This window comes from Sphingosinicella sp. (assembly GCF_041916975.1).
In the GTDB taxonomy this organism is placed as follows: Bacteria; Pseudomonadota; Alphaproteobacteria; order Sphingomonadales; family Sphingomonadaceae; genus Sphingosinicella.
In genome coordinates, this window is sequence record NZ_JAYRYK010000001.1 from 675,915 (window position 1) to 732,683 (window position 56,769).

52 protein-coding genes, 1 tRNA gene and 1 pseudogene (2 of these 54 running past the window's edge) are annotated in these 56,769 nt (G+C 65.5%); 21 read left to right on the forward strand and 33 right to left on the reverse strand.

The features are described 5' to 3' along the window. Positions 1-1,690, forward strand: partial view of an excinuclease ABC subunit UvrA gene (gene uvrA, locus ACE3TJ_RS03200; protein WP_374593773.1) — the 3' portion only. Its footprint begins 1,250 nt before the window's first position; the window shows 1,690 of its 2,940 coding nt (coding positions 1,251-2,940); its start codon lies off the left edge, out of view; its stop codon occupies positions 1,688-1,690. A gap of 3 nt (positions 1,691-1,693) precedes the next feature. On the opposite strand, the gene ACE3TJ_RS03205 is transcribed toward uvrA, so the two are convergent. Beyond that, positions 1,694-2,116, reverse strand: a complete 423-nt coding sequence (locus ACE3TJ_RS03205) for an Rrf2 family transcriptional regulator (RefSeq protein WP_374593775.1) — start codon at positions 2,114-2,116, stop codon at positions 1,694-1,696. 104 nt (positions 2,117-2,220) lie between these two features. Between ACE3TJ_RS03205 and ACE3TJ_RS03210 the strand changes: the two genes are divergently transcribed. Next, positions 2,221-2,604, forward strand: coding sequence for a group III truncated hemoglobin (locus ACE3TJ_RS03210; protein WP_374593777.1), 384 nt, complete (start codon positions 2,221-2,223; stop codon positions 2,602-2,604). A 1-nt stretch (position 2,605) separates the two neighbouring features. Further along, entirely contained in the window at positions 2,606-2,899 is a 294-nt protein-coding gene (locus ACE3TJ_RS03215) for a DUF1971 domain-containing protein (RefSeq protein WP_374593779.1), read from the forward strand. Between the two features lie 86 nt (positions 2,900-2,985). Here the strand turns inward: ACE3TJ_RS03215 and ACE3TJ_RS03220 are convergent, their stop codons facing one another. Then, the gene (locus tag ACE3TJ_RS03220; protein ID WP_374593781.1) at positions 2,986-3,768 is read right to left on the reverse strand and encodes a hypothetical protein; all 783 of its coding nucleotides are present in this window, start codon (positions 3,766-3,768) and stop codon (positions 2,986-2,988) included. Between the two features lie 214 nt (positions 3,769-3,982). Here ACE3TJ_RS03220 and ACE3TJ_RS03225 point away from each other — a divergent pair, with 214 nt between their 5' ends. Next, a complete protein-coding gene (locus ACE3TJ_RS03225; RefSeq protein WP_374593783.1) occupies positions 3,983-4,456 on the forward strand; it encodes a DUF2721 domain-containing protein in 474 nt (157 codons plus the stop codon). Between the two features lie 675 nt (positions 4,457-5,131). On the opposite strand, the gene ACE3TJ_RS03230 is transcribed toward ACE3TJ_RS03225, so the two are convergent. Continuing rightward, a complete protein-coding gene (locus ACE3TJ_RS03230; RefSeq protein WP_374593785.1) occupies positions 5,132-5,737 on the reverse strand; it encodes a fasciclin domain-containing protein in 606 nt (201 codons plus the stop codon). Between the two features lie 420 nt (positions 5,738-6,157). On the opposite strand from ACE3TJ_RS03230, the gene ACE3TJ_RS03235 reads away from it, so the two are divergent. The 4 genes from ACE3TJ_RS03235 to ACE3TJ_RS03250 are packed head-to-tail and all read left to right on the forward strand — an operon-like array spanning position 6,158 to position 10,097. Further along, positions 6,158-7,282, forward strand: coding sequence for an 8-amino-7-oxononanoate synthase (locus ACE3TJ_RS03235; protein ID WP_374593787.1), 1,125 nt, complete (start codon positions 6,158-6,160; stop codon positions 7,280-7,282). After that, positions 7,279-7,896, forward strand: a complete 618-nt coding sequence (gene bioD / locus ACE3TJ_RS03240) for a dethiobiotin synthase (RefSeq protein ID WP_374593789.1) — start codon at positions 7,279-7,281, stop codon at positions 7,894-7,896. Before ACE3TJ_RS03235 ends, bioD begins: the two co-directional genes overlap by 4 nt. Continuing rightward, a complete protein-coding gene (locus tag ACE3TJ_RS03245; protein ID WP_374593791.1) occupies positions 7,893-9,137 on the forward strand; it encodes an adenosylmethionine--8-amino-7-oxononanoate transaminase in 1,245 nt (414 codons plus the stop codon). The genes bioD and ACE3TJ_RS03245 overlap by 4 nt, the downstream gene beginning before the upstream one ends. Before the next feature lie 57 nt (positions 9,138-9,194). After that, positions 9,195-10,097 carry a neutral zinc metallopeptidase gene (locus ACE3TJ_RS03250; RefSeq protein WP_374593793.1) on the forward strand — a complete coding sequence of 301 codons (903 nt, stop codon included), beginning with the start codon at positions 9,195-9,197 and terminating at the stop codon, positions 10,095-10,097. A 1-nt stretch (position 10,098) separates the two neighbouring features. Here the strand turns inward: ACE3TJ_RS03250 and ACE3TJ_RS03255 are convergent, their stop codons facing one another. Then, positions 10,099-10,440: a ribose-phosphate pyrophosphokinase gene (locus tag ACE3TJ_RS03255; RefSeq protein WP_374593795.1), complete on the reverse strand. Its 342-nt coding sequence runs from the start codon at positions 10,438-10,440 to the stop codon at positions 10,099-10,101. 74 nt (positions 10,441-10,514) lie between these two features. Between ACE3TJ_RS03255 and ACE3TJ_RS03260 the strand changes: the two genes are divergently transcribed. Both ACE3TJ_RS03260 and ACE3TJ_RS03265 read left to right on the forward strand, forming a co-directional pair. Beyond that, a complete protein-coding gene (locus tag ACE3TJ_RS03260) occupies positions 10,515-10,736 on the forward strand; it encodes a hypothetical protein (RefSeq protein ID WP_374593797.1) in 222 nt (73 codons plus the stop codon). A gap of 9 nt (positions 10,737-10,745) precedes the next feature. Next, entirely contained in the window at positions 10,746-14,324 is a 3,579-nt protein-coding gene (locus ACE3TJ_RS03265) for a hydantoinase B/oxoprolinase family protein (protein WP_374593799.1), read from the forward strand. Between the two features lie 121 nt (positions 14,325-14,445). On the opposite strand, the gene ACE3TJ_RS03270 is transcribed toward ACE3TJ_RS03265, so the two are convergent. Then, entirely contained in the window at positions 14,446-15,216 is a 771-nt protein-coding gene (locus tag ACE3TJ_RS03270) for a LuxR C-terminal-related transcriptional regulator (protein ID WP_374593801.1), read from the reverse strand. Positions 15,217-15,445: 229 nt separating this feature from the next. On the opposite strand from ACE3TJ_RS03270, the gene ACE3TJ_RS03275 reads away from it, so the two are divergent. Beyond that, entirely contained in the window at positions 15,446-16,201 is a 756-nt protein-coding gene (locus ACE3TJ_RS03275) for a DUF1134 domain-containing protein (protein ID WP_374593803.1), read from the forward strand. 12 nt (positions 16,202-16,213) lie between these two features. On the opposite strand, the gene ACE3TJ_RS03280 is transcribed toward ACE3TJ_RS03275, so the two are convergent. The 8 genes from ACE3TJ_RS03280 to dapA form a co-directional block, all read right to left on the reverse strand. Next, positions 16,214-17,086, reverse strand: coding sequence for a MarR family transcriptional regulator (locus ACE3TJ_RS03280; RefSeq protein WP_374593805.1), 873 nt, complete (start codon positions 17,084-17,086; stop codon positions 16,214-16,216). Between the two features lie 117 nt (positions 17,087-17,203). Further along, on the reverse strand, positions 17,204-18,685 hold the full coding sequence (locus ACE3TJ_RS03285) for a serine hydrolase domain-containing protein (RefSeq protein ID WP_374593807.1): 1,482 nt from the start codon (positions 18,683-18,685) through the stop codon (positions 17,204-17,206). Positions 18,686-18,791: 106 nt separating this feature from the next. Further along, a tRNA-Pro gene (locus ACE3TJ_RS03290) sits at positions 18,792-18,868 on the reverse strand. Positions 18,869-18,913: 45 nt separating this feature from the next. Then, on the reverse strand, positions 18,914-20,950 hold the full coding sequence (locus tag ACE3TJ_RS03295; protein ID WP_374593809.1) for a M13 family metallopeptidase: 2,037 nt from the start codon (positions 20,948-20,950) through the stop codon (positions 18,914-18,916). Positions 20,951-21,120: 170 nt separating this feature from the next. Next, entirely contained in the window at positions 21,121-21,765 is a 645-nt protein-coding gene (locus ACE3TJ_RS03300) for a sulfite oxidase-like oxidoreductase (protein WP_374593811.1), read from the reverse strand. Beyond that, a complete protein-coding gene (locus ACE3TJ_RS03305; RefSeq protein WP_374593813.1) occupies positions 21,737-22,309 on the reverse strand; it encodes a DUF2062 domain-containing protein in 573 nt (190 codons plus the stop codon). Before ACE3TJ_RS03305 ends, ACE3TJ_RS03300 begins: the two co-directional genes overlap by 29 nt. A gap of 8 nt (positions 22,310-22,317) precedes the next feature. Then, on the reverse strand, positions 22,318-22,803 hold the full coding sequence (gene smpB, locus ACE3TJ_RS03310; protein ID WP_293778240.1) for an SsrA-binding protein SmpB: 486 nt from the start codon (positions 22,801-22,803) through the stop codon (positions 22,318-22,320). Then, the gene (dapA, locus tag ACE3TJ_RS03315; RefSeq protein WP_374593816.1) at positions 22,803-23,684 is read right to left on the reverse strand and encodes a 4-hydroxy-tetrahydrodipicolinate synthase; all 882 of its coding nucleotides are present in this window, start codon (positions 23,682-23,684) and stop codon (positions 22,803-22,805) included. Before dapA ends, smpB begins: the two co-directional genes overlap by 1 nt. An 89-nt stretch (positions 23,685-23,773) precedes the next feature. Between dapA and ACE3TJ_RS03320 the strand changes: the two genes are divergently transcribed. Beyond that, positions 23,774-25,831 (forward strand): lytic transglycosylase domain-containing protein, encoded by a 2,058-nt coding sequence (locus ACE3TJ_RS03320; RefSeq protein WP_374593818.1) that lies wholly within the window; start codon positions 23,774-23,776, stop codon positions 25,829-25,831. 16 nt (positions 25,832-25,847) lie between these two features. Further along, on the forward strand, positions 25,848-26,333 hold the full coding sequence (gene greB / locus ACE3TJ_RS03325) for a transcription elongation factor GreB (RefSeq protein ID WP_374593820.1): 486 nt from the start codon (positions 25,848-25,850) through the stop codon (positions 26,331-26,333). On the opposite strand, the gene ACE3TJ_RS03330 is transcribed toward greB, so the two are convergent. From ACE3TJ_RS03330 to aspS, 3 genes are all read right to left on the reverse strand, one after another. Then, complete coding sequence (locus ACE3TJ_RS03330) at positions 26,323-27,282, reverse strand: hypothetical protein (protein WP_374593823.1); 960 nt, start codon at positions 27,280-27,282, stop codon at positions 26,323-26,325. The two genes, greB and ACE3TJ_RS03330, sit on opposite strands and share 11 nt — an antisense overlap. Positions 27,283-27,351: 69 nt before the next feature. Beyond that, positions 27,352-28,146 carry a polyphosphate kinase 2 family protein gene (locus ACE3TJ_RS03335; protein ID WP_374593825.1) on the reverse strand — a complete coding sequence of 265 codons (795 nt, stop codon included), beginning with the start codon at positions 28,144-28,146 and terminating at the stop codon, positions 27,352-27,354. A gap of 4 nt (positions 28,147-28,150) precedes the next feature. Beyond that, positions 28,151-29,938, reverse strand: a complete 1,788-nt coding sequence (aspS, locus tag ACE3TJ_RS03340; protein WP_374593827.1) for an aspartate--tRNA ligase — start codon at positions 29,936-29,938, stop codon at positions 28,151-28,153. Between the two features lie 101 nt (positions 29,939-30,039). Between aspS and rnd the strand changes: the two genes are divergently transcribed. Next, on the forward strand, positions 30,040-31,203 hold the full coding sequence (rnd, locus tag ACE3TJ_RS03345) for a ribonuclease D (protein ID WP_374593829.1): 1,164 nt from the start codon (positions 30,040-30,042) through the stop codon (positions 31,201-31,203). A 169-nt stretch (positions 31,204-31,372) separates the two neighbouring features. Here the strand turns inward: rnd and ACE3TJ_RS03350 are convergent, their stop codons facing one another. The 5 genes from ACE3TJ_RS03350 to ACE3TJ_RS03370 all read right to left on the reverse strand — a co-directional run bounded on the left by ACE3TJ_RS03350 (position 31,373) and on the right by ACE3TJ_RS03370 (position 38,127). Then, positions 31,373-32,884, reverse strand: a complete 1,512-nt coding sequence (locus tag ACE3TJ_RS03350) for a Ppx/GppA family phosphatase (RefSeq protein ID WP_374593831.1) — start codon at positions 32,882-32,884, stop codon at positions 31,373-31,375. 69 nt (positions 32,885-32,953) lie between these two features. Further along, entirely contained in the window at positions 32,954-35,116 is a 2,163-nt protein-coding gene (locus ACE3TJ_RS03355) for an RNA degradosome polyphosphate kinase (RefSeq protein WP_374593833.1), read from the reverse strand. Next, a complete protein-coding gene (locus tag ACE3TJ_RS03360; protein ID WP_374593836.1) occupies positions 35,103-35,738 on the reverse strand; it encodes a chromosomal replication initiator DnaA in 636 nt (211 codons plus the stop codon). The genes ACE3TJ_RS03355 and ACE3TJ_RS03360 overlap by 14 nt, the downstream gene beginning before the upstream one ends. Further along, the gene (locus tag ACE3TJ_RS03365) at positions 35,735-36,829 is read right to left on the reverse strand and encodes an AI-2E family transporter (RefSeq protein WP_374593838.1); all 1,095 of its coding nucleotides are present in this window, start codon (positions 36,827-36,829) and stop codon (positions 35,735-35,737) included. Before ACE3TJ_RS03365 ends, ACE3TJ_RS03360 begins: the two co-directional genes overlap by 4 nt. Then, entirely contained in the window at positions 36,826-38,127 is a 1,302-nt protein-coding gene (locus ACE3TJ_RS03370) for a heavy-metal-associated domain-containing protein (protein WP_374593840.1), read from the reverse strand. Before ACE3TJ_RS03370 ends, ACE3TJ_RS03365 begins: the two co-directional genes overlap by 4 nt. 70 nt (positions 38,128-38,197) lie before the next feature. On the opposite strand from ACE3TJ_RS03370, the gene purM reads away from it, so the two are divergent. The 3 genes and pseudogenes from purM to ACE3TJ_RS03385 all read left to right on the forward strand — a co-directional run bounded on the left by purM (position 38,198) and on the right by ACE3TJ_RS03385 (position 40,816). Next, entirely contained in the window at positions 38,198-39,292 is a 1,095-nt protein-coding gene (gene purM / locus ACE3TJ_RS03375; RefSeq protein ID WP_374593842.1) for a phosphoribosylformylglycinamidine cyclo-ligase, read from the forward strand. Further along, a pseudogene (gene purN / locus ACE3TJ_RS03380) lies at positions 39,282-40,221 on the forward strand (phosphoribosylglycinamide formyltransferase). The gene purM and the pseudogene purN overlap by 11 nt, the downstream one beginning before the upstream one ends. Next, positions 40,211-40,816 carry a hypothetical protein gene (locus ACE3TJ_RS03385; RefSeq protein ID WP_374593844.1) on the forward strand — a complete coding sequence of 202 codons (606 nt, stop codon included), beginning with the start codon at positions 40,211-40,213 and terminating at the stop codon, positions 40,814-40,816. Before purN ends, ACE3TJ_RS03385 begins: the two are co-directional and overlap by 11 nt. Here the strand turns inward: ACE3TJ_RS03385 and ndk are convergent. From ndk to ACE3TJ_RS03400, 3 genes are all read right to left on the reverse strand, one after another. Further along, positions 40,813-41,235 (reverse strand): nucleoside-diphosphate kinase, encoded by a 423-nt coding sequence (gene ndk / locus ACE3TJ_RS03390; protein WP_374593846.1) that lies wholly within the window; start codon positions 41,233-41,235, stop codon positions 40,813-40,815. The two genes, ACE3TJ_RS03385 and ndk, sit on opposite strands and share 4 nt — an antisense overlap. Before the next feature lie 85 nt (positions 41,236-41,320). Next, positions 41,321-41,776 carry a DNA polymerase III subunit chi gene (locus ACE3TJ_RS03395; protein ID WP_374593848.1) on the reverse strand — a complete coding sequence of 152 codons (456 nt, stop codon included), beginning with the start codon at positions 41,774-41,776 and terminating at the stop codon, positions 41,321-41,323. Continuing rightward, entirely contained in the window at positions 41,773-43,263 is a 1,491-nt protein-coding gene (locus tag ACE3TJ_RS03400; RefSeq protein WP_374593850.1) for a leucyl aminopeptidase, read from the reverse strand. Before ACE3TJ_RS03400 ends, ACE3TJ_RS03395 begins: the two co-directional genes overlap by 4 nt. A 152-nt stretch (positions 43,264-43,415) precedes the next feature. Between ACE3TJ_RS03400 and ACE3TJ_RS03405 the strand changes: the two genes are divergently transcribed. The 4 genes from ACE3TJ_RS03405 (at position 43,416) to rsmA (ending at position 48,937) form a co-directional block, all read left to right on the forward strand. Next, positions 43,416-45,635 carry an LPS-assembly protein LptD gene (locus ACE3TJ_RS03405; RefSeq protein WP_374593852.1) on the forward strand — a complete coding sequence of 740 codons (2,220 nt, stop codon included), beginning with the start codon at positions 43,416-43,418 and terminating at the stop codon, positions 45,633-45,635. Positions 45,636-45,773: 138 nt separating this feature from the next. After that, positions 45,774-47,096, forward strand: a complete 1,323-nt coding sequence (locus tag ACE3TJ_RS03410) for a peptidylprolyl isomerase (protein WP_374593854.1) — start codon at positions 45,774-45,776, stop codon at positions 47,094-47,096. 10 nt (positions 47,097-47,106) lie between these two features. Continuing rightward, positions 47,107-48,093, forward strand: a complete 987-nt coding sequence (gene pdxA, locus ACE3TJ_RS03415) for a 4-hydroxythreonine-4-phosphate dehydrogenase PdxA (protein ID WP_374593856.1) — start codon at positions 47,107-47,109, stop codon at positions 48,091-48,093. Then, a complete protein-coding gene (gene rsmA, locus ACE3TJ_RS03420) occupies positions 48,086-48,937 on the forward strand; it encodes a 16S rRNA (adenine(1518)-N(6)/adenine(1519)-N(6))-dimethyltransferase RsmA (protein WP_374593858.1) in 852 nt (283 codons plus the stop codon). Before pdxA ends, rsmA begins: the two co-directional genes overlap by 8 nt. Here the strand turns inward: rsmA and ACE3TJ_RS03425 are convergent. From ACE3TJ_RS03425 to ACE3TJ_RS03465, 9 genes are all read right to left on the reverse strand, one after another. Then, positions 48,930-49,430 (reverse strand): tetratricopeptide repeat protein, encoded by a 501-nt coding sequence (locus ACE3TJ_RS03425; protein WP_374593860.1) that lies wholly within the window; start codon positions 49,428-49,430, stop codon positions 48,930-48,932. The genes rsmA and ACE3TJ_RS03425 overlap by 8 nt on opposite strands. Before the next feature lie 38 nt (positions 49,431-49,468). Continuing rightward, positions 49,469-50,635 (reverse strand): RsmB/NOP family class I SAM-dependent RNA methyltransferase, encoded by a 1,167-nt coding sequence (locus ACE3TJ_RS03430; protein WP_374593862.1) that lies wholly within the window; start codon positions 50,633-50,635, stop codon positions 49,469-49,471. A 9-nt stretch (positions 50,636-50,644) separates the two neighbouring features. Continuing rightward, complete coding sequence (guaB, locus tag ACE3TJ_RS03435; protein WP_374593864.1) at positions 50,645-52,117, reverse strand: IMP dehydrogenase; 1,473 nt, start codon at positions 52,115-52,117, stop codon at positions 50,645-50,647. Between the two features lie 62 nt (positions 52,118-52,179). Continuing rightward, the gene (locus ACE3TJ_RS03440; RefSeq protein WP_374593866.1) at positions 52,180-53,724 is read right to left on the reverse strand and encodes a M28 family peptidase; all 1,545 of its coding nucleotides are present in this window, start codon (positions 53,722-53,724) and stop codon (positions 52,180-52,182) included. 93 nt (positions 53,725-53,817) lie between these two features. Further along, positions 53,818-54,240 (reverse strand): flagellar biosynthesis repressor FlbT, encoded by a 423-nt coding sequence (locus ACE3TJ_RS03445; RefSeq protein ID WP_374593868.1) that lies wholly within the window; start codon positions 54,238-54,240, stop codon positions 53,818-53,820. Positions 54,241-54,305: 65 nt separating this feature from the next. Continuing rightward, entirely contained in the window at positions 54,306-54,923 is a 618-nt protein-coding gene (locus ACE3TJ_RS03450) for an ATP-binding cassette domain-containing protein (RefSeq protein ID WP_374593870.1), read from the reverse strand. After that, positions 54,913-55,602, reverse strand: a complete 690-nt coding sequence (modB, locus tag ACE3TJ_RS03455; protein WP_374593872.1) for a molybdate ABC transporter permease subunit — start codon at positions 55,600-55,602, stop codon at positions 54,913-54,915. The genes ACE3TJ_RS03450 and modB overlap by 11 nt, the downstream gene beginning before the upstream one ends. Continuing rightward, entirely contained in the window at positions 55,602-56,369 is a 768-nt protein-coding gene (modA, locus tag ACE3TJ_RS03460; RefSeq protein WP_374593874.1) for a molybdate ABC transporter substrate-binding protein, read from the reverse strand. The genes modB and modA overlap by 1 nt, the downstream gene beginning before the upstream one ends. Positions 56,370-56,464: 95 nt before the next feature. After that, a protein-coding gene (locus ACE3TJ_RS03465; protein WP_374593876.1) for a tetratricopeptide repeat protein crosses the window boundary here: on the reverse strand, positions 56,465-56,769 show its 3' end. 979 nt of this gene lie beyond the right edge of the window; 305 of the gene's 1,284 nt are visible here — the last part of the coding sequence; its start codon lies beyond the right edge, outside the window; it ends in the stop codon at positions 56,465-56,467.

Sequence of the window (56,769 nt, forward strand, 5' to 3'; positions counted from 1 at the left end):
CGCCCGCCTGAAGCCCGAAGCGCTCGCCGTGAAGATCGCCGGCGAGACGATCGCAGACGCCGTCCGACGCCCGGTCGGTGATGCCTTCCGCTGGGCGAAGGGCCTCCCCGCCCACCTCAACGACCAACAGAAGCAGATCGCCGAACGCATCCTGAAAGAGATCGTCGAGCGCCTCGGCTTCCTCGACAACGTCGGCCTCGAATATCTGAATCTCGACCGCAAGTCGGGCACGCTCTCCGGCGGCGAGTCGCAGCGCATCCGGCTTGCGAGCCAGATCGGCAGCGGCCTTTCCGGCGTGCTTTACGTGCTCGACGAGCCCTCGATCGGCCTCCACCAGCGCGACAACGACCGCCTGCTCGAAACGCTGAAGCGCCTGCGCGATCTCGGCAACACCGTGCTCGTCGTCGAGCATGACGAAGACGCGATCCGCACCGCCGACCACGTCATCGACATGGGTCCAGGCGCGGGCGCCCACGGCGGACAGGTCGTCGCCGAAGGCACGCTCGCGGACATCCTCGCCAATCCGAACAGCCTCACCGGCGACTATCTCTCCGGCCGCCGCGCGGTGCCGGTGCCGGAGGTGCGCCGCAAGGGCAACGGCAAGAAACTCACCGTGAAGGGCGCGCGCGCGAACAACCTCAAGAACATCAACGTCTCGATCCCGCTCGGCACCTTCACCTGCATCACCGGCGTCTCGGGTTCGGGCAAGTCGACCTTCACGATCGACACGCTCTACGCCGCCGCCGCGCGGGCGCTGAACGGCGCGCGCCTCGTCTCCGCGCAGGTCGATGATGTGAAGGGCCTCGAACATCTCGACAAGGTCATCGACATCGACCAGTCGCCGATCGGCCGCACCCCGCGTTCGAACCCCGCGACATATACAGGCGCCTTCACCAACATCCGCGACTGGTTCGCGGAACTCCCGGAGTCAAAAGCACGCGGCTACAAGCCCGGCCGTTTCAGCTTCAACGTGAAGGGCGGCCGCTGCGAGGCGTGCAAGGGCGACGGAATGCTCAAGATCGAGATGCACTTCCTGCCCGATGTCTACGTCACGTGCGACGTCTGCAAGGGCAAGCGCTACAACCGCGAAACGCTGGAGGTGAAGTTCAAGGGCAAGTCGATCGCCGACGTGCTCGACATGACGGTGGAGGACGCCGCCGAATTCTTCAAGGCCGTGCCGTCCATCCGCGACAAGATGAGCATGCTCGTCGAAGTCGGCCTCGGCTACATCCATGTCGGCCAGCAGGCGACGACGCTTTCGGGCGGCGAGGCGCAGCGCGTGAAGCTCGCGAAGGAACTCTCGCGCCGCTCGACAGGCAAGACGCTCTACATCCTCGACGAGCCCACGACCGGCCTCCATTTCGAAGACGTGCGCAAGCTCCTCGAAGTGCTCCACGCGCTCGTCGAGCAGGGCAACAGCATCGTCGTCATCGAGCATAACCTGGAGGTCATCAAGACCGCCGACTGGATCATCGACCTTGGCCCCGAAGGCGGCAATGCGGGCGGCAGCGTGGTCGCCGAAGGCACCCCTGAAACCGTGTCGAAGGTCGCAGCCAGCTACACCGCCCGCTACCTGAAACCCCTGCTCGAAAAGAAGCCCCTCGCCGCCCCGATGCAGATGCCGAAACCCAAGGCGAAGCGGAAATCGAAGGCGGCCGAACTGGCGCTGGAGGGCGAAGCGGCGGAGTAGCGGTCAGGCCGCCGCGCCAAGCAGCGCGCCGAGCGCGGCGCGCCTCCGCGTGATGTCGGCCAGCGAATAGCCGTCCAACACGCCCATGAACGCGCCGAGCGCCTCGCCGAGTGCGCCCGAAAGGCCGCACGCCGGCGCGACGACGCAGCCTCCGCAGTCGGCAAGCGCCTCCTCACCCTCCGTATGGCGCACGAGATCGCCGATACCGATCTCCGCCGCGGGCCGCGCCAGCCGTATACCGCCAAAGCGTCCGCGCTCGCTCGCGACATAGCCGGCGTTCGCGAGGTCATTGACGATCTTCATCAGGTGATTGCGCGAAATGGCGTAGGCATCGGCAATTTCGCCGATCGAGCAAAGCCGGTCCGGATGCACGGCAAGATGCATCAGAGCCCGCACCGCATAGTCCGTGTAACGTGTCAGCCGCACGCTGCGGTCTCCTGCCATTTCGTCGCACGCACATTATATGTATTTTAAATACATCTTTCAAAGCCCATGATTGCCGGTGTGCAGAAACGAGTCGGAGCCTCCGAATGGACATCGACGACGACAAACTGAAGATGCTGGTCGACGTGTTCTATGCGCGCGTGCGCACGGATCCGGAGCTTGGCCCCATCTTCAACGATGCCATCGGAGACTGGCCGGAACATCTTGAAAAGCTGACGGCCTTCTGGTCGTCGGTGATGCTGACGAGCGGGCGCTACAAGGGCAATCCGATGATGGCGCATCTGAAGCATGTTCGCCGCATCACCCCCGCGCTGTTCGATCGCTGGCTTGCGCTCTGGGCACGAACGACGAGCGATGTCATGTCGCCCGCCGCCGCAGCAGCGCTACAGGAAAAGGCCCAGCGCATCAGCGAAAGCCTTCAGTACGCGATGTTCCAGCGGCCCGGCGCGGCCGCGCGTCAGGTCGCCTGAGATGCCCGCCCCCTACCGCTCGACGCCAGTGTTCGACGAGCGCACCCTGCCCGATGCACTCCGCAGGCGTCACAATACGAAGGCGGGCGTCTGGGGCGTCGTCCGGGTGCTCGAAGGCCGCCTGAAGCTCACCTGGCTCGATCCACCGTCAGACATGGTGCTGGAACAGGGCAGCTCCGGCCTGTTGCTGCCCCAGCAGGACCATTTCGTCGAACCGCTCGGGCCGATGAAGATGCGCGTCGATTTCTACGATACGCCGCCGATCGCGCGTGACGGCGCGCGGCAGGGCGCCTGAATCTCACCGATTTCGATCCGTCGTCGAACCGGCGCCATAAGGACGAGGCGGCGGAGCAAGTACTCCGCCGCTCGCCGCATCTTTCGTCAGGGTTGCGGCTTCGTCGTCACGCCCTGTGCTTCGGCAGCGGGAACCACGACCGTTGTCGTCGTCGACTGAACCGCCGCTTCCGTTGCCGCAGGGACGACATCGCTGCTCGCGGTCGCCGCGGCAGCTGGCGTCGCGACCAGCAGCGGCAACACCGAAGGCCGGCGGACGTTCAGCACAAGATCGTCCTTCGTGTGCACCGCGAGTTCGCGTCCGCGCGGAACAATGCCCGACTTCCCCGTGATAAAGGCCGCAAACACACCCGCGGCGACCACGCCAGCGACGGTCCCCACCGTGTTGCCTTCGCCTTCCTGGCGGAAGGTGCCGACCAGCGGCAAGCGCTGTCCCTGCACCTCCACATAGCGGAGCGCAATATCCATCTTGCCGGATTTGCCGAACGCCCCTTTGCCCGTCCGCCACGTGATTTCACCGGCGGCGCGCGCGCCCTTCGGGATGGCCACCTGATCGCCCACCTTCGCGTCGTGTACGACGGTCATGTAGAATGTATCGCCCTGCACGTTCCGCTTGGTGTTCAGCTCTTCGTTCATGCTGAGCAGAATCTCCGTATTCGCCGGCAGCACCATGCGTGTCAGCGCGGGCTGCTCCGGTTCCGCAGCAGACACTTCCACGGAAACCGCAGGTGCTAGCGCCGCGGGGGCAGCCGCAAGAGCGGCAGGCGCGGCGGCCGGAGCCTGCGCGAACGCGCCGCTGGCAAGCAACGAGGCCAGGCTCAAAGCCGCAATACAGCGATGGGCGCGATGCGCCCGGTTAGATGACTTCATGATTTCCCCCGTTCCGGCAGAATTTGCCGTTCCTGAGCAATACCAGCAAGTCCAATCAAAGAACAACTATCAGATTCAACTTCATCGTTTCTTGTTCGTACCATTTCGATCCTGGCCGAACTTTCGTGCCGTGCAGTCATGGTGACACGCCGCGTTTCCACTCGATCGACTGGCCGGATTGACTGACAGCCCACGCCCGGCAAGGGTGCGGGCCATGGACCCCTCACCCTTCACAGGCGTGCAGATCGCCGACATCGGCCACGCCGTTCAGCTCGCGATCGCGCCCGTGTTTCTTATCGCGGGCATCGGCGCACTGCTCAACGTGATGGCGAACCGGCTGGGCCGCGTCGTCGACCGCGCCCGCGCGCTCGAAAGGGACATCAACGGCTACGACGAGACGATGCGCAGCCGGGCGATGGCCGAGCTCGTCGTGCTCGATCGCCGCATGGTGCTGGTGCACTGGGCGATCTATGCGTGCGTCGCGAGCGCGCTCGCGATCTGCCTCGTCATCGGCGTGCTGTTCGTGGGCGATCTTGCCGACGCGGCGGTGGGCACGATCGTCGCCGTCCTCTTTATCGCGGCCATGGCGCTCATCGTCACCGGCCTCATCATCTTCCTCGTCGAAACCGGCATCGCCACCCGCTCCGTCCGCGTCCGCCAGGAAGTGCTCAAACACAAAGCGGAATGACACCAAGACACGCGCGAAACGGGGCGCAGAGCCGTTCAGGCCGTGGCGAAAATGGTGGATTTCGAGAACCGGCGCGCAGCGTACATCAGTACGTGAGCACCGGAAGCGCAGAAAGCTGCCGTTTGCAGCCCGGCATGGACGGCTCTCCGCCCCGTTTCAAAGCAAACGGGGGCTGACCTTTCGGCCAGCCCCCACTCGCTCCGTTGGTCCTGCGCCATTCAGCCATGCGGCTGACGTTCAGGCTTCGGGGCTTGCGTCTCCGTCGGTCCCGGGGGATCGGCCGGTTTCGCATTTCGATGCCGTTCGCCGGGGTCCATCCACGTCGCCTGTGCTTCGCACTGGCGGGCTTTCGGGCCGGGGTTTCCGGTATCGAGGACCATCGGTATTTCCTGTGGGCTTCGCTCTCGCGCCGCATACAGGGAATGGAACCGAGACCCTGGTGGTTTTCCGGGAGTTTCCGTCCGTTTCCGGGCTTCCGCCGCCTTCCGACCACGCATTGAAGGTCTCACGAATCGGTGAGTCGCCAAAGCGAAAAATGACCTCGCGGGCCTGTGGATAACGGGGATATCGGGGATAAAGAGGGCAGATTCGCCCAAAATGGAAACGCCCCACGCCGCATAGGGGCGCAGGGCGTTCCTGTAAAGCCTTGAACGGACTGTGATCGTTGCGCCTTACTTAACCCTGCGCCGGAACCACAATGCCGTTGACGACGTGAACGACACCGTTCGAGGCCTGAACATCGGGCTTCGTGATGTAGGTCGCATTGCCCTGGCTGTCGGTGAGCTTGACGATGCCGGCGTCCAGCGTCGCGGTCAGCGTGCTGCCTTGCACGGTTTTCACCTCGGCCTTGCCGCCGCCCGCTTCGATCGCGGCCACCACATCGGCCTGCGTCAGCTTGCCGGGAACCACGAAATAATTGACGAGCCCGGAAAGCTGCGCCTTTGCGTTCGGCTGCATCAGCTGCTGCACGGTGCCCGCACCAAGGCGCGCGAACGCATCATTGTTGGGGGCAAAAACCGTGAACGGCCCCGGCTGCGAAAGATCGTCGACCAGCTCGGCAGCCTTCACGGCCTGCGCGAGCGTGCTGAGTTCGGGCGTCGCGAGCACGTTGCCGACGACCGACGTCGGATCGACGGCAACAGCCGTTTCAACCTGGGCTTCGGCGGGCGCCGCAGCCGCTGCCGGTGCGGCTTCGGATGCCGGCTCAGCGACCTGCGCCGCGACGGGCGTAGCCAATAACGCGGAAATGGCGACTGCCTTCAGAAACGTGGAATTCTTCATCCTTCTCCCTCTCCAGTGATCGGGCGCACGACACCCTCGATCTAGCAACCGCAGCATAGCGCGAAGGTTCCGGAGGAAACGGCGGCGGAAAACGGCCTGCCCCGGGCATGGCTCGCTTCGCCCCGAACGGTTGCACTGCAGCGAAAAAGGAGAAAGGCCGCCCCGGATCGCTCCGGCACGGCCTTTCAACATGGGTCAGCGGCCGGCAGTCCGGCCCGGGAACCCGTCTAATCCTCAGGCAAAAGCCTCAGGCGCGATACCCCCGAACGAGCTGAACCGACCCCATCGCTGAACCATGAGACATCGGTCACCTCCTTTCGCGCTTGTTGAACTCGATTCGAAAGATGGGGACAAAAACGCGATCCTGCAAGCATCAAAAAGGCGTGTCCCTCCGGCCCGTCTTGGTCTAGGCAGCGCGCCATGTCGGTTTTCGAGGCCCTTGCCAGCGATCTCCAGCGGCTCGACGCCGCTTCACGCCGCAGGCGGCTGATGCCGCGCACGGGCACGGATTTCTCATCGAACGATTACCTCGCGCTCGCGGGCGATCCCGCGCTCGCCCACGCAGTGGCGGAAGCGGTCGCGCGCGGTGTTCCCGCCGGCTCGGGCGGTTCGCGGCTGCTGCGCGGCAATCATCCGGAGCACGAGACGCTCGAAGCCGAAGCCGCGCGCTTCTTCGGCGCCGAAAGCGCGCTGTGGTTCGCGACCGGCTACACGGCGAACTCGGCGATCGTCTCGACGCTGCCGCAGCGCGGCGATCTCGTCGTCTATGATGAACTCATCCACGCCAGCGTCCACGAAGGCTTGCGGTTCACGCGCGCCGAAGCCGTCGCCGTGCCCCACAACGACGTCGATGCCTTCGCCGATGCGATTGCCGCGTGGCGCGGCCGCGGTAGCGCGGGCCGCGCCTGGATCGCGGTCGAAAGCCTCTACAGCATGGATGGAGACCGCGCGCCGCTCGCCGATCTCGCCGCGCTTGCCGATGCGAACGACGCCGTTCTCATCATAGACGAAGCGCACGCAACCGGCGTGTTCGGCGAAGGTGGCCGCGGGCTCGCGGCGGCGCTTGAAGGCCGCGACAACGTCATCACGCTGCACACCTGCGGCAAGGCACTCGGCTGCGAAGGCGCGCTCGTCTGCGCGCCCGCCGTCGTCAACGACTTCCTCGTCAATCGCGGGCGCGGGTTCATCTTCTCGACCGCCCCTTCGCCGCTGATGGCGGCCGCTGTACGCGCGGCGCTGCGCATCATCGAAACCGCCGACGATCGCCGTGCAAAGCTCGCCGCGCTCATCGCCCATGCCGAGCGTACGCTGGGCCCACATGGCGCGCTCATCTCGGGCTCGCAGGTGATGCCGCTCATCCTCGGCGACGACGCCCGCACCATGCGCGCGGCGGGCGCCGTTCAGGCCGCCGGGTTCGACGTGCGCGGCATCCGTCCGCCCACGGTGCCCGCGGGCACCTCGCGCCTGCGCATCTCGCTGACACTGAACGCCACCGAAGACGACGTATCGGCCCTCGCCACCGTCTTCGAAGAGGTGCTTGCATGAGCCGCATCGTCGTCACCGGCACCGATACCGGCGTCGGCAAGACGGTGTTCGCCGCCGCGCTCACCGGAGCGCTCCGCGCGCATTACTGGAAGCCCGTGCAGGCGGGCCTTGAAGACGGCAGTGATGCGGAAAGCGTCGCCGCACTCTCGGGTCTTCCCGCGGATCACATCCTTCCCGAATCCTACCGTCTCACGACGCCCTGCTCGCCGCACCGCGCCGCCGAGCTTGACGGCATAGAGATCGATCCCGCCCGCCTCGCCCTTCCGGTGCATGATCCGCTCGTCGTCGAAGGCGCCGGCGGCGCGCTCGTCCCGGTAACACGCCAGATCCTCTACGCCGACGTTTTCGCCCGCTGGGGCCTCCCGGTCGTCATCGTCGCGCGCACCGAACTCGGCACGATCAACCACAGCCTGCTCACCGTGGAGGCGCTGCGCGCGCGCGGCGTTCCCATCCTCGGCATCGCCTTTTCCGGCAACGCCAACGAAGACAGCGAAGCCACGATCTGCGAGATCGGCAAGGTCAGGCGTCTCGGTCGCCTCCCCCGCGTCCCCCTCACCGCACCGTCTCTGTCGTCCGCCTTCGCGTCCGCATTCCGGCTGGAGGATTTCCGATGACCTCACCCGTCTGGCATCCCTTCACCCAGCACGGCCTCGGCGAGCCGATCCCCCGCATCGTCCGCGCCGAAGGCTCGGCGCTTTACACGGACGACGGCCGCCGCATCATCGACGCCATCTCCTCGTGGTGGGTCACGACGCACGGCCACTGCCACCCGCGCATCATGGCCGCCATCGCCGATCAGGCGACGAAGCTCGACCAGATGATCTTCGCAGGCTGGACGCACGAGCCTGCCGAAACGCTCGCCGCCGCGCTCGTCGAAATGCTGCCCGCCCCGCTCGCGCACGTCTTCTTTTCGGATAGCGGCTCCACCGCCGTCGAGGTCGCCCTCAAGATGGCGCTCGGCTACTGGCGCGATCGCGGCGCGCGCCACCGCATTCTCGTGATGGAGCACAGCTATCACGGCGACACCATCGGCACGATGTCGGTCGGCGAACGCGGCGTCTACAACGCCGCTTACGATCAGCTGCTGTTCGACGTCGGCACCGTCCCCTTCCCCGCCGCGGGCCGCGAGCAGGAAACACTCGACACGCTCGAACGCCTCTGCCGCACCGAAAGCCCTGCCGCTTTCATCGTCGAGCCGCTCGTCCTCGGCGCGGGCGGCATGATGATGTACGGCGCGGACACGCTCCGCGAGATGCACGCCATCTGCCGCCGCCACGGCGTCCTCTTCATCGCCGACGAGGTAATGACCGGCTGGGGCCGCACCGGCACGCTGCTCGCCTGCGAGCAGGCCGGGATCGTCCCCGACATCCTCTGCCTCGCCAAAGGCCTCACCGGCGGCGCCGTCCCGCTCGCCGTCACGCTCGCAACACCGCCGATCTTCGAAGCACACCTCTCGAAGGACCGCGCCAAGCTCTTCTACCATTCGTCCAGCTTCACTGCGAACCCGCTCTCCTGCGCCGCCGCCGTCGCCAACATCGCGATCTGGCGCGAAGAGCCGGTGCTTGAACGCATCGCCGATCTCACCCAGCGCCAGGAGCAGAAGCTTGGGAAGCTTGCGACGCACCCCCGCATCCGAAACGCCCGCCAGATCGGCACGATCACGGCGGTCGAGGTCGAGGATACGACCGGCAACTATCTCTCCGCGCTCGGGCCCCGTTTGCTCGCGGCGTTCCGCGAGCGCGACATGCTGCTCCGCCCCCTCGGCAACACGGTCTACCTGATGCCGCCCTATTGCACGGACGACACGGACCTTTCCCGTATCTACGACGTGATCGAAGAGGCCATCGCGGAATAGTTTACGCCCACGCGGCAAGCCGGTACCTTCAGCGTCCAACAACCGGGGAGACCATCCATGCGCTGGCGCGGCCGCAGAATGAGCGACAACGTCGAGGACCAGACCGGCAGCGGTGGCGGCATGGGCTTCCCGATGGGTGGCGGCAGGCTCCCCATCGGCGGCAAGGGCGGCATGGGCTGCGGCGGCCTTGTTATCGTCATCGTGCTGGCGCTCGTCTTCGGCGTCGATCCGATGCAACTCCTCGGCGGCCTTTCCCAGCAGGGCGGCGTTCCCACGCAGCAGCAGGCGCCGTCCGCTACCCCCGGCGAAGGCCAGGGCTGCGAACGCAGCGACCTCCACCGCTTCTCCTGCACCGTCCTCGCCGACACCGAAGACACGTGGAACAAGATCTTCAAGCAATCCGGGCAGGACTATCCGGAGCCGACGCTCGTCTTCTACGCGGGCCAGGGCCAGTCCGGCTGTGGCACTGCACAATCCGCGACCGGCCCTTTCTATTGCCCCGCGGACCAGAAGATCTACATCGACACCAGCTTCTTCGATCAGCTCGAAAAGCAGCTCGGCGCGGGCGGCGATTTCGCGCAGGCCTATGTGATCGCGCACGAAGTCGGCCACCACGTCCAGACGATCACCGGCCTCTCGAACGAGCTCCGCCAGCAACAGGCCCGAGTCAGCAAGGCGCAAGGGAACGCGCTTCAGGTGAAGATGGAGCTACAGGCGGATTGCTACGCCGGCCTCTGGGCACGCACCGTGCAACAGCAGCTCGAACCCGGCGACATCGAGGAAGCCCTCACCGCCGCGAACGCCATCGGCGACGACCGCCTGCAACGCCAGTCGCAGGGCTATGTCGTGCCGGACAGCTTCACGCACGGCACGTCGGCGCAGCGCATGGCCTGGTTCAAGCGGGGCTACGAGACGGGCGACCCGAACCAGTGCGACACATTCGCGGCGCGGGAGCTTTAGGCTACCGCTTCGCCCAATAGTCGAACACGCGCTTCTGCAGTTTCGTGACGTGCCGCCGCGCGTCCGGGCCTTCCCACACGCCCTTGTACCCCTTCGCGCCGCCCGCCACCCACCAGCCCTGCCCCGGCAGCCCGTCGGACTGGCGGACGACGAGCACCGCCATTTCCGGCTCGCCGCGCCCGCGCGCATGGGCGTCCACGTCGCCGAGGATCGTGCACAGAGCCCGCATCTTCGGCCGCGAGAAGCTGTAGCCGAACGCCCCCAGCGCCCCGGCATAGGTCACGCTCTCCCGTGCGCGGGCGTGGGCAAGCAAAAGCTCGCGAAGGTCCATCGGGTCGATCATTGCGGGACGCATCTTGCCAAGACGCGAAGCCAACCTAAATTGGTGTCATAGTCGAACGACACACTGGAACCCGAATGCTGAACCTCATCTCCGTCCTCATCGGCCTTGTCGCGCTCGTTGTCGGCATCATCGGCCTGTTCCCGCTCATCGGCCTCGTCAACTGGTTGGCGCTGCCCATCGCGGCGCTCGGCGCCGGCATCGGTACGTTGTCGGACAGCAACGCGGGCCGCAATCTCAACATCTTCGTGCTGATCCTTGCATCGGTTCGGCTTTGGCTTGGCGGCGGCATCCTGTAACCAGCCTGCATGGAGCAGCAGGGCTGGCAATTCTGGATCGATCGCGGCGGCACGTTCACCGATATCGTCGCGCTCGCGCCTGACGGCACACTGAAAACCGCCAAGCTGCTTTCCGAAAACCCGGAGCAGTACGCGGACGCCGCCATCGCGGGCATCACCCGCCTGCTCGGCCATGCGCCGGACGCGCGCGTCGCGTCGGTGAAGATGGGCACCACCGTCGCCACCAACGCGCTCCTCGAACGCAAGGGTGAGCCGACTCTCCTCGCGATCACGCGCGGCTTCGCGGATGCGCTCACCATCGGCTATCAGGCCCGCCCGAAGCTGTTCACCCGCGCCATCACGAAGCCGTCGCCGCTCTATGCCGAGGTGCTGGAGATCGACGAGCGCGTGGGTGCGGACGGCGAAGTCGTCCACACGCTCGACGGGGCGCAAGTAGCTGCAGGTTTCGCCGCAGCCCGCGCGCGCGGCATCAACGCCGTCGCCATCGCGCTGATGCATGGCTACCGCTACCCCGACCATGAACGCCGCCTGAGAAATCTTGCCGAAGCCGCTGGTTTCACCCAGATTTCCGTCAGTCACGAGATCGCCCCGCTCATCAAGCTCGTCGGTCGCGGCGACACCACGGTGGCCGACGCTTACCTCTCCCCCGCACTCCGCCGCTACGTGCGACAGGTGACGGAAAAGCTCGATCCCGCAACACGCCTGATGTTCATGCAATCGAGCGGCGGCCTCGCGGGCGAAGGCGCTTTCACCGGCGCGAACGCCATCCTCTCCGGTCCGGCGGGCGGCATTGTCGGCATGGCGAAGACGGCAGCGGCGGCAGGCATAAACCGCATTGTCGGCTTCGACATGGGCGGCACCTCCACGGACGTTTCGCTCTACACGGGAAGCTTCGAACGGACGCACGAGACGGTCGTGGCGGGCACGCGCATCCGCGCGCCGATGCTCGCGATCCACACGGTTGCTGCCGGCGGCGGATCGATCTGCCGCTTCGATGGCACACGCCTGCGCGTCGGCCCGGAATCAGCGGGCGCCAACCCCGGCCCGATGAGCTATCGGCGCGGCGGGCCGCTCTCCATCACCGATTGCAACATCTATCTCGGTCGCATCCAGCCCGCGCACTTCCCGGCGATCTTCGGCCCCGGCGGCGACCAGCCGCTCGACCGCGACGCCGTCGTCCGCCACGTGGACGCCCTCGCCGCCGAGGTTTCCGCCGCCACCGGCCGCCCCATCACCGGCGCGGCGCTCGCGGAAGGCTTCATCGCCATCGCGGTCGACGACATGGCGAAGGCCGTGCGCCAGATCTCGATCCAGCGCGGCCACAACGTCACCACCTGCACGCTTTCCAGCTTCGGCGGCGCGGGCGGGCAGCACGCCTGCAAGGTCGCGGACGCGCTCGGCATCGCAGAGGTCTATGTGCATCCGCTCGCCGGGCTGCTCTCGGCACTCGGCATGGGCCTCGCCGATCTCACCGCCCTGCGCGAACGCACGCTCGGCGCGCCGCTGGATAGCGGCATCGCCTCCGCCGAAGCCCTCGCCGACACGCTCGAAGCCGATGCCCGCGCCGCGCTCGCCGCACAGGCGGACGACCTCGCGGGCGTGTCCGTCTCCCGCCGTGCAGAGCTTCGCTATGCCGGGGCCGATAGCGGCCTCACCCTCCCCCTCGCCGCGCCTGACGCCATGCGCGCGGCTTTCGAAACGGAGCACCGCGCCCGCTTCGGCTATGTTATGCCCGGCGGCGCGCTGGTGATCGAGGCGGTGAGCGTGGAAGCGGTCGGCCACTGGCCTGCCCCGCCCATTCGCGTGGAAAGCACGGCGCAGGACGCCTCCACCTGCACGATGATCGTGGACGGCGCGCCCACCGAAGCTGCTGTCCTCGCACGCGGCACGCTCGTGCCCGGCGAGGCGATAAACGGCCCCGCCGTCATCCTTGAAGACGGCGCAACCACCGTGATCGATGCGGGCTGGCGCGGCGAAGTTTCACCCGGCGGCGACCTCATCCTCCACCGTGTCGTTCCCCTGCCCGCACAGCGCGCGCTCGGCACCGATGCCGATCCGGTGATGGTGGAGATATTCAACAACCGTTTCATGGCCATCGCCGAGGAAATGGGCATCGCGCTTCAGACCACGGCGCATTCGGTGAACATCAAGGAGCGGCTCGATTTCTCCTGCGCGCTCTTCGATCTCGAAGGCGGCCTCATCGCCAACGCGCCGCACATGCCCGTCCACCTCGGATCGATGGGCGACAGCGTGCGCGCCGTCATCCGCGCGCACGGCGGGCGAATGCGCCCCGGAGATGCCTTCGCGCTCAACAACCCGATGAACGGCGGCACGCACCTGCCGGACGTCACCGTCGTCGCCCCCGTGTTCGCCCGCGCCGATGGCGGCGACATCCTGTTCTACACGGCAGCGCGCGGCCATCAGGCCGACATCGGCGGCCTTACCCCCGGCTCGATGCCGCCGGACTCGAAGACGCTCGACGAGGAAGGCGTCCTCTTCGACAGCCAGTTGCTCGTCTCGGTCGGTGCATTTTGCGAAACCGAGACGCAAAAAACACTCGCGTCCGGCCCCTATCCGGCGCGAAATCCTGCCCAGAACATTGCCGATCTGAAAGCGCAGGTCGCCGCCTGCACGCGCGGCGGAGACGCACTCCGCGCCATGATCGCCGAATTCAGTCTCGATACGGTCGAAGCCTACACGCGTCACGTGCAGGACAATGCCGAGGCCGCCGTACGGCAGGCGATCGGCGCGCTGTCGGACGGACACTTCCGCTACGAAATGGATAATGGCGCAGCGGTAGAGGTGCGCGTCACCGTCAATCCCGAAAGCCGTTCCGCCACGGTCGATTTCACCGGCACCAGCGGCCAGCTTCCCGACAATTTCAACGCGCCTTTGTCGGTCTGCCGCGCCGCCGTGCTCTACGTGTTCCGCACGCTGGTGGACGACGAGATCCCGATGAACGAAGGCTGCCTGCGCCCCATCACGCTCATCGTCCCCGAAGCCACGATGCTCAATCCCGCGGCGGGCGCCGCCGTGGTCGCGGGCAACGTGGAAACCAGTCAGGTGATCTGTGATGCGCTTTACGGCGCGCTCGGCGTCATGGCCGCCGCGCAGGGCACGATGAACAACCTCACCTTCGGCAACGCCCGCCACCAGTATTACGAAACGATCGCGGGCGGCGCGGGCGCAGGCCCAAACTTCGACGGTGCCGATGCCGTGCAGACCCATATGACCAACAGCCGCCTCACCGACCCCGAAGTGCTCGAGCTTCGTTTCCCGATCCGCGTCGAAAATTTCGCAGTCCGCACCGGCTCCGGCGGCACAGGCCGTCACAAGGGTGGCGACGGCGTCATCCGCCGTCTAAAATTCCTCGAACCGATGACCGTCAGCCTTCTCGCCAACCGCCGCCGCGTCGCGCCCTTCGGCCTGTCGGGCGGCGGGGACGCGAAACCCGGCGCAGGCCGGGTCATCCGCACGAATGGAGCGATCGAGCCGCTCGCCGCCACGGCACGCGCGGAGGTTCAGGCCGGCGATGCCGTCGAAATCGAAACCCCCGGCGGCGGCGGCTTCGGCCCTCTTCCCAAATAGGAAATCCTGTGAAGAGAGTGCCGATTGCTCTTTGAAGCGTATCGGCCGTCAATCGGCGCCGACGCGCACCGAATTTTCCGTCTTGGCCTCCACTTCGTCTACTTCGCGGAGGTGGGTGGAGCTAAGCTGCCAAACCTAGATAGCCCAATTGCGCGGCCTTGAAGATCGTCTGGCTGCGGTTCACCGCGTCCAGCTTCTCGCCCGCGTTCTGGATGTGGAAGCGCACGGTGGCGTGGCTCCGCGCGAGGATCAGGCTGATTTCCTTGTCGGTCTTGCCGACCGCTGCCCAGCGCAGGCACTCGACCTCGCGCTTGGTGAGCTGGCAGTCCATCGGCAGCCACTTGCGCGTGCGCATCAGCTTCACGTAGCCCGCGAGGAAGCGGTGGACCCACACGCCCCATTCGTCGGCGAAATTCTCGTAAACCTCTGAAAGGTCGCTCTGATTCCGCGCAGATCCGATCACCGCAACGCCGATCTGGCCGAACGGCAGGTGCACCGGGATCACCACGGCGGCGTGGCACATCGCGCGCTTGTCGAAGTTCGAAAGGTCGATGCCGTCAAGGTACGGGTTCGGCTGCTGTGTACGGAAGCCCTCCTCGTTCGCCCAGAACGGCTCGCTTTCATAGCGGCAGGCCCGAAGCAAAGGAGAGCTGAGCGCGACGCGATGTTCGCTCCACTGCCGCTCCTCGTCGCTCACGAAGCCGAAGACTTCCGAAGAGAGCGTGTTCCCCTCGTCGTCCACCATGGGCCGCTTCGAGCAGATATTGTCGGTGATGGCGATCCGGAAGGTCGGCGCGTTGCGCTCCACCATGTCGCGCAGCGCTTCCGAAGCGGGTCGAATGTCGCTCATGGTGCGTACCGAAACGCGTGCAATATCATCCTGCAACGTCACGTTTCTCTCCCCAGTATGGCCGTCCGCTGCCGAGTCGGACTCATTTAGTCCATATTTCAACATGCCATGCGCCGGGTGACAAGGGTGTGACGCATTCTAAGTATCTGCGGTTCAAGCGGGGTTCAGCCGTGCGGCTTTCAAGTAACGCTGCGGCAGGCGCCATTGATTTCGGGGACTCCCCGTCGCATGGTCTGTCCGAAACCGACAATGAAGCGGGAGATGCAGGTTGATGTTTCGCATGGGTAGGGCCGGATTGGCAGTGTTCTCGATGATGCTCCTCGCGGCGACGGCGCGCGCGCAGGATGCCAATGCCGATCTGGCACCGGTGCCCGGGAGCGAAGCCGCGTATGGCACGATGTCGGCCGAAGTGCCGCCGTCGACCGCACCCGCGGCTCAAACGCCCGCATCCCCGCCGCCTCCGCCCCCCTCGGCGCAAAGCGGCGTTCCTGCCGCGCCTGCCACCAATGCCGCGCCCGGCGTCGTCGGTGACGGCGACCTGCAGCCCGTGTTCAGCCAGAGCGAGGTGCTCACCGCTGCCGAGAACGTCTTCGGGCGCGGCGCCGAAGGCCTCGCGCGCATGATCGAAACGGTCTTCAAGGATCTCGGCCAGCCCAACGCCTATATCGCCGGCCGCGAGGGCGGTGGCGCCATCGGCGTCGGCGTCCGCTATGGAGAGGGCAAACTCTACCACAAGGTCGAAGGCGAGCAGCCGATCTACTGGCGCGGCCCCTCCGTGGGCTTCGACGTCGGCGCCGACGGCAGCAAGACCTTCATTCTCATCTACAAGCTCTACGATACCGAGGAGCTGTTCCGCGCGTATCCGGCAGCAGAGGGTAAGGCCTACATCATCGGCGGCCTCTCCGCCCAATATGTGCAGCGCGGCGACGTGGTGATCGTGCCGATCAAGCTCGGCGTCGGCTGGCGGCTCGGCGTCAATGCCGGCTACCTGCGCTTTTCCAAGAAGAAGAGCCTGCTGCCCTTCTAGCTTCGGCGAACCTCAGATCGCGCCGCCGTCGACGAGCGTGATGTAGCGCTCCATCGCCTCCGCCGCTTCGTCGGAAAGGTCGATGAAGCTCCGGCGTCCGTCCCCGGGGTCGCTGCGCCGCGCCAGCATCCCGGCGTCGGTCATGCCCTTGATCCAGCGGAGCGCCGTCGTTGTCGGCACATCGGCGGCGATGCACAGGCTGGACACGCTCACCTGCTTGCCTTCCAGCCGGGCGGCGGCAAGGTCGAGCATGATATCCCACGCCGGATCGGCGAAGAGTTCGGCCGGAAAGAACTGCTTGCGCACCTGCCGCTTGCGGATGATCTCCCGAAGGCTCCGTGCGGTCTCGGCGGCGCTGCGGTCTGTTGCGACCGCCGGCAGCAACGGCCCTTCCTTCATGCTGGCGAGGCGCGCGAGCTGATCGGCGATGCGGCTCACCTCATCGCTCAGCATACCGATCTGCACGAAAGCGTCGCGTCCCGTCTCGCGAACACCCGCCGCATAGCCCTGCCCGATGTCGATGCGTTCAAGAATGCTCAAGATGTCCTCGGCCTCCAGCGGCCATACGGCCAGTTCGACACCTTCAATATCCATAACGGATATCGCGTCGTCCAACGCATCGTCGTCCAGAATGACTATAACTGGTGCAGTTTTGGACAGAACTCCGATGTCCGCCATTGGCCGCCCCGTCCCGGCGACAAGTCCGGCTTCCACGGCAATGATCAGTGGCAGCTTCGCCAGCGGCGCAGCGAAGAGCGCGGAGACCTCGATCCGCACGTGGCCAACGCCGGCTACATCGAGGCTTGAACGGAGCGTTGTTTCCAGCGTTGGCGGCAGCGCCAACTGGACACGCGGTGGTCCCGCCGCGGAAAAGGTTTCGGTCATACGCTTCCCATAACACCACACGGGAAGCAGTGCTCGCCCGTCATATTTCCGAACCTGACCAACAGCGCTGATATCAGGCGGAGGTGCGCAAGAAAATCGTGAATCGGCGCGCCGCGCTCACGGCTGCTTTGTAAGCGACAGCCAATGAGCGAGGGCATTACGAACACGGGCGTTATCGGCATCCCCGATCGCGGTTGCGCTGCCGCGCAGCGTCGCGCCGTCCAGCTTGAGTGCGAGATGGACGAAGTAGCTGTAGCGACCGACATCGGGATTCGGGATACGCGCACTGAGGTCGCCCTCGAAAAAATCTCTCTCGAACCGTGCCTTGGATACAAGCGTCGGCAACTGGTTGCCGAACGTCGCACGGATCAGGCCGTCACTCTGAAAGACGAGCTCGATCGGCATTTCCGTTTCGGGCGTCGAGAGCGTGCCTTTCCATGTTCCCGCCAGATCGGGCGTTGGCGAAAACGGCGGCGTCTTGGGCTCTACGGGCGCAGGCGAAGGTTTCCAGCCCGGCAGCATGATCGCGGCAATCTTGTCGGCGATGATCCGCGGCGCAGCGCTGCTGGAGTTGGTGAGAACCACAATGGCAACATTGCGGTCGGGGAAAAGCTGCATGATCGTGGCGACACCCGCCATGCCGCCCGTATGCGACACGACGCGGCAGCCATCCTTTGTCCGCACGTTAAAGCCGATGCCATAGCCGCTCCCTTCCTCACGGTCGGCCTGGGGATCGATCGGACGGTGCATGTCATCGATCATCGCCGTGCTGAGGATCGGCTTTTGTCCCGGCAGACGGTTCTTGAGGTGGAACCCCGCGAAACGGACAAGATCGTGCGCGCTCGAAAAGACAGCCGAGCCGCCGGGGTGGTCAAACGTATAAAACGGGATCGGTTGTCCGTTCCGGTCGTAACGCGTCGCCGTATATGGCTCGAGCCCCGCCCCGATATCGATTGTCGTGCGGGTCAGCCCGAGCGGCAGGAACACTTCCCGGCGCATGAAATCCGCATAGCTGCTTCCCGAAACACGGCTGATGATATGGTCAAGGATCCCGAAGCCAAGGTTGGAGTACTGGTATCGGTCCCCCGGCGCGCTCACGAGATTTGCATAGCGCTGGATGGTTTCGCCCATCGGCGGCCGGGCCACCGCTTCATCCGCGTAGAAGAACTGGTAATGCAGCGGCAGGCCGGCCGTATGCCCTGCGACGCGCCGTACAGTCGCGGCCCGTTCATCACCGACACGCGCCGTCAACCCCACGTTGCCGAGATAATCGTTTGCGGGGCGGTCCAGATCGATCTTGCCGTTCTGCACGAGCGTCATCAGCCCAGTGGTCGTGATAGGCTTCGAAATCGAAGCGAGCGAATACATCGTATTTGCATCCGCCGCTATCTGCCTCTCGCGATCAGCCCAGCCGAAGCCCTCCTCCCATACGATCTTCCCATCTTGCATTACTGCAACGGCAACCGAGGGTACGCCATTCTCGACAAGCTGTTCCCGAATGGCGATGCGGACAGGATCGAACCGATCGGCCTGCGCGGGGATAGCATAAAAAAAGAAAATCACCGCACCGACGAACCGGCACATCAGCGTAGACTTCATTCCACTTCTCTCCCACCGCCTATATTTTCAATAATTGAAAACAGCATGGATAAAAGGGAAAAAGGGATGAGAGGCCGCAGCCCATAAAATCATCCGAAATCGAAAATGGTCGGGGAGACAGGATTCGAACCTGCGACCCTCTGCTCCCAAAGCAGATGCGCTACCAGGCTGCGCTACTCCCCGACGCCGGGAGCCGTCCATGACGGGACGGCTCCCGCGCGTCAAGGTTTACCAGATGCGAATGCGCTGATCTTCGGGCAGGTACAGCTTCTGGCCCGGCTTTGCGCCAAAGGCCGGATACCAGGCATCAAGGTTGCGCACGGCGGTCGGCCGCCAGTTGCCGGGCGTATGCGGGTCCGCCGCGAGTTGTTGCTGGAGCTGGGCGTCGCGGTACTTTTGCCGCCAGATCTGCGAGTAGCCGAGGAAGAAGCGCTGGTCGCCGGTGAAGCCGTCCAGCACCGGCGCAGGCTTGCCGCCGAGCGACGCCTTGTAGGCGTCGTAGGCGACGGTGAGGCCTGCGATGTCGGCGATATTCTCGCCGAGCGTCAGTTCGCCGTTGATGTGTGCGCCGGGAAGCGGCTCGTAGGCGCCGTACTGTGCCACCACCTGATCGGTGTAGACCTTGAAGCGCTTCACGTCCTCGGGCGACCACCAGTCGGCGAGCTTGCCGGTGGGATCGTACTTGCGACCCTGATCATCGAAATGGTGCGTGATCTCGTGGCCGATCACTGCACCGATCGCACCATAGTTGACCGCCGGGTCGGCGTTCGGGTCGAAGAACGGCGGCTGCAGGATGGCGGCCGGGAACACGACCTCGTTCATCGTGGGGTTCGCGTAAGCGTTCACCGTCTGCGGCGTCATGAACCACTCGTCGTGGTCGATGGGTTTCCCGAGCTTGGCGAGGTTGCGGTCGTACTCGAACGCTGCCGCGCGTTTCGCATTGCCGAAGGCGTCGCCGGGTTCGATTTTGAGCGCCGAATAATCGATCCACTTCACGGGGTAGCCGATCTTCGGCTTGAACGCGGCAAGCTTGGCGCGGGCCTTCACCTTCGTCTCGGGCGTCATCCACGCGAGGTTTGCAATGCGCGCATCCATCGCGGCGATGAGGTTGCGGACGAGTGTGTCGGCCTGCGCCTTCGCTTCCGGCGTGAAGTATCTGGCGACGTAGAGCTCTCCCACCGCCTCGCCAAGCGCGCTGTTCACAGAATCGACGCCCCGCTTCCAGCGCGGCTGGATTTCGGGCGTGCCCGACAGCGCCGTGCCCTCGAACGCAAAGTTCTCGTCCACAAACGCCTTGGGCAGCAGGGGCGCTGCATCCTTCAGGGTCTTGAAGGCAAGCCAGTCGCGTAGCGTAGCCATGTCGGCCTCACCCATGATCTTCGCCATGCCCGCAAAGCTGCTCGGCTGGCTGACAATGAATTGGCTCTGGCTGCCGAGACCTGCCGCGGCGAAGAAGGCGTTCCAATCGAAGCCCGGCGCCTTCGCGGCAAAATCGACCTTCGACCACTTGTTGTAGGCCTTGTTGGAATCGCGGCTGTCGACGACAGTCCAGTGCACTTCCGCGAACTTGTGTTCGAGGTCGTAGATTGCGGCGGCCTTCTTCGCCGCTTCGCCCGCCGAAACGCCGGAAAGCACGAACATCCGCGCGATGTGCGCCTTGTACTTGTCGCGCGCCTCTGCGTAGTTCGGATTATCGACAAGGTAGTAGTCGCGGTCCGGCAACCCGATGCCGCCCTGATAGAAGACCGGCACGTAGCGGTCGGGCGCCTTCTCATCCTGGTTGATGTAGTAAAGGAACGGCGATGGGCCGTAGCTGCGTAGCGCTTCGCCGAGCGCCGCCGCGAACGCAGCCTTCGAACCAATACCGGCGACCGCATCCAGCTCCGCCTTCACCGGCGTAATCCCCTTGGCTTCGATCGCCGCCTCATCGAGGAAGCTGGCGTAATAATCACCGACCTTCTGGCCCACCGAGCCCTTGCCGGCGTGGCTGACGGCCGCGCCTTCGATGATGGTGCGCGTCCGCTCCTGGCTGAGATCGCGGAGCTTGGTGAACATGCCGTAGTTCGAACGGTCGGCGGGAATCTCCAGGTTGCGCAGGTAGGCACCACCCGCAAAGCCGATGAAGTCGTCGCCTGCCGGAATGCTGCGGTCCATGCCCGCCTCGTCGAAGCCCCAGCTGCCGATTTCCGGTTTGTCAGCGGCAAACGCCGGCGCGCACGCCAGCAGGGCCGCCGTGGCGGCGGCCGTCGCAAAAGTCAGTTTCATGATGGATAGTCCCCGAAACGGATGATCATGCCCCAAGCCTTAAGAGGCTCGCGCGCACGCGCGCTGCATGGATTCGATGAACTGCCGATTCTGCTATACGAACGTCAAACTGCCGAGCCGTTCGAGCAGGGTCGGCCTAAAAAGGTCAACACTATTCAGCCTGATGCCGGTCAGCTGTAGCGCTGCTCCAGCCACGGATCGCCGACATTGTGGTAGCCGCGCACTTCCCAGAAACCTGGCTTGTCTTCGGCCGTGAAGCTGATGCGCTTCAGCCATTTGGGGCTTTTCCAGAAGTAGTAGCGCGGGATCACGAGCCGCGCTGGGCCGCCGTGTTCGCGGCTGATCGGCGCACCGTCATGCGTATGCGCGACGAGGCAGTCCTCTTCGAGGAAATGCGCGTACTCGACGTTCGTCGTGTAGCCGTCGTAGCTGGTGAAGAGCACGTGCTTCACTTCGCCGAGCGGCTTCACGACATCGGCGATGTGGCGCGTCGATACGCCGTTCCAGCGGTTGTCGTACCGAGACCACTGCGTGACGCAGTGGATGTCGGAGACGTCCTCGCTCTGCGGCTGCGCGAGAAAGGAGCCCCAGTCCCATGTCACGGGATTTTCGACAGCGCCGTCGATCACAAGCTGCCAGTCGGCTTTCGACACATCGGGCTGGATGCCGAGATCGAGCACCGGCCAGTTTTCCACAAGGCGTTGCCCCGGCGGCAGGCGATCGATGCCGTGTTCGGCGGTCTTGCCCGTCAGCAGGCGTCCGGCGCGCGCCCACGCCTTCTTGGTTTCAACCAGCTTTTCCCGGAACCCGTCCATCGCCGTCTCCCGTCCGCCGCGCATCCCGCTTCCGCCGCGCTTCCATTCGCTGATGAATCCACAGCCGCCATATAGCATGAATGCCGAGGTAGCCGATCACCGCGCCGAGCGTGGCGATCGTGAACAGGCCGATCGCGGTGGGCAGCGGCGCATTGGTGAGCACCACGCTCAATTCCTCGAACCAGTGATCGGCATTCATGTTGGCGAGGCCGCCGTCCTGAATCCGCAGCATCCAGCGCCCGATCTCGTAGGCGCCGAGATAGATGAAGGGCGTCGTCAGCGGGTTCGAGATGAAGGTGACAAAGGCCGCAACCGGCAGGTTCGCACGGCACGGCACGGCGAACAGCGCCGCGGCGGGTGCCTGCGCAAAGGGAATCGAGAGCCCGAAGAACATGCCGAGCGCCACGCCGCGCGCCACCGACTTGCGGTTGAAGTGCCAGATGACTGGATTGCCGATGGTATTGGCAAAAGGCCGCATCCAGCGGTTTTCCACCATCGCCTCTCGCGAGGGGCGCTTATCTTTCAGCCACTTTATGAGCCGCATCGAAAACCCTAACCGCGATCCCTGAGGATGCGCGCCTGATCGCGCTTCCAGTCCCGGTCGCGCTCTGTCGCCCGCTTGTCGTGCAGCTTCTTGCCTTTGGCGAGCGCCAGTTCGACCTTCGCACGACCCCGTTCGTTGAAATATATGGAGAGGGGCACCAATGTCATCCCTTGCCGGGCGACGGCACCGTGCAGCTTGGCGATTTCACGGCTGTGCAGCAGCAGCTTGCGGGGCCGGCGCGGCTCGTGGTTGAAGCGGTTGCCGTGGCTGAATTCGGGAATGTTGGCATTGATCAGCCACACTTCCTCGCCGTTCACTTCGGCGTAGGACTCCGCGATCGTGCCCTCGCCGAAGCGCAGCGACTTCACCTCGGTGCCGGTAAGCGCGATACCGGCCTCGAAGACGTCTTCTATCGCATATTCGTAGCGGGCCTTGCGGTTTTCAGCGACGGTCTTGACCTTGCTGAAACTGCCTGCCCGTTGCGGGCGCACCATCAAGCGATCCCGGCATGGGCCATCGCAGCATCCACAATGCGCCGTGAGGCCTCTCCGGCTGGGACCATCGGCAGACGCAGCTCTTCACGCAGCTTGCCGAGCTTCGAAAGCGCATATTTCGCTGGGCCAGGGCTTGCGTCGGAGAAGAGGCCGGCGTGCAGAGGATAGAGCCGGTCCTGAAACGCGAGCGCATCGTCCCAGCGCTTTTCGCGGCAGGCGGTCTGGAACTCGGCACACAGACGCGGAGCAACGTTCGCCGTCACAGAGATGCAGCCGTGCGCACCCGACGCCATGATGCCGAGCGTCATATCGTCGTTGCCCGAAAGCTGAATGAAGTCGTTGCCGCAGGAAAGCCGCTGTTCCGAAATGCGCTGAAGCACACCGGTCGCATCCTTCACGCCGACGATGTTCGGAATCTCCGAAAGCCGCTTCATCGTTGCGGGCGTAATGTCCACGATGCTGCGTCCGGGGATGTTGTAGAGGATGATCGGCAGACCGGTCGCCTCGGCGACCGCCTTGAAGTGGCGGTAGAGCCCCTCCTGATTGGGCTTGTTGTAGTAGGGGCTGACGACGAGCGCCGCATCCGCCCCTGCCTTCTCGGCGTGGCGGACGTGCGAGACCGCGCACGCCGTGTCGTTGGAGCCGCAGCCCGCGATCACTGGCACCCGGCCGGCAGCCGCCTTGATGCAGGCGGCGATCACGGCATTGTGCTCTTCGATCGTCATCGTGGCCGATTCGCCGGTGGTGCCGCAAGGCACGAGGCCGGTGCTGCCTTCGGCGATCTGCCAGTCCACAAACGCCTCGAAGGTGGCAAAATCCACCGACCCGTCGCGGAACGGGGTGACAAGTGCCGGAATGGAACCGTAAAATCTCGCTGTCATGCTACTCTCGCCCGTTGCCTCCTCGCGCGCCGCTCACGCAGCGGCCGCAGTCGGCCTGTTTGTGGCGTCATAGGAGGCTCGGAAAGTCTGTGTCCAGTATTACCAGCGTTCTTATGCGATTTGCCCTGCTTTCGGCGGCTACGCTCGTCGCGCCGCCCGCCGTTGCCCAGTCTCGTGTTGATGCGGATGCGTTGAAGGCGGGTCTGGAAGCGCAGGCCCGCCGCGAGTTCCGCCCCGTCTCCGCGATGGGTGTCAGCGGCTCGCCAACCGCGCAGAAGCTGCTGATATGGGATCGGCTGCGGCGTCCGGAATACGCGGCCACGTTCTCGGAGTTCTCCGAATTCCTGCGCGCCAATGCAGACTGGCCGGGCGCCGACGACCTACGCCGCCGCGCCGAGGGCACGATCAGCGACACGACGCCGATGGCAGCGCGGCTCTCCTTCTTCCGCGCGTTGCCGCCGCTTTCAGGCATCGGCCGCTTCCGCCACGCCGAAGCGCTGATGGCGGCGGGTATGACCAACGCCGCCAACACCGAAGCGAAGCAGGCGTGGCGCATGGGCGGCATCGGCCCCGCGCTTGAAAACCAGTTCCTCGCAGCGTTCGGCGGCATCCTCAGCCGCGACGATCACGTGTTCCGCATGGATCGGCTGCTCTGGCTGCGCGATCTCTCCACCGCAACGCGGATGCTGGCCTTCCTGTCGGGCAGCGACCGCACGCTTGCAGAAGCGCGCATTGCGCTACAGCGGGCAGCGGCTGCGAAGGGCGCTGCCTCGGCACCTGCGGCGGTGGATGCCAACCTCGCCATCGGCAAGCTCGGCACCGGTTTCGAAAACGACCCCGGCCTTATCGCCGACCGCAGCGCCTTCCTGCGCGCCAGCGGCAACAGTCTTGCCGCGCGCCAGCTTCTTGCACGCGCCGAAATCGCCCCTGGTAGCGCGGGAGACCGCAACGCCTGGATGACCGAGGTACTGGCGGCAGCACGCGGCGCGGTGAACGACAACCAGAACAGCCTTGCCTTCGAGATCGCCCACAATCACGGTGGCTTCGCCTTCGACCGTGCGCTGACCAGCTACAGCGCGGCCGAGCGCGATACCTTCACCAGCCTCGAATGGCTGGCGGGGTGGACGGCGCTCCACAAGCTGAACCGCGCGCGCGAAGCCGTCCGCCATTTCGAGAATTTCGCGGCGGCTGCTGCGTTCGCGGGCACGCGCTCACGCGGGCACTATTGGGCAGGGCGCGCCGCAGAAGCTGCCGGGCTCACCATCGACGCCAACCGCAATCTCGAAACCGCGGCGCGCTTCCCCCTCACCTTCTATGGCCAGCTCGCCGCCGAACGGCTGAACCGGCCGCTTTCGATTCCCGCAACCGCTGATCCCGCCGTACCGACACCCGAGCGTCAGGCGTTCGCAGCGGACGACCGCGTCGAGGCTGCCCGCCTGCTCGGCATGGCCGGCGACCGGGCGAAGCAGACATTGTTCCTGAAAACGCTCGCAGACGGCGCGAAGACCTCAGCGCGCGAATTCCTCGTCAGCGAACTCGCGCAGCAGCTCGGCCGCGCCGACTATGCGCTGATCGCGAGCCGCGGCGAAATGGTGGACGGGCCGCCCGCAATCCTGCGTTTCGCCTATCCGCAGCTGCCCGTCGGCGGCGTACTGACAAGCAACTGGACGATGATCCACGCGATCACACGCCAGGAAAGCCGCTTCGATCCCACCGCCGTCAGCCGTGCCGGTGCGCGCGGCCTGATGCAGCTGATGCCGGGTACGGCGCGCGAGACGGCGGGCAAGATGGGCACGACCTATCGCCCCGAAGCGCTGACCGGCGACCCCAACTACAACGTCCAGCTCGGATCGACCTACTACCTCAACCTCGTCGACCAGTGGGGCGGCAACCACATGCTCGCTGTCGCCTCGTACAACGCCGGGGCGGGCAATGTGCGCAAGTGGATCACCGCGAACGGCGACCCCCGGCTGCCGAGCGTCGATGCTGTGCGCTGGGTGGAGGAAATCCCGTTCACCGAAACGCGCGGCTACGTGCGCGCCGTGCTGGAAAACGCGGTGGTCTACGACCGGCTCAATCCGTCCCGCGCGGGCCAGCCCTCCACCAACACACTCTCGGCGTGGATCGGCAAGAATCGGCCCGGTTGAGACGATCGTTAGAAAAATGGCTGATATCCCCAACTACATCACGCCCGCAGGCATGAAGGCGCTTGTCGAGGCGCACCGCGCGCTCTTCGAGGTCGAGCGGCCCAAGATCGTCGAAATCGTCTCGTGGGCGGCCGGGAATGGCGACCGCTCGGAAAACGGCGATTACCTTTATGGCCGCAAGCGGCTGCGCGAGATCGACCGTGAGCTGACCCGTATTTCGAAGCGGCTGAAAAATGCCCGTGTCGTCGATCCGGCAAAGCAGCCCGACAAGTCGCGTGTGTTCTTTGGCGCCACCGTCACCGTCGCGGACGAAGACGACCGGCAGCGCACGATCACGATCGTGGGGGAGGATGAGACGGACACGCCGCGCGGCCACATTTCATGGCGCGCGCCGCTCGCCACCGCGCTGAAGGGCGCGGCGATCGGAGACCTGAGGAGCGTCCGCCTGCCGGGGGGCGTGCAGGAGCTTGAGGTCGTCTCGATCGCCTATCCTAATAGTTGAAGCTGTACCGGTACTCGTCGCGCAGTTCCTCGACGCCGAAGCGGATTTCTCCGTCGTTCAGGTAGCCGTCGCGATTGCGGTCTGCCAGACGGGCGAACTCACGGTTGGCGCGCCGTGCCTCGTCCTTCGAAAGCTGGCCGTTGCGGTTGCGATCGAAGTTCCACATCACCCAGTGCTTCGCCGCCGGGTCTTGCCGGAGCCACGGATCGAGCAACGCCCAACCGCTGCCATACTGCGAACCGTAAAAGCCGTAGCCGGGGCGATACCAGGAATCGTAGTCGTAGTGACCGTAGTAGCGGTTATCGAAGTAGAAGGCGCTCGAACCCCACCAGTACGGACGATAACGGTAGCTGGGGCTGGGGCGCACGATCACGACAGGACGTCGATTGTGGTCGCGCCAGCGGTCCCGATCCCTGTCGCGGTTACGGTCGTTATCCCGCCAACGATCGCGATCACGGTCCCGATCTTTGTCCCGGTCGCGCCAATCGTTATCGCGATCCCGATTCCGGTCGCGATCCCAGTTTCGGTTGTCGTTCCGGTCGCGGTTTCGGTCCCAATCACGGCGATCGCCGTCGCGGCCGTCCCGGTCGCGGTTGTTCCAGTCACGACCCGGATTGCGGTTATTGTCGCGATTGTTGTCGCCGTAACGCTGATTGTCGCGGCCGATCACACCGTTCATACGCTGCTGCACGGCCTCCGCCTGTCGCGGCGCTTCCACGCGCGATTGGCGGGGCTCCGGCGTCTCGATCCGGCGGACCTGGCCACGTTCCGGCTGAACAACCCGCGGCGGCCTTGCCTCGGGTGCGCGCGGCGCCTCGCGATTGACCTGCATCCCACGCTCGCGCTGCGAGCGCGGCCCGTCACGGTCGCGATCCTGTGCCATCACCGGACCGGCGAGAACCGCTGCAACCAGCGTACTCGCCATCAAACCTGCTTTGTGAACACGCATTTCGAGCACTCCTGACCCAACGTCGTGGAGATTGCGACTCGCTCGTTGAATGGCGGCTGAAGGCGGGCGTTAGCCGAGGTTCAGCTTCTTGCCGAAAGCAGCCTTCGCCAGCTTCACGATATCGGGCGAAAGCGCAGGCGGTGACAGGTCGAGCCCATCTGAAAGCCGCTCCGCAACAAGGTTCAACGCGGTGATGCGCGCGGTCTTCTTGTGCTCGCCGTCGATGATCGTCCACGGCGCATAGGCCGTGTGCGTGCGGGCGAACATGTCTTCGGCGGCCTCGACATAGGCATCGCGCTTCAGCCGATTGCGGAAGTCCTCCGGCGAGACCTTCCAGCGCTTCGCGGGCGTTTCCAGCCGCTCGACCAGCCGCTCGTCCTGCTCCTCCTGGCTCACCGTGAAGAATAACTTGATGATGACGGCGCCGTCATCGACGAGCGTCTTCTCGAAGGCGTTGATCTCATCGTAGGCACGGCGCCATTCGGCTTCGGTTGCGAAACCCTCGACGCGCTCCACGAGGACGCGCCCGTACCATGTGCGATCGAAGATGTTCACTTCGCCATGCGCCGGCAGCTTCTGCCAGAAACGCCAGAGATAGTGGTGAGCCCGCTCCTCGGCATCGGGCGCCTTGATCGGCTGCACGTCGAAAAAGCGCGGATCCCAAGGTGCGGTGAGCCGCTGGATGAAGCCGCCCTTCCCCGCCGCGTCGAGACCCTCGACCGCCACGATGGCACGGCGACGGCGGCCGATACAGCTTGCCTGCACGGCGGCCAGCCGCTCCTGCACCGTCTTCAGCGCCGCCTCGTAGTCGCCGTTCGAGACTTTCTCGAACTTCGGCAGGCGGTGGAGCGACGGCGCTTTCATCGCCTTACCCCGCCTTGGGTTTCGGCAGGTCGAGCTTGATCGAAAGCTCTTTCAGCTGTCGATCGGAGACACTGGCCGGGGCGTTCATCATCAAATCCTCGGCCTTCTGGTTCATCGGGAACAGCACCACCTCGCGGAGGTTCGGCTCGTCCGCCAGCAGCATGACGATGCGGTCGACGCCCGGCGCCGATCCGCCGTGCGGCGGGGCACCGAACTTGAAGGCGTTGATCATGCCCGAGAAGTTCGTGTCGACCTGTTCCTGGCTGTAGCCGGCGATCTCGAACGCCTTGTACATGATTTCCGGCTTGTGGTTCCGGATCGCACCCGACGACAGCTCGATGCCGTTGCAGACGATATCGTACTGCCACGCGAGGATTTCGAGCGGGTTCTTCGTCTCCAGCGCCTCAAGCTCGCCCTGCGGCATCGAGAACGGGTTGTGCGAGAAGATGACCTGCTTGGCTTCCTCGTCGTACTCGAACATCGGGAAATCGACGATCCAGCAGAACTTGAAAGCCCCCTCCTCGATAAGCCCCAGGTCTTCGCCCACCTTGGTGCGCGCCTTGCCCGCGAGCTTCGCTGCGTCGGCTTCCTTGCCCGCCGCGAAGAACACGCCGTCGTCCGGGCCGAGGCCGAGCGCCGCGATCAGCTTCGCGGTCGCCTCCTCGCCGTGGTTCTTGGCAATGGGACCGGCAGGCACGCCGTCCTTGATGTTGATGTAGCCGAGACCAGCGAAGCCTTCGCTGCGCGCCCAGTCGTTCATGTCGTCGAAGAACTTGCGGCTACGCTCGCCCGCCTTCGGCGCGGGGACGGCGCGCACGACGTTGCCGCCTTCCACCATCTTCGCGAAGATGCCGAAGCCCGAACCGCGGAAGTGCTCGGTAACATCCACGATCTCGATGGGGTTGCGAAGGTCCGGCTTGTCGTTGCCGTACTTCAGCATCGACTCGCGGTACGGAATGCGCGGGAACGACCCCGCCGGGGTCACCGACTTGCCGTTCGCGAACTCCTCGAACACACCCGCGAGCACGGGCTCGATCGCGTTGAACACGTCGTCCTGCGTCACGAAGCTCATCTCGAAGTCGAGCTGGTAGAACTCGCCGGGCGAACGGTCGGCGCGGGCATCCTCGTCGCGGAAGCAGGGCGCGATCTGGAAGTAGCGGTCGAAGCCCGCGACCATCAGGAGCTGCTTGAACATCTGCGGTGCCTGCGGCAGCGCGTAAAACTTGCCGGGGTGCATACGGCTCGGCACCAGGAAGTCGCGCGCGCCTTCGGGCGAGGATGCGGTCAGGATCGGCGTCTGGAACTCGGTGAAGCCCTGCTCGATCATGCGGCGGCGCAGCGAAGCGATGACGTTCGAACGCAGCACGATGTTGCGGTGCAGCCGGTCGCGGCGGAGGTCGAGGTAGCGGTACTTGAGGCGGATATCCTCCGGATACTCGGTATCCCCCGCCACCGGCATCGGCAGCTCGGACGCGGCGGACTGCACCGTCACCTCGGCGGCCCACAGCTCGATCTCGCCGGTCGGCAGGTTCGGGTTCACGGTCGCGTCAGAGCGGGCGACGACCTTGCCGGTCACGGTGAGCACGCTCTCGGCCCGCGCGCCATCGAGCACGGAAAACGCCGGAGAATCCGTGTCGCACACCACCTGCGTGAGCCCGTAGTGGTCGCGAAGGTCGACGAACAGCAGCCCGCCGTGGTCCCGCTTCCGGTGGACCCAGCCCGAGATGCGGGCGGTATTGCCAACATCGGCCTTGCGAAGGGCGCTGCAATGGTGCGTGCGATAGACGTGCATTCTCACTCGATTCCGGTGTTTGTGGCGGGCCAGACACATGCCTGCGCCCTTGTTGTCAAGGCGCTGGCATGGAAGCGCCGACCGCCCTAATAGAACCGTCCATGAAAATCCATCCGCTGATTACCGATACCGAAACGCTCGCCGCCTTCTGTGCCCACCTCGCCACCGCCGACTATATCGCCGTCGACACCGAGTTCATGCGCGAGAACACATACTGGGCCGACCTTTGCCTGATCCAGCTCGCCTCGCCGGAGGAGGCCGCGGCTGTCGATCCGAAGGCGAGCGGCATCGACCTCAAGCCGATGCTCGACCTTCTCGTGGAGTCAGACGTCCTCAAGATCTTCCACGCGGGCGGTCAGGATATCGAGATCATCCACAACATGACCGGCAAGACGCCCTCGCCCGTGTTCGACACGCAGGTGGCGGCGATGGCGCTCGGGATGGGCGAGCAGGTCAGTTACATCAATCTTGTCGCCTCGTTCACCGGCGCCAATCTCGACAAGGGCGCCCGCTTCACGGACTGGGCGCGCCGCCCGCTCGACAAGCGCCAGCTTGATTACGCGATCGGCGATGTCACCCACCTCATCCAGTTGTTCCCGAAGCTGCTTGGTCGCCTGAAGAAAACCGGGCGCGGCGATTGGCTCGACGAGGAAATGGCGCGGCTGACGACGCCTGAAAACTACGTCAACGACCCATCAACCGCTTGGCAGCGCATCCGCCTGCCGAGCCGCAAGGCCGATGCGCTCGGACGGCTGAAGGCGCTCGCCGCGTGGCGCGAGCTTGAAGCACAGCGCCGCGACCTGCCGCGCGGGCGTATCGTGAAGGACGAAACGCTCGCCGACCTCGCCGCGCATCCGCCCGGCGATCAGGAAGCGCTCGGCCGCGTGCGCGGGCTTTCGAAGACTTGGACGACGAACGATATGGGCGCGCGGCTGATGGAGGCGCTGGATGCCGCCGTGCCAATGCCAGAAAGCGAAATGCCAGAGCGCGACGCAGGCAAACCACGCTTAGGATCGGATGCCGTTCTCGTCGCCGATCTCTTGAAGCTGCTTCTGAAGATTCGCTGCAAAGAGGCTGATGTCGCCCCGAAACTTATCGGCAAGGCAGACCACCTCGAAGCCCTCGCCGCGGGTGTCCGCGACGGGTTGCCGCTGCTGAACGGCTGGCGCTACGAAGTCTTTGGCCGCGATGCTCTTGCGCTGGTGGAAGGGCGGCTGAGCTTCGCCGTTCAGAACGGCAAGCTGAGGATGACCGAGATCGCCTGACCCCAGGCGAAAGGTCACAAAGTTTATTCAGAAGCGCATTTTCTTACAGTGTGACTTTTCGCGCGGCTGACACTCGCGCGTATCGAATTTGCATGGACACAGGGCCTACAAAGCCCCTTTCAAAGAGCGGTGTCCAGCTTGCACACGCGTTCCTATTGGGCAACGCTGCCTATGATTTTTCGACAGCAAACACTGCTGTAAGTCCCATTGCCGCCGCCAAAGCTTCGTGCCTGCGGGCAACAGCCTCTGCATAAAGCGGCTGGTAGCGAGGGGTCAGCGTCAGGATGAGTTGGCCGTTTTCCCGGTAGACGCGGCTCTTTTCGAGCGGGCGGGCCGTACCTGCCGTGAGACGCTGACCGAGCCTGAGCGCGAGCCCCCATTTGAAGGCGCGGTTCAGTTCCTCGCGCGACGCGAGCCGGGGCAGGTCGGCGATCGCCGGATCGTTCGCCGAGCCGCCATAGGCCGCGAACAGCGCCGTGCCGAGCAGCGCGCGCTCACGTCCGTCGATCCCGACCCAGTTGCCGTGGAGCGCCAGCTCCAGCCCCCGCTCCGCGCGGAAATCCGGGTGCGCGCGCCATGCCGTGTCCGCAAGCACGCAGGCGACGAGTCGCAGCCGCGTGTGATCGGGCGCTTCCGGCGCGAACATGCCGTTCATCCATTCCATCAGCGCTTCGGCGTGGAGCGGGAAGCGACCCTGAATCGCGGCCTCCTGCTTCGCGGCGGAGACGAGCGGGTCTTCCTTCTGAATGTCCTTCGGCAGGTCCGCGTAGAGGATACCTTCGCGAATACCATAGGACGAGGCGATGACGCCGCTGCTTCCGAGTCGCTTCACGACGGCGCGGAGCAGGAGCGCAGCGCCGGGAAGCTGCGGAATACGCGCCGAGGACAGGCGCGGGATCGCGCGCAGGCGCTTGGGGCTGAGGTTCGGCAGCGCGCGCGCCATGTGGTCGATTCCGGCGATATCCATCGCATACTGGTGGACGACCGGCAGCGGATAGTCGGCGAGATGCATGTGAAGCTGCGCGAGCGCGCGCCACGAGCCACCGACCATGTAGAAGGGAAGCCCCTTCCCCTGCCCCGCCCACTTCACCTCGGCGAGCGCTTTCTTCACCAGCCCCGCCAGCGAGCGCCCGCCTATTTTGCGCGCGGCATCAAGCTTCAGTGCGCCGATGGGCAACGACAGATGGCTGTGCGGCTTGCCCTTCTTCACGCGGACGAGTTCAAGGCTGCCGCCGCCGAGATCGCCAACGACACCATCGGCATTCGGGATACCGGCGATCACGCCGTAGGCGGCAAGCCGCGCCTCCTCTGCGCCGCTCAGTATGCGCACATCGAGCGCACAGCGCTTCTTCGCCATTTCAAGGAAGGCATCGCGGTTCCTGGCATCGCGCACCGCTGCTGTCGCGAAGGCGTGAAGGCGATCGACGTTCATGTCATCGCATAGCAGACGAAAGCGTGTGAGCGCGGCGCGCGCGGTTTCCAGCCCCTCGGGCGTGATCGCGCCGGTATCGGCGACACCCCGGCCGAGCCCGGCCATCACCTTCTCGTTGAACAGCACCAGCGGCGTGCGCCGGTCGCCGCGAAAGGCGACAAGGCGAATCGAGTTCGAGCCGATGTCGATGACGGCGTTGACCGGAATATCCCCGGCCCGACGGCGGTCTTTCGTCGCGCTCAGCGCCATTCGTTTGCCCCTGTCGCCGCACCCGTTTGCCGCAATGCGCTCGGCAATAACGGCTGGCTTCACACGAGTCTATTCGGCGGCGGCGGCAGGAAGGCCCGCGTCCGGTTCCGATAGGTAGAGCCGGGGCACGGGGGCGGCCGCCTTGATGGCGGCACCACGACCCGAAAGCGACGGATTCGTCATGAAATAACGGTGCAGATTGAACGATTCCCCGGGCGAGGCGATGCGTTCATATTTCCCGTCCGGGTGGAGTTCCCACGACTGCTCCGTGTCCTTGAGGTTCGCGAGCATCACCTGATCGAGGATCTGCGCGTGCACCGTGGGGTTCTCGATCGGCACGAGCAACTCGACGCGGCGGTCGAAGTTGCGCGGCATCCAGTCCGCCGACGAGGTGAAGAGCAGTGCCTTGCGCGAGGGTAGCGCACTGCCGTTCGCGAAGGCGACGATGCGACTGTGTTCGAGAAAACGCCCGATGATGGAGCGCACGCGGATATTCTCCGAAAGCCCCCGCACGCCGGGGCGCAGGCAGCAGATGCCGCGGATCACAAGCTCGATGGGAACGCCCGCCGCGCTCGCCTCGTAGAGCTTGTCGATGATCGCCGGATCGACCAGCGAGTTCATCTTCGCCCAGATGCCACTCGGCCGGCCGCCTTCCGCATTGGCGATTTCCGCGTCGATGAGCGCGGTGAGCTTCTGGCGCATCCCCGAAGGCGAAATCGTCATCGCCTCCAGCCCGCGCGGCTCGACGTAGCTCGTCACGTAGTTGAAGATCTGCGCGGCATCGCGGCCGAGCTTCGGGTCCGCACTGAAAAAGCTGAGATCGGTGTAGATGCGTGCCGTCACCGGGTGATAATTGCCCGTGCCGAGGTGGCAATAGGTACGAAGGCTACCGTTTTCACGGCGCACGACGAGCGATATCTTGGCGTGCGTCTTCCAGTCGATGAAGCCATAGACGACCTGTACGCCCGCGCGCTCCAGCGCCGCCGCCCACACGAGGTTCTGCTCCTCGTCGAAACGCGCCTTCAGCTCGACGACCGCGGTCACCGACTTGCCCGCCTCCGCCGCGTCGACGAGTGCGCGGACCACGGCGGACTGCTTGCCGGCGCGGTAAAGCGTCTGCTTGATCGCGACCACGTCCGGGTCCGCGGCCGCCTGCCGCAGGAAAGCGAGCACGACGTCGAAGCTCTCGTAAGGGTGGTGGACGACGATGTCCTTGGCGCGGATCGCTGCGAAACAATCGCCGCCGTATTCGCGGATGCGCTCCGGGAAGCGCGGCGTATAAGGCTCGAACTTGAGGTCCGGGCGATCCTCCTCGACGAGCTGCGCGAGGTCGGCGACACCGATGATGCCCGTGACCGGGGTCACGTCACGGTCGTCGATGTGGAGCGCATGTTGAACCATCTGGTGGAGGCGCGGCGGTGTGCCGTCCTCGATCTTCAGGCGGATCACGCGGCCGCGCCGGCGGCGCTTGATCGCGGTCTGGAAGAAGCGGACGAGGTCTTCGGCTTCTTCCTCCACCTCGATGTCGCTGTCGCGGATCACACGGAACACACCGTCGCCCATGATCTTGAAGTTCGGGAACAGGTCATCGGCGAAGATGCGCACCACGTTCTCGAGCGCGATGTAGCGCGCCTGCGCGCCCGGCAGGCGTACGAAACGCGCGAGCGGCGCCGGCATCATCACCAGCGCAAGCAGCTCCTCGCCATCCGATTCGCGTTTCAGCTCCATGGTGAGCGCGAGGCCGCGGTTGGGGATGAAGGGAAACGGGTGCGCCGGATCGATCGCCTGCGGCGTCAACACGGGGAAAATCTGCTCACGGAAATAGGTTTCCAGCCATCTCTCGTCTTCAGGCGACAGCTCGGGGCCTTTGAGGACGTGAAAGCCCGCAACCGCAAGCTCGCTGGAAAGCGCGCGCCACACGTTCTGCTGCTGGCGCATCAGCGCATCTGCGCGATCCGTAACGGCGGCAAGCTGCTGCGCGGGCGTCGCGCCGTCGGGGCTGCGAAGCTCGACCCCCTCTTCCACCTGTCCGTGCAGACCCGCCACGCGGACCATGTAGAACTCGTCGAGATTGGCGCCGGAGATTGACAGGAAACGCAGGCGTTCGAGCAGCGGATGGCGGACGTTTTCCGCCTCTTCGAGCACGCGGGCATTGAATGCCAGCCACGAAAGCTCACGGTTGAAGTACCGCGCGTTGCCGTTCCCGACCGCCTTGATGTTACGTTTCGCCACTTTCGCTTCCGTCCGCCGTATCGCCAAGCAGCAGCGCCGCGCGCACCAGCGGCACGGTCACGGCGCGCTGCCCCGCAAGAGCGGCGGCGTCGATCGCGGCGACAGCGGATGCGGCGGCGGCAAAGCTGCGTTCGATCCGTTGTACCATATACTCTATGACAATTGGTGAAACGCGCAGGCCACGTTCGCGAAAAGATTTTGCAACGATTTCGGCAAGCAGCGCGTCGTCGGGGGCATCGATATGGATGATCCCCGCCGCACCGAGGCGAGAGGCAAGATCGGGCAGCCGCACATTCCATTCGCCGGGCGACGTCCGCGCCGCGACGAGCAGCGCGGGACCACCTGCCTGCGCGGCGTTCCACGCATGGAACATTGCATTTTCGTCACGGCCGGGCGCGTCGGTATCGTCGAAAATGCGCACAGCGCCGGGATGCCGCCCCGCGAAAAGCCGCAACAGGTGGCTCTTGCCCGAGCCTTCGGGGCCGACGACGATCAGCGTATGCGACGGCCAATCCGGCCAGCGGTCGAGCATCGCAACCGCAGCAGCATTCGCCTCCGAAATGTAGAAATCCGCTTCCCCGTCGGCCGACCGGTATTCGAGTGGCAGCGCGAACTGGCTCATGCGGAAAGGGTCACGTCCTCTGGCGGCGACTCGTCGTCCAGAAAGAGCGGGCTTTTCAGATACTCGCCGAGCAGCCAGCGCATGACGACGCCGAGAACCGCGGCGACCGGCACAGCCAGGAACACGCCGAGGATGCCCAGCAGTTCGCCGCCCGCGAACACCGCGAACAGCACCCACAGCGGATGAAGCCCGATGCGGTTGCCGATCAGGTTCGGCGTCAGCACGGTACTTTCCAGAAGCTGCCCGACGAAGAAGATGCCCACGATGAGGCCAAGGTGCAGCACGTCCGGCCCCCACTGGCCGAGACCGACGAGCAGCCCAAGCCCCACCGAGACGACGACGCCGAGATAAGGCACGAAGCCGAGCACACCCGCGAGCGTGCCGAGCACGAGCGCGTAGTTGAGGCCGATCAGGCTCCAGCCCACCGAGTAGAAGATCGCAAGCGACAGGCAAACAAGCGACTGGCCGCGCACGAAGCCAGCCAGCGCGGCATCCGATTCGCCGAGCAACCGGCGGATCGTGCCCGCACAGCGCGATGGCCACCACGCGTTGATACGTGTCGTCAGCGCATCGTAATCGCGCAGCGCATAGAAGGCGACGACAGGCATCATCACGAACAGCGCGAGCAGGTTGAAGACCGCAAGGCCGCGGCTGAGGATGCCGCTCGCAAGCGTGCTGAGCCACGCTGCGGCGCGGTGCATCAGGTCGTTGCTGAGCGTTTCTATCGCAACAACGTCGCCAGCCGCATCCGAAAGGCGCTCGACCAGAGGTCCAAGCGACTGAATGAGTTGCGGCAGGTTCTGCACAAGTTGCTGGAACTGCGCAGCCACGAGCGGCGCCATCGCGAGGATCAGCAGCGCGAACACGCCGAAGAAGCCCACGAGGATCAGCATCGCCGCCACCCAGCGCGGAACACCGCGCTGCTCCAGCCTGTCCGCCACCGGGTCGAGCAGGTAGGCAATGACAAGCCCGGCGATGAACGGTCCGAGCACGCCGCGTGTCGCATAGGCGAACCACAGGATGATCGCGGCGACGAGAATCCAGCGGATCGGAATTCGCCGCCGACCGCCGAGGACGGCGCCCTCACTCACCGTTCGTTCTCCGAGGGCATCAGGTCGCGCGGTCCGTCGCTTTCGGTGACGGCATCGTCGGCGACCGGCAGCGACGGCAGCGCGACCGCAGGGCGCGGCAGCGGCGCCTCGCCTTCCGCGCGGCGGCGAAGCTGGCTGCCATCGAGACGCCAGCCGCGCTGATCGAGCGCGTAGCGAAGCATCGCGTAATCGACCGTGTGATTGATGCGCACCTGCGACATGCCACCGATCGAAAGCCCGAGCAGCGTGACGCCGTCCACCTCGGGCACGCCGCCGAGCGCGGCCTCGATCGCATTCCAACTCGCTGCATCGGGCGTCGCGACACTGACGGTGGTGCCCATCGAACCCAGCGATTCCGCCGGATCGAGCAGCGGCGATACAGAAACCGGTTCCAGCGCCAGTGTCAAAGTCGGGTCGGCGCGCAGCACGCCGGACTGAAGCGCGCGCGCATAAGCGGAATCGATCCGCCGCACGGCGGTGTCGAGCATCGCATCAAGCTCGCCCGCGGCCCCGGCGCGCAGACGGAACCGTGTCAGCACGGCCGAATCCGGCCCATGCCTGGCAAGGAAGGTGCCGACGATAGGCCCGCCCGGATAGGTGCGGTCGAGCCAGGCCTCCGCCACCAGAACATTCTCCGCACCATAACGCGACAGGATCGAGCGCCAGAGGCCGCGGTTGTCGCGCCGCGCCTGCCAGCCGGTGAGCAGCATCGCGTCGGACGCGCTGCCACCAGCGCGGACATAGGAAATCGGGCTCGAATCCGTGCCGAAGCGTGACCACGCCTGCAGCCACGGCGAGCGGCCTTCATAAACCGAGGTCACACCGCCGTCCGCGAGCACCGGCAGCAACAGCATCGGCGCGGATTGCAACACGCGCGCGTTCGCAGGCAGCCGCTCCCCGGCGCGGACACGGTCGAACACGACGCCGAGCTTGCCGACGTAGCGCTTGTCGGAAAAATGCTCGCTCTGAACCTCGACGCCGCTCACCATCCCCTCGATCGCGCTGTCGGGCAGCTTGGGCGCGCCCGAGGCGGCAACGCCCGTCATCCGCGCATAAAGCTGCGGCCACGCCTGCCGCGCCGCCTCGCGGAACGCGGCGACACGCGCAGCTTCCGCAGAGCCCGCAACCACATCGACATCGATATCGCTGACGAGAAACGCGCTGCCCCCGGCTGCGGGCGCTTCAGCGGGCGCTTCTGGGCGATCGCCATCCTGCGCAAGCAGCGGCACCGCGACGGCCGCCGCAAGCGCCGCAAGCGCGGCCGCCATCCATCCGTTGAGCTTGCGTTTGAAGGTCACGGCGCCTCTATGCCAAACGCGGCGCGAATTGGGAGTCGAATATTTCTCGCTTCGGCGCTATGGCCGCGCGATGACCACGGGCAAATCGTACAGCTACGCCGACGCAGGCGTCTCCATCGCCGCCGGAAACACCTTCGTGAAGGCGATCTCCTCGCTGGTGAAGGCGACGGCGCGTCCCGGCGCGGACGCCGAAATCGGCGGCTTCGGCGCGTTCTTCGATCCGAAGGCCGCCGGGTTCAACGATCCGCTGCTCGTTGCGGCGACCGACGGTGTCGGCACCAAGCTGAAACTCGCCATCGATACAGGTAAGCACGACACAGTCGGCATCGATCTTGTCGCGATGTGCGTGAACGACCTCGTCGTGCAGGGCGCCGAGCCCTTGTTTTTCCTCGATTATTTCGCGACCGGAAAGCTGGAGCAAGGCGTCGCTTCGGCTGTCGTTGCCGGTATCGCCGAAGGCTGCCGCATCGCCGGCTGCGCGCTCATCGGCGGCGAGACCGCCGAGATGCCGGGCATGTACGGCGCTGGCGACTACGACCTCGCCGGCTTTTCCGTAGGCGCCGTCGAACGCGGCCAGCAGCTGACCGGCGAGCGCGTCGCGCACGGCGACGTGCTGCTCGGCATCGCATCCTCAGGCTTCCATTCGAACGGCTATTCGCTCGTCCGCCGCATCGTTACCGACAAGGGCCACGCGCTGGACGCCCCCGCCCCGTTCGACACATCGCGCCCTCTCGGCGAAGCGCTCCTCACGCCCACGCGCATCTATGTGAAGCCGCTGCTCCCGGAAATCCGCGCGGGCCGCATCAAGGCGCTCGCGCACATCACCGGCGGAGGGCTCCTCGAAAACGTGCCGCGCGTGCTGCCGAAGGGCGCACACGCCCGCATCGACACGGCTGCATGGGCGCTTCCGCCTGCGTTCGCGTGGCTCCAGCATGAAGGCAACATCGCCGCCGGAGAAATGGCGCGCACGTTCAACTGCGGCATCGGCATGGTCGCGGTGGTTGCATCGGCGGACGTCGAAGCGACGCTCGGCGCACTCGCTGCTGCCGGGGAAACCGCATACGTGATCGGTGCGATCGATGCGGGGGAAACCGGCTGCACTGTCGTCGGCGACGCAGAAACGTGGGGCAGCCGCGAGGCTTGGGAAGCCGTGCATGTCGCCTAAACTCCGCGTCGGGGTGATGATCTCCGGCCGCGGCAGCAACATGGCTTCGATCCTTGCCGCCGCCGAGGCGCAGGACTGCCCATACGAGGTCGTCCTCGTCGCTTCCAACAACCCCGAAGCGGCCGGCCTCAGCTTCGCGGATGAGCGCGGCGTGGCCATTTGGGCACATGATCATCGCGGCATGAAGCGCGCCGAGTTCGACAGGCTGATCGATGCGGCGCTGCGTGCCGCGAACGTCGAAATGATCGCGCTTGCGGGCTATATGCGGCTGCTTTCGCCCGAATTCGTCGAATCCTGGAAGGGTCGCATCCTCAACATCCACCCTTCGCTGCTCCCCAAATACAAGGGGCTCGACACGCACGCCCGCGCGATCGAAGCTGGCGATGCCGAGGCCGGCTGTTCGGTGCACATCGTGACGCCGGAGCTGGACGACGGCCCTGTGGTGGCGCAGGCGCGCGTTCCCGTGCTTGCGGAGGACACGCCGGAAACGCTTGCAGAGCGCGTGCTGAAAGAGGAACATCGCCTGTATCCCGCAGCGCTTGCGAAGTGTGCCGCCGATGTCCTCCAATCCCGAAGCCCTGCTTGAAGCCGTCCGCGCGCGGGCACTCGCCCTGCCCGCCGCCGCCGAAAAACTCTCGCACGGCGCGCCCGGTTTCTACGTCGAGAAAGGCAAGTTCTTCGCCTATTTCAGCGACGATCACCACGGCTGCGGCATCACCGCGCTGCTGGTGAAGACGAGCGGCCTTGAAGAACAGGCCATGCTGATCGAGGCCGACCCCGATCTTTACTACCGCCCGCCCTATCTCGGCCCCTACGGCTGGATCGGCATCCGGCTCGACGAGGGTGAGCCGGACTGGGACCACGTAAACGACTGGCTCATGAAAAGCTGGCGCCTGTCCGCGCCAAGGAAACTCGCCGATGTCTTCTGACGTACCGGAAATCCCCGAAACGCACGCCGAGAAAGCCGCCGAAACTGCCCGCATCCGTCGCCGCTGGCTCTCGCTCGGCGAAACCGTGGCCGTGATCGCCGTCGTGATCTCGGCGCTCACGCTGTGGAACAACTACGACGAGCGCAAATCGGCGGAGGAGGAACGACGGGCGGAGAAAGCCTCGCCCCGGCCGAAATCGATCGGGCTGATCGCAATCGATGCAGGCGGTGCCGGCCTTGCCTTCAAGGCGGCGGACTGCGCCCTGCAAAGCACAGATATCCTTTTCCCGAGCGCGCTGGGCGTCGGGCCGGAAAGCACCGTTCTCGATCATCGCATCGAAGCGGACTGGTTCGAAAGCGCGCTCTTGAAGGCGGTGGACAAGGACGCGCGAGACGGGCGCCTGCCGGTCGTGATCGCCAGCCGGTGCGAAGCGGCCGATGGCCCGCGCACCGAAACCGCCATCTACGACATCGTGTACCACATTGAGCCGCGCGTCATTCTCGGCCGCACGGTCAAGCTTCGCGGGCTCGTGCGCCGCGAAAGCGTGGCGGGCGACGATGCCGCCGCCCGCCTCGACAGACTCTGGAGTCTTTAGCCGACGATTTCTTCAGGCGTGAAGAAAAAGGCGATCTCGATGTTCGCGTTTTCAAGGCTGTCGGAGCCGTGCACCGTGTTCGCCTCGATCGATTCCGCGAGCGCCTTGCGGATGGTGCCCTCATCGGCGTTCGCCGGGTTCGTGGCGCCCATCACTTCGCGGTTCTTCGCGACGGCGTCTTCGCCTTCGAGAACCTGCACGACGACCGGGCCCGAGGTCATGAACGAGACGAGATCGCCGAAGAACGGACGCTCGCGGTGCACGCCGTAGAAGCCTTCGGCCTGTTCCTTCGTCATGTGGATGCGCTTCGAAGCGACGACGCGGAGGCCCGCCTCTTCCAGCATCTTGGTGACGGCGCCGGTGAGATTGCGACGCGTCGCGTCGGGCTTGATGATCGAAAAAGTACGCTGCAGCGCCATGGGAGGTCTCCAGATAGGGCTTGTTGTGTCGTTTCAGGAAGTCGCGCGCCCAATATCCGGGCGCGGGTCCGATTGCAAGCCGCGCCTACCCCGCCTTCTGCCAGCCGCCCTTCTCGCTTTGGGTCCAGTAGACCGGCTGGACACCCTCGCGCGCCTTCAGGGCCCGCCAATGCGCGCGCGCTGCTGTGAGCGAGTCCTCGTCGTTGCCATCGAAGAGGTAGAGCACGCGCGCGAACACTGCCGGGTCGCCGGGTAGTTTTCCGCCCACCGAAATCAGCAGATCGGCACCATTCGCGGGCGCGAAATCATCGGACAGCAGTACGGGCTGAACCGCCGGATTGTCGCGCCCGTGCGGCAGGAAGCTGCCGGGATCGTAGGTCCACAGGTGGCTGTCCAGCGCATCGAGTTCGTTGCCGTGCGAGGCGTGGACGAGCACACGGTGCCCGGCTTCGATCGCCTTGCCCGCAAGGACGGGCACGACGTCGAACGGCCGCGACCGCGTGCAGTGATAGAAGCCAACCGGTGTGAGCGCGTCGCTCACGCTTCCAGCGTATCCTCAACGAAACGGTCGAGCAGACGCACGCCATAGCCGGTGGCGCCCTTCTCCCATGTCGCGCCGGCCTTCGCAGACCACGCCATGCCCGCGATATCGAGGTGCGCCCACTTCACGCCGTCGTTCACGAAGCGGCCGATGAACTGCGCAGCCGTGATCGAGCCCGCATCACGCGAGCCCACGTTCTTCATGTCGGCGATCGGCGAGTCGATCATCTTGTCGTAGGCGCTGCCGAGCGGGAAGCGCCACAGCTTGTCGCCCGTCGCGATGCCCGCAGTGACGAGTTGCTTCGCAAGCTCGTCACTGTTCGAGAAGAGGCCCGCATATTCGTGGCCAAGGCTGATGATGATCGCGCCGGTCAGCGTCGCGAGATCGACGATGACCTCCGGGTTGAAACGCTTCTGCACCCACGTGATCGCGTCGCAGAGCACCAGGCGGCCTTCGGCGTCGGTGTTGATCACCTCGACCGTCTGGCCCGACATCGTCGTCACGACGTCGCCGGGGCGCTGGGCGTTGCCGTCCGGCATATTCTCCACAAGGCCGCAGATGCCGACGACGCGCGCCTTGGCGCGGCGCAGCGCAAGCGCCTTCATCGCGCCCGCAACCGCGCCCGCGCCGCCCATGTCCCACTTCATGTCTTCCATGCCCGCGGCGGGTTTGATCGAGATGCCGCCGGTGTCGAAGGTCACGCCCTTGCCCACAAACACCGTGGATGTCTTCGCCTTGCCGTTCGTGCCGTCCCACTCCATCACGAGCAGGCGCGGCGGCTTCGCCGAGCCCTGCGCGACGCCGAGCAGCGCGCCCATTCCCGCCGCCCGCATCTCGCTTTCGTCCAGCACCTCGATCTTGATACCGAGGTCGGCGAGCGGACGGCAGCGCTCCACGAAGCTTTCCGGGTAGATGACGTTTCCGGGCTCGGTGACGAGGCTGCGCGTGAAGCCCACAGCCTCGACGAGCGGTTCGAGCCGCGCCCATTCCTGCCCTGCGCTACCGGCGTTGGCGATGGCGATTTCGGTGAGCGTCGGCTTCTGCTTTTCGGGCAGCTTGGTGCGGTACTTGTCGAACCGCCACGCGCGGAGCGATGCGCCGAGCGCGAGATGCGCGGCGGCCTTCGGGGTATCGAGTGCGAGATCGCTGAGCCCGCCGAAATCGACCGTCGCCTTCGTTTCGCCCGAGGTCAACAGCCGCGCGGCGAGCGCGCCACCGATCCGCTCGAATATGGCAGCGTCAGCATGACCGGGCTTGCCCGTGCCGACCACGAGGACGCGCGAGGCATCGGTACCCGAGGGTGCCAGCAGCTCCACGATCTGCGCGACGTCGCCTTCGAACCGCGCCGTCTTCACAGCATTGGCGACCGCACCGCCAAGCGCTGCGTCGAGCGCCTGCGCCGCCCCCGAAAGCACCGCGTCCTTCGCAGCGAAAACCACTAGGGCCGTGCCCGGCGTGTGCGACGTAACCCCGAACTCGATGCGCATCGGAAGGACTCTCCCTAGAAGAAAAAACGATCGGGGGCGTTCTAGCCGTCCGGCAGGCGGACCGCAATTCACGGCGTATCGACGGGCGCTGCTTGCCGCCGCGGGTGCGCCGCGGGTAAGAGGCGCTATCCGCCTGTCCGGGGAGCGCTTTCTTGTCCCGTTGCCTTGCCGCCTTTCTGCTGTCCACCGCGCTCGCGGGATTCGCTGCGCCTACGCTGGCGCAGACGGAAGGCGCTACCGACGTGGATGCCGGTCCGGTGCTGAAACCGGGCGACGCGATCGAGTTCGCTGCGGACACTATGCAGTATGACGATGACACGCAGCTGGTGACGGCGCGCGGCAACGTCGTCGTCACGCGCGACGGCTACCGCCTCACCGCGAACGAGGTCGAATACGACCGCAAGACCGGCAAGGTCGAGGCGCGCGGCGCTGTGAAAGTGATCGATCCCGAGGGCAACGAAGCCTTCGGCGAACGCGTCGAGCTGGACGAATCGCTGCGCGACGGCGCGGTCGAGAACATCCTCCTCGTACTTCGGGACGGCGGACGGCTTGCCGCCCATGACGGCCGCCGCGACGACGGTCGCACCACGGTGAACCGCGCCGTCTATTCGCCCTGCGACATCATCGGCGAAAACGGCTGCCCCAAGGAGCCGCTGTGGCAGGTGAAGGCGCTTCGCGTGCGCCACGATCCCGATCGCAAGCGTGTCTACTACAAGGATGCGAGCCTCGAATTCCTCGGCATCCCGATCTTCTACACGCCGAGCCTGTCGCATCCGGACGGGCCGGGCCGCAACGCGACCGGCATCCTCGTCCCGTCCGTCACCATCGACCGGTCGCTAGGCGTCTCGGTTGAACTGCCATACTTTCTGAGCTTTTCCGACCATAACGACCTCACCATCGCCCCGATCCTCTACACGGAGGTCAACCCGGCGCTCTCGGTGGAATACCGGCACCAAACCGCATCGGGCCCGCTGCGTTTCGGTGGTATCGGTACCTATTCGTCGGAACTGGACTTCCCCGACCCCGCGGGAACCGGCATCCCGAACAAGCAGTTCCGCGGTTACGTCTACGGCAACGGCCGCCTCCAGCATGGCCGCGACTGGCGCTCGACCTTCGGCCTTCGCCTCGCCACAGACGACACGTTCCTGCGCCGCTACGACATCTCGCGCGACGACACGTTGCGGAATTTCTACCAGCTCGAGCGCTTCGGTGTGGAGAGCTACTTCGCGATCGAAGGCTGGGCTTTCCAGGGCCTTCGGCAGACGGACGTCGCGGGGCTGACCCCGATCGCGCTGCCGCTGATCAATTACATGTGGTCGCCCAGCGAGACGATCGGCGGCGGCCGACTGAAGCTGGCGGCGGATACGGCGGCGGTCACGCGCACCGACGGTATGGACACGCAGCGCGCCTCGGCCTCTGCGGAATGGAAGCGCAGCGCGATCACGCCGTGGGGACAGCGTGTGACAGCGACCGCCCTTGTCCGCGGCGACATCTATCACATCACAGACAGCGCCTTCGCCGAGCTGCCGATCTACGCCGGGCGCGACGGCTGGGAGGGACGCATCCTGCCCGCCGCCGCACTCGATATCGAATGGCCGCTCGCCGGCCCCGCCTTCGGCGGCACGCAAACGCTGACGCCGCGCGTGCAGTTCTCCGTCTCGCCGAGCGATGTGAACGACGACATCCCCAACGAGGATTCACGCGCCGTCGATCTCGACGATACAAACCTCTTCGACTTGAACCGCTTCCCAGGCGCGGACCGATGGGAAGGCGGGCAGCGCGTGACCTACGGTGCCACATGGCGGCTCGACCGCCCGCGCTGGCAGATCGAAAGCGAATTCGGTCAAAGCTACCGCTTTGACGACACACCGGCGACATTTCCGCAGGGCACAGGCCTTTCAGGCAACTTCTCCGACTTCGTCGGCCGCAACACGCTGCGCATCGGCAGCGGCTTCGACGTGACGCACCGCTTCCGCCTCGACAAGACCAGCTTAAAGCTGCGCCGCAACGAGATCGACGTGACAGTGGGCAACAAGCGGACCTACGCGACGGTCGGCTACGTGAAGCTCGACCGCGATATCGACATCGAGGACCTCGAAGACCGTGAGGAACTGCGCGCCGGCGGCCGTGTCAGCTTCGCGCGCTACTGGTCGGTGATCGGCTCGGTGATCCTCGACCTCACTTCGCGCGCCGAAGATCCGCTCAACACCTCCGACGGGTTCGAGATGGTACGCCACCGGCTCGGCATCGCCTATCAGGACGAGTGCTTCGAGTTCGGTGTCACGTGGCGACGCGACTATGTGGAAGACCGCGACTTCCGGCGCGGCAACGCCTTCCTCTTCTCGATCAGCCTCAAGAACCTTGGCCGCTAATCGGCGGTTCAGCCGCGGGGGACTAGCCCTGCTGCCAAGCGTAAACGATACGCTGACATTCATGTCCGCGCGTGCTAGGCGGCATGACCTGAGAGGCTACAAGACCGCTTCGGCGCCGCCGGGACGGGGGAGAGATTGATGAGGTTTTCGACGCTGCGCTGGCTTGCTGCCAGTGTCGCAGTTCTTGCTGCAGGGTCAACATTGGCCCAGAATTCCCCGCTCGCGGGCCTCTCCGATCCGGATATCGAGATTCTCGGCCAGCCTGTCGATCCAACGATCCGCAAGGCGACCGCAATCGTCAACGGTGACGTCATCACCGATACCGATATCGACCAGCGCCTCAATCTCGTGCTTGCCGCGAACCAGGGTCAGATTTCCGATGATGAGCGCGTGCGCTTGCGGCTGCAGGTGGTTCGCAACCTGATCGACGAAAAGCTGCAGATCCAGGAAGCGACCGGGCAGGAAGTCACGATCTCGCAAGACGAAGTCGATCAGGCATTTACCCGTGTCGCCTCCAACTTCCGCATGAGTGTGGACCAGTTCGACGCATTTCTGAAAACGCGGGGCACATCGCAGAATTCGCTGAAGCAGCAGATTCACGCCGAACTCGCATGGAGCCGCCTGCTGCGGCGCAAGGTCGAACCGTTCGTGAACGTCGGTGACGACGAGGTGCAGGCGCTGATCGACCGCCTCAATGCCTCCAAGGGCAAAGAGGAATTTCGGATCGCCGAAATCTTCCTGACCGCGACTGCGGAAAACGCGGAGCAGGTTAGGGAGAACGCACAGCGCATCGTCGATCAGGTGCGGCAGGGCGGCTCGTTCATCGCCTATGCGCGGCAGTTTTCCGAAGCCTCGACGGCAGCGGTGGGCGGCGATCTCGGCTGGGTGCGCCCGGCGCAGCTTTCGCCCGAACTCGCACCCGTGGTCGAAAGCCTGCCGCGCGGTGACGTTTCCAATCCCATCCAGATTCCCGGCGGCTTCGCGATTATCGCACTCGTCGACAAGCGGCAGGTGCTTGCGGCCGATCCCAAGGACGCAGTGCTCGCCGTGAAGCAGATCACGGTGCCGCTGGCGGCTGATGCGACACAGCAGCAGGCGGCCGGAATCGTGCAGCGACTGCAGGCAGGCACGCAGGGCATGGGCGGCGGCGGCGGCGCCGCGGCGCTGGCCGAGAGCTTCGGCGGCAACGTTGTCGCCAACGACCAGGTTCGGCTCGGCGATCTGCCACCACAGCTTCAGCAGATCATGGAACCGATGCAGATTGGCCAGAGCACGCCGCCCTTCGGCACCCGAGAGGACGGCATCCGTGTGCTGGTGCTCTGCGGCCGCGAAGACCCGCCCGCCGCCGGGGCGCCGTCGTTCGACCAGCTTTACGCGCAGATGGAAGAAAGCAAGGTCGCCATGGCGGCCCGCCGCTACCTGCGCGACCTTCGCCGCGACGCCGTTATCGACTATCGGTGATCCGGGCCAGATGATTCCACCGATCGCCGTCACGCTTGGGGACCCCGCAGGTATCGGTCCTGAGATTATCGGGCGGTGCTGGGAACAACGCGAAGCGCTCGGACTTCCGCCCTTCTTCGGGATCGGCAATCGCGATTCGCTCGCGGGGGTCTGGAAAGGTGAGGTCTGCCAGATCGAGCACCCCGAGGATGTCGGCACCTGCTGCGACGCGCTGCCGCTGATCGAGGTCGCTGACAGCGAGGTGGTCGAGCCCGGCAAGCCAACGCTGATCGGCGCACGCTGCGCGCTCGATGCGCTCGAAATCGCCACCGGCCTCACCCGCAGTGGCGCGGCAGGCGCACTCGTCACGGGGCCGGTTTCGAAGGCACAGCTTCAGGCGATCGGCTTCACGCATCCCGGGCAAACGGAATTCGTGGGCGAACGCTGCGGCGTGTTCGCGGCAAACCTCGCGATGATGCTGGTCGGACCGACGCTCCGCACCGTGCCCGTCACCATCCACATCGCGCTCGCCGATGTGCCGCAGCGGCTCACCACCGACCTCATCGTCAGCCGCGGGCGGGCGGCGGCGAAGGGACTGGCGCGGAATTTCGGTATTCAGAATCCGCGCCTCGCCGTTGCCGGGCTCAATCCGCACGCGGGCGAAAGCGGGCTCCTCGGGCGCGAGGAAATCGATGTGATCGCTCCCGCGATCGCCGAACTCCGCGCCGAGGGCATCGACGCGTTCGGGCCGCTTTCCGCTGACGCGATGTTCCATGAACATGCCCGCAAGAGCTATGACGCCGCGCTCTGCATGTATCACGATCAGGCACTGGTGCCGCTGAAGACCCTGCACTTCGATGAAGGCGTGAACCTGACGCTCGGCCTGCCGATCGTCCGCACCGCACCCGACCATGGCACCGCGTTCGACATCGCCGGCAAGGGGATCGCGAGCCATCGCGCCATGGCAGCCGCGATCAGAACAGCGCACGCCTGCGCCGTGCACCGCGCGATTGACTGACACCCTGCCGCCCGGTCTCGCCGCGCTGCCGCCGCTGCGTGAGGTAATCGCGCGGCACGGCCTTACGGCGAAAAAGGCGTTCGGACAGAATTTCCTGTTCGATTCCAACCTTCTCGACAAGATAGCCCGCGTTCCGGGCCCGCTCTCCGGCGCGCGCGTCTACGAGGTCGGCCCCGGCCCCGGCGGGCTCACGCGGGCCCTGTTGCGCGCCGGGGGACTCGTGACAGCGGTGGAGATGGACAGCCGCTGCCTCCCCGCGCTTGCCGAACTCGGCGAGGCTGCGGAAAGGCGCCTCACCGTGATCGAGGGCGATGCTATGCGGATCGATGAGCCTGCAGTGCTCGGCGGCCCGGCGCACATCGTCGCAAACCTGCCCTACAACGTCGGCACAGCGCTGCTCATTCGCTGGCTCACGGCCGATCCGTGGCCGCCGTGGTGGCTGAGCCTCAGCCTGATGTTCCAGAAGGAAGTTGCTGAGCGCATCGTCGCGGCGCCGGATACCGACGCTTACGGGCGCCTGTCGGTCCTCGCGCAGTGGCGTTCGCGGCCACGCATCGCACTGTCGCTGCCGCCGCGCGCCTTCATTCCACCGCCCAAGGTGGATTCGGCGGTGGTCCACATCGTGCCGTCCGCCGCGCCGGAAGGCGTGCCGGTGAATGCGGTGGAACGGGTGACGGCGGCAGCGTTCGGCCAGCGCCGCAAGATGCTCCGCGCCAGTCTTAAGGCACTGCCCGGCGGGCTCGAAGCGCTTGCAGAAAGCGGCATCGACGGCGCACGGCGCGCGGAAACGCTTTCGGTTGATGAGTTTGTGGCGCTCGCGCGCTGCTGGTCTGCTCTTAGTTAATCTTGGGCGCGGGCTTCTCAGCGGCCGCCGTTACCGTCGCCGGAGGCCCCTTCTCGATCGTCGCCGCAAGCGTCACCGCATTCTGGCATTCGCTCTGGCAGAGTTTACGGATGCGCTCCAGATTGCCCTTCGCAAGCGCCACGGCACCACGCGCCATGTACGCCTCGCCCTGTTCCGACAGCGCGGTGAGGTCGTTGGGATCGATGGCGAGCGCTTCGCGGTAAAACTTGACGGCGCGGCCGGGGAGACCGAGCTGGTCGTAGGAGCGCGCAATGCCGATGTAGGCGCGTGTGTTGCGGGGATCCACGGCAAGCGCAGTTTCGAACTGATCGATCGCGGCCTGCGCCTTGTGGCCATTGAGGAGCGCTTCGCCGCTGCGCGTCAGCTGCATCGAAAGCGGTGCGATGCTCGGCTCCGCCGTCTTGCAATACGCAACGCTCGAGGCCGTGGCGATGGCGACAGCGATACCGGCGAGCATGATCCTGGACTGCATGAACACTTCCCTCAACGTCACTCCCCCTAAGGCCCGCTTTAGCATGACTTTTCATAACCTGCGATGAAGAAACCATCGGTTTCGTCGCGGTCGGGGCGCAGAATTTGCGCGCCGCCACCATCAAGAGCCAGGTCCGGATACCTCCTGCTCAGGGCCTCTGCCTGAAGCCGTCCTTCCTCGGGAAGCAGCGAGCACACCGCATAGACCAGCCTGCCACCCGGCTTCAGCAAGCGCGCGCCAAGATCGGCGAGATGGGCCTGGAGTGCTGTGAGCCGCGCTAGCCGCTGCGGCGTAAGCCGCCAACGCGCCTCCGGGTTGCGGCGCCACGTGCCCGTACCGCTGCACGGCGCATCGATGAGCACTACGTCGGCGGCACCGAAGAGGTCGCCAAGCGCGTCGGCCTCGCGGCCCGGATCAAGGAGACGTGTTTCGATGTTCACAGCGCCTGCGCGCGCCGCGCGGGGACCAAGGCGTGAAAGCCGCGAACGATCGGCGTCGCAGGCGATGAGGCGGCCCCGGTTTTCCATGTCCGCCGCAAGGGCGAGCGTCTTTCCGCCCGCGCCCGCGCAGAGATCGACGACTGTCATCTCCGGCTGCGCACGGCAGGCGGCGGCGATAAGCTGACTGCCCTCGTCCTGCACCTCGACGCGGCCATCGGCATAGACGGGCAGGTCCTCGACATTGAGAGCCTCCACCATGCGGAGGCCGTCTTGCGCGTGCACGGTCGGCACGGCGCCCGGAATGAGCGGTAACACCGCACTACGCGTTGTTTTCAAACGGTTGACCCGCAGGTCGAGTGGTGCGCGTTCGGCGAGCGCGGCGAGCAGCGTCTCCGCATCGGCATATTCAGCAGCGAACTTCGCGGCGAGCCATTCGGGCGCGAGTCCTAGTGCGGCGGCCGGCTCCCCTTCAGCGACAGCCACCGGACCGCGCGGGTCCGTGCCGAACAGTGCAAGCAGCGCCGGGGCTTCCGCGCGGGCATAACCGATCATCGCGGCGCGGCCGTTTTCCGGCCGTTCACCGAGCGCGCGGATGACTTGGTAGACAAGGTCGCGGACGGCGCGTCGGTCCTTTGAACCCGCATATCTGCGTGTCTTGAAGTAGCGCTGGATGAGCGTATCCGCTGCCGCGCCGCCACCGGCAGCGGCGTCGATGATCTCGTCCAGCAGCACAATTGCCGCCTCGACGCGCGCGGCAGGCGTCACTGGCTTGCCTTACCGGGTCGGGTAATTGGGCGCCTCACGCGTGATCGTCACGTCGTGGACGTGGCTTTCGCGCAGGCCCGCATTGGTGATCCGTACGAAACGCGCGCGCTTCTGCAGGTCAGCGATCGTGCGCGCGCCCGTATAGCCCATCGCTGCCTTGAGACCGCCGGCGAGCTGGTGGATGATGTCCTTCGCCGGTCCCTTGTAGGGCACCTGACCTTCGATGCCTTCGGGCACCAGCTTCATCTGGTCCTTGATATCCTGCTGGAAATAGCGGTCCGCCGAACCGCGTGCCATCGCCGCGACCGAGCCCATGCCGCGATACGCCTTATAGGTGCGGCCCTGATACAGGAACGTCTCGCCCGGCGCCTCCTGCGTGCCCGCCAGCAGCGAGCCGACCATGACGGCGGAAGCGCCCCCCGCGATCGCCTTGGCGATGTCGCCCGAAGTGCGCAAACCGCCGTCCGCGATCACCGGAACACCCGATTTCATGGCTTCCTCGGCGGCATCCTGAATCGCCGTGAACTGCGGCACGCCGACACCCGCGACAACGCGTGTGGTGCAGATCGAGCCCGGCCCGATGCCGACCTTGATGCCGTCCGCTCCCGCGTCGATCAGCGCGCGCGTCGCTTCCGCCGTCGCGACGTTGCCCGCGATGATCTGGACGGTGTTCGAAAGCTTGCGGATGCGGCTCACCGCCTCGGCGACACGCACCGAATGGCCGTGCGCCGTGTCCACGACGATGAGGTCGCAATCGGCATCGATCAACGCCTCGGTGCGCTCGAAACCGGCGTCGCCCGTCGTCGTCGCCGCAGCGACGCGAAGGCGGCCCGCGGCGTCCTTGGTCGCCGTCGGGAAGGTGACGGCCTTCTCGATGTCCTTCACGGTGATGAGGCCGATGCAGCGATAGGCATCGTCCACCACGAGCAGTTTCTCGATGCGGCGTTGGTGAAGGAGCCGCCGTGCCTCGTCATGCGTCACACCGGGGCGGACGGTGGCGAGGTTGTCCTTCGTCATCAGTTCGCTGATCGGCTGTTCGGGATGCTCGGCGAAGCGGACGTCGCGGTTGGTGACGATACCGATTAGCTTGCCGGGCTGGCCGCTCGGGCTGCGCTCGACAACCGGGATGCCGCTGATCCGGTGGCGCTTCATCAGGTCGAGCGCCTCACCAAGCGTCTCGTCCGCGTGCATCGTCACCGGGTTCACCACCATACCCGATTCGAAGCGCTTCACCTGACGCACGGCCTGCGCCTGCTCCTCGATCGTCAGGTTGCGATGCAAGACACCAAGCCCGCCGACCTGCGCCATCACGATCGCCATGTCGGCCTCGGTCACCGTATCCATCGCCGAGGAAAGTATCGGAACATTCAGGGAAATTTCGCGCGTCACGCGCGTCGAGAGATCGGTCTCGCTCGGCAGAACCTCGGACTCTCCGGGCACCAGCAGGACATCATCGAAAGTGAGTCCGAGCCGGATGTCCATGCCGTTTTCCTTGTTGCCGATTTTCGAGGTGGCGGGCTTATGCCATCGGTTTCCGGGAATTGCTACGGTCGCCGCTGATATGGCGACGATTTCGTCCATGTGGGCCATTCACGGCTGTTCGCGAGCCCCTGACCAACATCGAGCAGGAGGTTCATGTCGGCCGCCGCGCCGCGATAATCGATCGGCAGCGTCACCGCGTCCGAGGGCTGGTGATAATGCTTGCCCATGTAATCGCCGAACCCGCTGCCCGCAAAGATGCCCGTTGCGATGACGGCGGGCACGCCGACCTCCGCAAAGGCGAAATGGTCGGAACGCGCGTAGAAACTCTGGACATCGGGCATCGCCATGATCCGGCGGCCTTGGGCCTTCGCAGTATCGGCGAGCCGCGTGTCGAGACTGGTGAGCCCCTGCCCCAGCACGATGACATCGTCGGACGGGCCGTTCGCGGCAATGGTATCAAGGCCGAACGCCGCGACCATCCGCTCTGCATCGACTGGGCCTGACGTCGCAAAGTGCTTGCCGCCGAGCAGCCCACTTTCCTCGGCGGTCGTAGCGAGGAACAGCACGGAGCGCTCGGGACGCCTACCCTTCGCAAACGCCTCTGCAAGTTCGATGAGGCCGCCGACACCGCTCGCATTGTCGACCGCCCCGTTGCAGATCGTGTCGACACCGGTTCCGCAGTGACCGAGGTGATCCCAGTGGGCGAGATAGACGATGTATTCGTTCGGGTGCTTAAGACCCCGGAGCACGCCAGCCAGATTGTATGAAGTGAATCGCGTGACTCGGTTTTCGGCGGAAAGAGCACCGGAACCGAGCGTTCTCAGTTTGAAACCCGCCGTCGTAGCTTCTGCTTTCAGTGCCGAGAGGTCTGTGCCGAGGCCCCGCGCCAAAGCGCTTCCGGCTTCATGGCCAACGACGGCATAGAGGGGAGCTCTGCCCTCTGCCGGTGTGTCGATCCGCATTTCGGCCCGGCCCGCAGCGATGCGCGCGCCTTGCCAAGTTTCGTCCTCCGGTGGCGCATCGTAAAGGAGAATGGCTCCGGCGGCGCCGGCACGTGCGGCGTTCTCGAGCTTGGTAGCGCGCGCAGATTGCCGGTGCATGGCTTCCGACGGCTCGACGGCTCCATCGGGGAGGCCCGCGAAGATCAGCGCGATCTTGCCGTTGAGGTCGAGTCCCGCGAAGTCGTCGCGTCCCAGTTCGGGGAGCACGATGCCATAACCGGCGAACACGATGTCGCCCTTCGCAGCGGCGCTCGCCTGCGTCACCGGCGCGCGAACCATCGCCGTTTCGCCGTTTTCTACGATCACGGATCCTACCGAAATGCTGCCGACAGTCGCCTCAGATTTCAGCAAGGGCACGGGCAGACGGTAGCTTTGCTTCGAAATCGGCAGTAACCCCGCACCACGAAACGCCGTTTCGATATAAGCGAGCGTCTTCACCTCGCCCGCCGTTCCAGGTGCGCGGCCTTCATAGGCGTCCGACGCCAGTTCCGTGACGTGCGCGGCTATGCCTTCGGGCATGACGACGGGCACATCGCGCGTACCGGTCGCGCACGCTGCGAGCAGAAGAAGGGCCGGAAGCCAAAGAGAAAATCGGGATATGGGCATGTATGCGACGCTAGAGGCCGCGTTCCTGCCTGCCAAGCCTTCGCCGGCACGCTTTCCATGATCGCATGACGGGCGTCGACGGACGCCGAGCTATTATGCCCGGTTTTGCAGCCGCTGCTCGGCGTCGATATCGCCGAGGATCAGCGTTTCATACGCGATGAGTTCGCGGCATCCCGTGAGCGCACGGTAATATTCGCGGTTCATCATCGCGAGGCTGACCTGCGCGCAGATAAGCCGAACACGCGGGTTTTCCACGACGTCCATGAACGCATCCATGTGCTCGCTGAAGCGCGGATAGTGGCTGTCCGCCGCGTCCGCATCGAGATAGGAGAGCATACAGACGAAATACAGGCGCGTCGCCGGTGTGCGCGCTTCGTCCTCGCGGATGACATCGCTGTCGCGAAGCACCCCGGCCTGATTATCGACTGTCAGCACCGCGTGCCGATCGCCATTGACGATGACGGCACCGTTGATGGCGAATTTTTCGCCCGGATCGAGCGACAGTTTAAAAGTCACGGCCAGTTCCCCCTGGAAATCAGCCGCAATCTACTTTCATATTGGAAAGAACTTCTTAACAGACATCAGCCGATCTCGATGATCTGCGTCGCAAGCCGCTCCACCTCGCGCTCGTCGTGTGTGACATAAAGGATAGGCAACTTAAGCGTATCGCGGATGCGTTCGATGACGTGGAGCACCTCCTCGCGGCGCGCGCGATCGAGGAACGACAGAGGTTCGTCCAGCAGCAGCGCGCGCGGCCCCGAAAGCAGAGCGCGGCCGATGGCGACACGGCGCGCTTCGCCGCCCGAAAGCCCCTTTGGCCACCGATCGAGCAGGTGCGCGATGTCGAGCAGCCGAACCGTGTCGTCATAGTCCATCCAGCGGTCCTCCGGCCGCGCGAGGCGGTGACCGTAGAGCAGGTTCTCGCGCACTCGCAGGTGCGGGAAAAGCCGGGAATCCTGGAACACATAACCCAGCCGGCGACGCTCTGGCGGGACATTGACAGCTGGGGCATCGAACAGCGTCTCCCTGCCGATACGGACATGGCCGCGCTCGGGTGTGAGCAGGCCGGCCACCATGTTCAGCACCGATGTCTTGCCTGCGCCAGACGGGCCGAAGAGCACCACGAGCCCGCTTCCTGAAAAGTTGGCGGATACCTGCGTCTCGCCGACGCGGCGCATAACGTCGACGTCAAAGGACATGGCGCCCCCTTGCGGCACGGCGCGCCAGGATTTCGGAGATGACGAGCGCCGCCAGCGACAGTGCGATGGCGATGGCGGCGAGGCGAAGCACCTGCCCCTCCCCGCCCGGAAGCTGAAGAGCACTATAAATGGCGAGCGGCAGGGTTTGCGTCTGGCCCGGCACATTCGACACGAAAGTGATCGTTGCGCCGAACTCGCCAATCGAGCGCGCAAAGCCAAGCACCGAGGCGACAAGCACGCCGGGGACGGCTAGCGGCAGCGTGACCGAGAAGAACACACGCGACCGGCTTGCACCGAGCGTGCGCGCAGCACTTTCGAGGCCGCGATCGACGTTTTCGATCGAGAGCCTCAGCGCCCGTACCATCAGCGGCAGTGCCATCACCGCAGCAGCGATTGCGGCACCGGTCCAGCGGAACATTACCGTCATGCCGAACCAGTCTTCCAGCCATGCGCCGACCGGGCCGTTCCGTCCGAACGCAAGCAGCAGCAGCCAGCCGGTGACGACCGGGGGGAGCACGAGCGGCAAGTGCACGAGGCCGTCGAGCAGCACCTTGCCGGGGAAGGTCGCGCGGGCGAGCAGCCACGCGAACGCGAAGGCGATGGGCAGCGTGACCAGCACGGCCGTGATACCGACCTTGAGCGTCAGCAGCAGGATCTCAAGCTCGGCGGGCGAGAGCATCAGGGTGCGGAAAAGCCGTGCCGGGCGAAAATGGCCCGGGCCTGACGCGAGCCGAGAAATGCGAGGAAGGCCGCGGCGTCCTTCGCCTTTGCCGTCTTCAGCCGTGCGGCGGGATAACGGATCGGCGGATGGCTCCATGCCGGGAACACGCCGACCACGCGGACCTTGCGCGACGCGGCGGCATCGGTCGTGTAGACGATGCCGAGCGGCGCCTCGCCGCGTTCAACGAGTGCAAGTGCGGCGCGGACGTTCTCCGACCTGACGACGCGCGGCTCGACCGCGGACCAAACACCGAGCGCTTCGAGCGCGGCACGGCCGTAGCGCCCCGCGGGAACGCCCGCGGGATCGGCCATCGCCAGCCGCCCGGTGCCGAGTGCGCGGGCGAGCGGGAAACCCTTGGCGATCCTGAGTGTGGTGGACGAATCCGAAGGCGCGATCAGGACCAGCCGGTTGCCCGCGATGACCCGGCGGCTGCCGGATGCAAGGAGGCTCCGCTTTTCGAGATGGTCCATCCACGCCTCATCGGCCGAGATGAAGAGATCGGCGGGGGCGCCTGCCTCGATCTGCCGCGCGAGGGCCGAGGAGCCGGCGAACGAGAGCACGGGGCGCGGATGGCGCTGCTTCGCCCAGGCGTCCGCCGCTTCCCCCAGCGCTTCCTGCAGCGAGGCGGCGGCGAGGACGACGGGGGGCGCGCCTTGCGCCCGTGCCGGGAGGGCGCCGAGCAGGGCGAGCAAGACGAGGGAGACGATGCGGGCTGCGTGGATCATTTTGCTGTATTCCGGCTTATATAGCCCCGACCGCCGCCGCAAACAAAAAGGGCGGCGCCGAGGCACCGCCCTTTTCGAAGCTGTCCGCAGGTGGATCAGTTCACGGTCGATGCCGTCTGCGTTCCACCCTTGCTGTTCAGGTGCGCGAGCCAGAACTTCGCGATATCGGCGCGCTTGCCGCTCTGCACCGTGTTGAAGGCCGTCTCCGCGCCGGCCTTGTCGCCGCTGCGAGCGAGCGCGATGCCGATGCGGGTGTTGACCTCGGCCGCATCGACGCCGCCCTTCTGCAGCGCCAGCCAGTACAGCTCGGCCGCCTTGGCGTTCTCGCCATAGCCGAGGTAACCGTCCGCCGTGGCCTTCGCCATGCGGCCGGTCTTGTCGGCACGCGCTTCCTTCTCGA

Excerpts from the sequence above, each read along its gene's own strand:
- ACE3TJ_RS03210 (WP_374593777.1), top strand. The coding sequence starts at position 2,221 with ATGGACATCGACGACGACAAACTGAAGATGCTGGTCGACGTGTTCTAT.
- ACE3TJ_RS03215 (WP_374593779.1), top strand. The coding sequence starts at position 2,606 with ATGCCCGCCCCCTACCGCTCGACGCCAGTGTTCGACGAGCGCACCCTG.
- ACE3TJ_RS03220 (WP_374593781.1), bottom strand. The coding sequence starts at position 3,768 with ATGAAGTCATCTAACCGGGCGCATCGCGCCCATCGCTGTATTGCGGCT.
- ACE3TJ_RS03225 (WP_374593783.1), top strand. The coding sequence starts at position 3,983 with ATGGACCCCTCACCCTTCACAGGCGTGCAGATCGCCGACATCGGCCAC.
- ACE3TJ_RS03230 (WP_374593785.1), bottom strand. The coding sequence starts at position 5,737 with ATGAAGAATTCCACGTTTCTGAAGGCAGTCGCCATTTCCGCGTTATTG.
- ACE3TJ_RS03235 (WP_374593787.1), top strand. The coding sequence starts at position 6,158 with ATGTCGGTTTTCGAGGCCCTTGCCAGCGATCTCCAGCGGCTCGACGCC.
- bioD (WP_374593789.1), top strand. The coding sequence starts at position 7,279 with ATGAGCCGCATCGTCGTCACCGGCACCGATACCGGCGTCGGCAAGACG.
- ACE3TJ_RS03245 (WP_374593791.1), top strand. The coding sequence starts at position 7,893 with ATGACCTCACCCGTCTGGCATCCCTTCACCCAGCACGGCCTCGGCGAG.
- ACE3TJ_RS03250 (WP_374593793.1), top strand. The coding sequence starts at position 9,195 with ATGCGCTGGCGCGGCCGCAGAATGAGCGACAACGTCGAGGACCAGACC.
- ACE3TJ_RS03255 (WP_374593795.1), bottom strand. The coding sequence starts at position 10,440 with ATGATCGACCCGATGGACCTTCGCGAGCTTTTGCTTGCCCACGCCCGC.
- ACE3TJ_RS03260 (WP_374593797.1), top strand. The coding sequence starts at position 10,515 with ATGCTGAACCTCATCTCCGTCCTCATCGGCCTTGTCGCGCTCGTTGTC.
- ACE3TJ_RS03265 (WP_374593799.1), top strand. The coding sequence starts at position 10,746 with ATGGAGCAGCAGGGCTGGCAATTCTGGATCGATCGCGGCGGCACGTTC.
- ACE3TJ_RS03275 (WP_374593803.1), top strand. The coding sequence starts at position 15,446 with ATGTTTCGCATGGGTAGGGCCGGATTGGCAGTGTTCTCGATGATGCTC.
- ACE3TJ_RS03280 (WP_374593805.1), bottom strand. The coding sequence starts at position 17,086 with ATGACCGAAACCTTTTCCGCGGCGGGACCACCGCGTGTCCAGTTGGCG.
- ACE3TJ_RS03285 (WP_374593807.1), bottom strand. The coding sequence starts at position 18,685 with ATGAAGTCTACGCTGATGTGCCGGTTCGTCGGTGCGGTGATTTTCTTT.
- ACE3TJ_RS03295 (WP_374593809.1), bottom strand. The coding sequence starts at position 20,950 with ATGAAACTGACTTTTGCGACGGCCGCCGCCACGGCGGCCCTGCTGGCG.
- ACE3TJ_RS03300 (WP_374593811.1), bottom strand. The coding sequence starts at position 21,765 with ATGGACGGGTTCCGGGAAAAGCTGGTTGAAACCAAGAAGGCGTGGGCG.
- ACE3TJ_RS03305 (WP_374593813.1), bottom strand. The coding sequence starts at position 22,309 with ATGCGGCTCATAAAGTGGCTGAAAGATAAGCGCCCCTCGCGAGAGGCG.
- smpB (WP_293778240.1), bottom strand. The coding sequence starts at position 22,803 with ATGGTGCGCCCGCAACGGGCAGGCAGTTTCAGCAAGGTCAAGACCGTC.
- dapA (WP_374593816.1), bottom strand. The coding sequence starts at position 23,684 with ATGACAGCGAGATTTTACGGTTCCATTCCGGCACTTGTCACCCCGTTC.
- greB (WP_374593820.1), top strand. The coding sequence starts at position 25,848 with ATGGCTGATATCCCCAACTACATCACGCCCGCAGGCATGAAGGCGCTT.
- ACE3TJ_RS03330 (WP_374593823.1), bottom strand. The coding sequence starts at position 27,282 with ATGCGTGTTCACAAAGCAGGTTTGATGGCGAGTACGCTGGTTGCAGCG.
- ACE3TJ_RS03335 (WP_374593825.1), bottom strand. The coding sequence starts at position 28,146 with ATGAAAGCGCCGTCGCTCCACCGCCTGCCGAAGTTCGAGAAAGTCTCG.
- aspS (WP_374593827.1), bottom strand. The coding sequence starts at position 29,938 with ATGCACGTCTATCGCACGCACCATTGCAGCGCCCTTCGCAAGGCCGAT.
- rnd (WP_374593829.1), top strand. The coding sequence starts at position 30,040 with ATGAAAATCCATCCGCTGATTACCGATACCGAAACGCTCGCCGCCTTC.
- ACE3TJ_RS03350 (WP_374593831.1), bottom strand. The coding sequence starts at position 32,884 with ATGGCGCTGAGCGCGACGAAAGACCGCCGTCGGGCCGGGGATATTCCG.
- ACE3TJ_RS03360 (WP_374593836.1), bottom strand. The coding sequence starts at position 35,738 with ATGAGCCAGTTCGCGCTGCCACTCGAATACCGGTCGGCCGACGGGGAA.
- purM (WP_374593842.1), top strand. The coding sequence starts at position 38,198 with ATGACCACGGGCAAATCGTACAGCTACGCCGACGCAGGCGTCTCCATC.
- ACE3TJ_RS03385 (WP_374593844.1), top strand. The coding sequence starts at position 40,211 with ATGTCTTCTGACGTACCGGAAATCCCCGAAACGCACGCCGAGAAAGCC.
- ndk (WP_374593846.1), bottom strand. The coding sequence starts at position 41,235 with ATGGCGCTGCAGCGTACTTTTTCGATCATCAAGCCCGACGCGACGCGT.
- ACE3TJ_RS03400 (WP_374593850.1), bottom strand. The coding sequence starts at position 43,263 with ATGCGCATCGAGTTCGGGGTTACGTCGCACACGCCGGGCACGGCCCTA.
- ACE3TJ_RS03410 (WP_374593854.1), top strand. The coding sequence starts at position 45,774 with ATGAGGTTTTCGACGCTGCGCTGGCTTGCTGCCAGTGTCGCAGTTCTT.
- pdxA (WP_374593856.1), top strand. The coding sequence starts at position 47,107 with ATGATTCCACCGATCGCCGTCACGCTTGGGGACCCCGCAGGTATCGGT.
- ACE3TJ_RS03425 (WP_374593860.1), bottom strand. The coding sequence starts at position 49,430 with ATGCAGTCCAGGATCATGCTCGCCGGTATCGCTGTCGCCATCGCCACG.
- guaB (WP_374593864.1), bottom strand. The coding sequence starts at position 52,117 with ATGGACATCCGGCTCGGACTCACTTTCGATGATGTCCTGCTGGTGCCC.
- ACE3TJ_RS03440 (WP_374593866.1), bottom strand. The coding sequence starts at position 53,724 with ATGCCCATATCCCGATTTTCTCTTTGGCTTCCGGCCCTTCTTCTGCTC.
- ACE3TJ_RS03450 (WP_374593870.1), bottom strand. The coding sequence starts at position 54,923 with ATGTCCTTTGACGTCGACGTTATGCGCCGCGTCGGCGAGACGCAGGTA.
- modB (WP_374593872.1), bottom strand. The coding sequence starts at position 55,602 with ATGCTCTCGCCCGCCGAGCTTGAGATCCTGCTGCTGACGCTCAAGGTC.
- modA (WP_374593874.1), bottom strand. The coding sequence starts at position 56,369 with ATGATCCACGCAGCCCGCATCGTCTCCCTCGTCTTGCTCGCCCTGCTC.